The sequence below is a fragment of the Burkholderia sp. FW306-1C-G01B genome, assembly GCF_058781685.1.
The window spans coordinates 1-56,167 of record NZ_JBYSWZ010000012.1; the positions used below are offsets into that span (position 1 = coordinate 1).

Below are 56,167 nucleotides of genomic sequence, written 5' to 3' on the forward strand. Positions count from 1 at the left end.
CCCTCTTCCGCGCCGCGTTTCCGTTAGCGCGAAAGAGGCGTGATTCTATGCACCTCGCTTCGATCGCGCAAGGGGTTTCGCAAAAAAATTCAAGGCCCCGCACGCTGCCGCGTGCGGGGCCCTATATAAAGAAGCAACGGGATCGTCAGACCGCGCGCACCTGGCGCGCGACGATCCCCATATAGTGATCGAGATCCGGCGTCACCTTTCCTTCTTCCTTCGCCGTATCGTCCCAGCGGCGCAGACGCAGCGCGTCCTCCGCAAACGGGCGCTGCAGGAATGCCACCGCCTCCTCTTCACTGAAGATGCCGCCCTGCAGCGCAAGGCTGCGCACCGAGTCCGGCGACAGGCCCTCGAAGTAGCCGGCGTCCGTGCGGCACAGGCAGCGCTTCGCATCGACGTGCAGCCGGATCGGCTCCAGCACCGCGTCGGAAAATAGCGGCCGTAGGAACGGTAATACGTAATACTGATGCAGATCGTCGATCCCGCGCGCACTCGGCGTCTCGCCCTGGCGATTCAGCAGATGCCCGAGGTCGTGCAGGAACGCCGCCGCAACCAGCGCTTCGTCCGCGCCCGCCTCTTCCGCCAGCAATCCGCTTTGCAACGCATGCTCGAGCTGCGTGACCGGTTCACCGCTATAGGCCACATGGCCGTGCTCGCGATACAGCCCGTGGATCTCTTCCACCGTCAGTGCCATTCGCTCACTCCCAAGGCAGCGAAAACGTCTTCAGGTTCGTGAAGCTCTTCATCGCCTCCTGAACGCCTTCCTTGTAACCGAGCCCCGAATCCTTGATCCCGCCGAACGGCGACAGCTCGATCCGGTATCCGGGTACCTCCCATACATTCACGGTGCCGACGTTCAGCTCGTTCACGAAGCGCACGACGGCCGCCGTGCTGTCCGTACAGACCCCCGACGACAGCCCGAACGCCGTTCCATTGCCAATCCGGATCGCGTCGTCGATCGTGTCGAACGCGATGACGGGCGATACGGGGCCGAAGGTCTCCTCGCGCACGATCGTCATCGACGGATCGACGTTGTCGAGGACGGTCGGCGCATACAGCGCGCCGCGCCGCACGTTGCCGGTCAGCAAGCGCGCACCCTGCGCAACCGCCTCGTCGACCCGCGCCTCGAACAGCCGCGCCGCCGCCTCGTCGATCACCGTGCCCATTTCGTTCGCGGGATCGAACGGATCGCCGTACTTCCACGCGCGCGTCTTCTCGACGAGCAACTCGGTGAACGCGGGCGCGATCGAGCGCTGCACCAGCATCCGCTTGACGGCCGTGCAGCGCTGGCCCGAGTTCCGGTACGAGCCGAGCACCGCCAGCGATGCCGCGCGTTCGAGATCGGCGTCTTCGAGAACGATCAGCGGGTCGTTGCCGCCCAGCTCCAGCACGATGCGCCGGTAGCCGGCCCGCGCGACAATCGCCTTGCCGATCGCAACGCCGCCGGTAAACGTGATCAGCGATGCATGCGGATGCGTAACGAGTTCGTCCGCGATCTCGCGCGGATCGCCGGTCAGCACCTGCAGCATCGGCTCCGGCAGCCCGGCCTCGACCAGCAGGTCGGCCAGATAGAACGCCGACAGCGGCACCTTCTCCGACGGCTTCACGATCACGCGGTTGTTGGTCGCGATCGCCGGCGCGATCTTGTGCGCAACCTGGTTCATCGGATGATTGAACGGCGTGATCGCGACGATCACGCCGTCGAGCGGCTGCCGCTGCGAGAACACGCGCCGCGCCTTGCCGTGGGGCGTCAGGTCGCACGAGAAACTTTGCGCGTCGTCACGCAGCGCCTCGACCGCCGCGAACTTCAGCACGTCGGCAACGCGGCCGATCTCGTAGCGGGAATCCCGTTTCGACAGCCCCGATTCGAGCGTGATCAGGTCGGACGCTTCCTCGGTGCGCTCGCGCAGCAGCGCGGCCGCACGTTCGAGGATCTGCGAACGCTCGTAGCGCGTAAGCTTCGGCCGGTAGGCCATCGCGTAATCGAACGCGGCGCGCACGTCGTCGACGCTGGCGAGCGGCGCGGTACCGACCCGGGCGCCCGTATAAGGATCGTCGATATCGAAGGTGCGCTCGCGCGTCGCGCGCGTGCCGCACCAGCGCAGCGCCTCGGCGCGAAACTCGGGGTGGTCTTGCCGGGGGTGGGCCATCATGTCGCGATCCGGTTCAGCACGAAATCGAACACGTCGAAGTTGCGCGGGCGACGCGCGGGATCGTCCCGCTCGACACGCCGATTGAACAGCAGCGGCACCTCCTGCTCCGACACGCCGCCATGCGAACGCAGCGGCACCGTGAGGCCCGACAGGTCGTGTTCGCGCTCGCGCGTGCCGAGCGTCATGTCGCGACGGCCGATCACGACGAGATCGCCGATCCGGTCGGCCGGCAGCTCGAAGCGTGCGGCGGCTTCCGCGTTGTCGAGCACGAGCTCGACACCGTCGAGGCCGCCGACACGCCACATCGCCTCGGCCCGGTCGACGCCCGGTGCGAGATAGACCGTCGCAAACGAGCCCAGCGCGCCGTGGTGCACGACATACGGATCGGTAATCGGCAGGATCACGCGCGCGGCCTGCGCGCCGTACCAGCCGTCGAACGCATCCTGCAGATAGATCACGTTCGGGCGGCCGGTCGCGGGATCGTGCTTCGCGTTCATCCCGTGGTCGGCCGTGAGCCCGATCGCCCAGCCAAGCGCGTCGAGCTGCGCGAGATAGCCGTCCATCATCGCGTAGAACGCGTTCGCGCCGGCGCTGCCCGGCTCGCACTTGTGCTGCACGTAGTCGGTGGTCGACAGGTACATCAGGTCGACCTGCCGCGTCTGCGCGAGCCGCACGCCGGCCGCGAACACGAATTCGGACAACGCCGCGCTGTAGACATCCGGCGACGGCAGGCCGACCCAGTCGAGCACGTCGACGATGCCGTTTTCCGCGAGATTCGCCTGCGCGGCCTTCTCGGCGGAAAAGCAGATGCCGTTCAGCTGCCAGCCAAGCAGCCGGCGCAGCTTGTCCTTCGCCGTCACGACGGCCACCCGCGCGCCGGCGTCGGACGCCGCCGCAAGCAGCGTGCCGGCCCGCAGATAGGCCGGGTCGTTCATCATCACTTCGGCGCCGCGCCCGCCGTCGGCGGCCGAATCCCAGAAATAGTTGCCGCAGATCCCGTGGACCGACGGCGGCACGCCGCAGACGATCGACAGGTTGTTCGGGTTGGTGAAGGTCGGCACGACACAATCGGCCCGCCATGCCGTGCCTTCCGCCATCATCCGGCCAATGAACGGCGCGACGCCCGCTTCCACCGCACGTTCGAGATAGGCGTACTCGCAGCCGTCGACGCAGACGACGACGGTCGGCTCGACCGGCAGCCGGTAGCGCCGGCCGTTGACGTCGACCGAGCGTCCCGCGAGATCCGGCGATGCGCCGGCCGCCGACGCTTCACCGGGACGGCGCAATGCGAACGCGGCGTTCATGATGCAGCCCGCGTGCCGCGCGGCACGCGCGCGGCGATCAGCAGCAGCGCCGCGAGCGACGCGCCGAGCATCAGCAGCGACAGCGCCGATGCCGGAAGATAATAACCACGCTCGACCTGGCCGATCACGACGATCGGCACGGTCGCGAAACCGGGCGGATAAACCGTCAGTGTGGCGCCGAGCTCGCCGAGCGACAGCGCGAAGCCGAGCGCGAGGCTCGCGCGCAGCGCCGGCACGAGCTGCGGCAGCAGCACGCGGCGCAGCACCATCGCGGGTGGCGCACCGAGGCTCGCCGCGGCTTCGCGCAGCACGGTCAGTTCCGGACGCAGCGCGGCGGCCGCGCAGCGATAGCAGAACGGCAGAATCAGCGCGAGCTGCACGAGCACGACGATCGCCGCCGAGCTCGACAGATCGAGCGGCTTCTGGTGATACGCGATCAGCACCGCGAGCCCGAGCACGACGCTCGGCACACCGTTCGGCACCATCACGAGCGCGTCGACGACCGCGCCGAGGCCGCGCCGGTCGCGCCCTTCGAGCGCAAGCGCGAGCCACAGCCCGAGGATCGTGCCGATCGCCGACACGCCGAAGCCGATTTCGAGGCTCGTCAGCAGCGCATCGTATTCCGGCGAGCCGAGCCGCTCGAACCAGCGCAGGCTGTAGCCGGCCGGCAAGATCGTGCCCGACCATTGCGTCGACACGCTCGACAGCGCGACGACGATGACGGGCAGCACGAACAGCCAGAAGCATGCGAACGCGGCCAGCGCGAGCGCGGCGCGCGACGCATGCTTGAGCAGCGCGTCGCTCCAGCCGATCTGGTGACGCGGCACGCCCTGCCCGATACGGAATTCAGCGGACATCGTTCCCTCCCGTCGCACGCCGGTTCACCCGGCGATAAACCGTATACAGCGCCAGCGACAGCGCAAGCATCACGACCGCGCCGGCCGACGCGGTCGGCAGGTCGAGATCGACGGTCGCGCTGCTGTAGATCGCGACCGGCAGCGTCACGAGCCGCGCGCTGCCGAGCACGAGCAGAATCCCGAATTCGTTCAGCGTCAGCAGGAAACACAGTACGGTGCCGGCGGCGATGCCCGGCCACGCGATCGGCAGCACGACGCGGCGCGCGAGCATCCAGCCCGACGCGCCGAGGCTGCGCGCGGCTTCGATCAGCCGCAGGTCGAGCGTCGCGAACGACGCGAGCGTCGGTCGCACGACGAACGGCGTATAGAACACGGTCTGCGCAAGAATCACGCCGCCGATGCCGAACAGGAAGTCGAGCGGCGGATTCTCGAGATGAAACAGGTGCTGCAACGCGATGCCGATCGACCCTTGCGAGCCGTACAGGAAGATCAGCGTGAACGCGACGAGGAACGACGGAAACGCGACGTACAGTTCCAGGAAGCGCGTGACGAGCGACGCGCCCGGAAACGGCTTGAAGAACAGCAGCGCGGCCAGCAGCACGCCGAGCACCGATGCGGTGCCGGCGCTCGCGAACAGCACGCCGAGCGTCGTCAGCAGCACGTTGCGCGTGTCGGGGTTGCCGAAGAAGGTCCGGTATGCGGCAAAACTCAGCCCGTGTTCGCCCGATACGCTCAGCAGTACGAGCCGCACCAGCGGATACACGACGAGCGGGCCCAGCACGACGACCGCGAGCGCGGCCAGGTGCAGGTCGCCCATGCGCTTGCGGCGCCGCGCGACGGCAGCGTGCGCGGCGGCCGACGCGAGCACGTGCGGCGGCAGGCCTGTTTCAGGGCTCGATAAGGACGACATCGTCTGCCTCGCAATGCAGGGAAACGCGCGCACCGCGCTCGGGAGCCGCGCCGCGGCCGCGTTGCATCGTGACGCGCACGGGTTCGTCGGGCGCCGCGTCGATCACGACCGCGATCGACAGGTCCGCGCCCTGCCATTCGACCGACGACACCGTGCCGTGCAGGCCGCCCGCCGCGAGCGGCATCACGGTCAGGCGCTCGGGGCGCACGCACGCGACCTTGTCGCGCACTTCGTGACGCGGATCGCCGAGCGGGAAAATCACGCGCGGCGGCAGCAGGTTCGCCGGGCCGAGATAGCGCGCGACGTAGCCATCCTGCGGCGCGTCGTACAGTTGCTGCGGCGTGCCGAGCTGCGCGATGCGGCCGTCGCGCAGCAGCAGCGCGCGGTCGGACAGCACGAGCGCGTCGTCGCGGTCGTGCGTCACGCAGACGACGGTCAGGTTCGGCAGGCGCTCGTGCAGCGCCTTCAGTTCGCTGCGCACCGATGCGCGCAGGTTGGCGTCGAGCGCCGACAGCGGCTCGTCGAGCAGCAGCACGTCCGGCTCGATCACGAGCGCGCGGGCCAGCGCGACGCGCTGCTGCATTCCGCCCGAAAGCTGCGCGGGCAGGTGGTGGCCCGCATCGCCGAGCTGCACGAGCTTCAGCGCGTCGGCGACGCGTCGCGTCACTTCCGACGACGCCATCCCGCGCGCGCGCAGCCCGAATGCGACGTTCTCGAACACCGACAGGTGCGGGAACAGCGCGTAATTCTGGAACAGCAGACCGAGATTGCGCTTGTGCGGCGGCGCATAGGTCAGGTCGCGTCCGGCAACGGTCAGCGTGCCGGTCAGGCCGTCGGCCTTCACGAACCCGGCGATGAAGCGCAGCAGCGTGGTCTTGCCGCAGCCGCTCTTGCCGAGCACGGTCAGAAATTCGCCGGCGCCGATCGACAGCGACAGATCTTCCAGCACCGTGCGTGCGCCGTAGCGCACGCTCAGGTGCTGGATCTGCACGCCGCCCGGCGCGCCGGACCGCAGCGTCGCGTGCGGTTCGGCGGCGCCGAATGCGCCGGGATGGGTCAGGGTGGTTTCCACCGGGTTCATCCTCTTGCTCGCTGATACGGGCGGCGTGCGCCGATCACTTCGGCTTGACGACGTCGAGCTGCTTGCCCGAGCTGCCGATCACGTCCTTCTTCCAGCGCTCGATCCACACCGGCTTCTTCGCCATCACCTGGGCCCAGTCGACCGGGATCAGCTTCACGCCGGCGATCGCCTTCTTGACCGCTTCGCCGTTCCTGCCTGCCAGCGGCACGTCCGTGCGGCCCGGGATGCCGTACATGTCCGGCACCTTCGACTGCACTTCCGTCGACATCAGGTAGTCGATCAGCTTCTTGCCGGCATCCTGGTTCGGGCCGCTCTTGATCAGCCCGATGCCGTACGGGAGCTGGAACGTGGTCGGCTGGTCGCCCTCCTTCGCGGCCAGGAAGATCGGCTTGACGGACAGCGCGCCGTGTTCGGCATCGTCGAGGTCCATCTGCAGGTCGCCGTTCGCGACGCTGATCTCGTTACGCGACAGCAGCACGTTCAGGTAGCCCGTGCCCTTCGTGTGGAACTTCACGCTCTGCGACAGCTTCGCGAGGTAGTCGAACGCCTTGTCCTCGCCCATCAGCGAGGTCGTCAGGATCAGCACGGCCATCCCGTCGCCGGCCGTGGCCGGGTTCGAGTACGCGACCTTGCCGGCATAGCTCGGCGACAGCAGGTCGGCGAACGTCTTCGGCTGGTTCTTCACGACGTCCGGGTTGATCGCGAACGAGAAGTAGTTGTTCACGAACGTCGCCCACGTGCCGTCCTCGGCCTTCGCAATCGCCGGCACGTTCTTGTAGTTCACGCTCTGGTACGCCTGCAGCAGGCCCATCTGGCCGGCCTGCTGAATGAACGGCGGCAGCGTGACGATCACGTCGGCCTTCGGGGAATTCTTCTCGATGTTCGCGCGGTTGACGACCTCGCCGCTGCCCGCCGTCACGATGTTGACCTTGACGCCTTCCTTCTTCTCGAAGGCCGGCAGCACATCGCGATAGAGGTTCTCGAGACCGTCCGCCGTATACAGCACGACCGCGTTTGCCGCATGCGCCGGCAGCGCGGCTCCTTGCAGCAAACCGGCGGCGCAGGCGGCCAGCGCGAGCTTGCGGAACGCGCCGGCAGCGGCGCGCGAGGAATTCTGCAGTGTCATCTCACTTCTCCGTAGGCGGAACACCAAACGGCCGGGGCATGTCCGGCACTGTCGGCCAGAGTTGGCGCTTCAGCGCTTACTCTGGCCCCATGCAAAGCTGTCGGCCAGAGTTAGCGCTTCAGCGTTTCCTCCGGCCGCATGCAAGGCCTGTTATCTCCGGGCAGGCCGATAAGCGGCCCGCCTCGCCGCCGCGCTGCGGTTGGTTTCGCGCGGCAACCGAAGGATCACAGCGTTCAATGACAAACCCGTGACGAGTGCCACAATTTCCAAAAAATGACACATTTTGCCAATATCATGCACGTCATTCAGAAATGCCGCCCGGCGTTTCGCCCGACCTTTGCTGGAGACAAACCATGCCCGACCCGATCCTGCTTACGCCCGGCCCGCTCACCACGTCCGCCACAACCCGCCACGCAATGCAACATGACTGGGGGTCGTGGGACGCCGCTTTCAACCAGCTGACGGCCAGCGTCTGCACGGACCTCGTCGCGATCGCGCGCGGCGGCGACGACTACGTGTGCGTGCCGATGCAGGGCAGCGGCACGTTCTCGGTCGAGGCCACGCTCGGCACGCTGGTGCCGCGCGACGGCGTCGTGCTCGTGCCCGACAACGGCGCGTATTGCGCGCGCATCCTGAAGATCCTCGGCCGGCTCGGCATCGACGCGATCGCGTTGCCGTTCGGCGAGGACGCGGCCGTCGACGCGGCCGCGGTCGAGGCCGCGTTCGCACGCGAGCCTCGCATCACGCACGTCGCCCTCGTGCACCTGGAGACGAGCGCCGGCATCCTGAACCCGCTGGACGCGATCGCGGCCGTATGCCGGCGGCACGGCAAGCGGCTGATCGTCGATGCGATGAGTTCGTTCGGCGCGCTGCCGATCGTGCTGGCGGACAGCGGCATCGATGCACTGATCTCGGCGAGCGGCAAATGCCTCGAAGGCGTGCCGGGGATGGGTTTCGCGATCGTGCGGCGCGACGCGCTCGACGCGAGCGAAGGCAACTCGCGGTCGCTCGCGCTCGATCTTCACGATCAATATGCGTACCTGCGCAAGACGGGCCAGTGGCGCTTCACGCCGCCGACGCACGTGATCGCCGCGCTGCGCGCCGCGCTCGACCAGTACCTCGCCGAAGGCGGCCAGCCCGCGCGCGGCGCGCGCTATGCGGAGAATTGCCGGACGCTGGTCGAATCGATGCGCGCGCTCGGCTTCGTATCGTTCCTCGACGCGGGCGTGCAGGCGCCCGTGATCGTCACGTTCCACGCGCCCGACCATCCGGCCTACGATTTCCGCCGCTTCTACGACGCGGTGCGCGACGCGGGCTTCATCCTGTACCCGGGCAAGCTCACGCAGCTCGAGACGTTTCGCGTCGGCTGCATCGGCGCGATCGATGCCGACGATATCCGGCGCGCGGTGGCGGCGATCGCGCAGGCAGTCGAATCGCTCGGCATCGCCGTGCGGCGCGCGTAACGCGCCACGCGAGCCGGGATACAAGCCGGCACACCAGCCGGCGCGCAAACAAAAAAGCCCGGCGGCCAACCGGCCGCCGGGCGAACGCACGAGATGCGCGTGGAGTGGGTGCTTACAGCTCGATCCGCTTGATGTCGCCGACGACGAAGATGTACGACAGCGCACCGACCAGCGCGATCACGCCGATGAACACGAGCGCGCCGACGAACGAGCCGGTCGACGCGACGATGAAGCCGACCACCAGCGGCGTGACGATCCCCGCGAGGTTCGCCGCGAAGTTGAAGATGCCGCCCGTCACGCCGAGCAGGCCGTCCGGCGCGATGTCCGACACGAGCGCCCAGCCGAGCGCGGCCATCCCCTGCGCGAAGAATGCGACCGACATGATCGCGATCACGGCCTCGTTGCTCTGCACGTAGTTCGCGAGAATGATCGTCGATGCGAGCAACAGGCCCGCGATGATCGGCAGCTTGCGCGCGAGGTTCGCGGACTTGCCGCGGCGCAGCAGCCAGTCGGACAAGATCCCGCCGAACATCACGCCGACCGACGCGGCGATGAACGGCATCACCGCGAAGAAGCCGATCTTCAGCCAGCCCATGTGGCGCTCGGTCGCGAGATAGGTCGGGAACCAGGTCAGGAAGAACACGAGCGTCGAATTGCCGGCGAACTGGCCGAGGCAGATGCCCGCGAGCTGGCGCTTCTTCAGCAGCTGGCCGGCCATCGCCCAGCTGAACTTCTTCTGCTCGCCCTTGCCGCCGTTGTTACCGTCCTTGCGTGCGGCGTGCACGAGACCGCCGCCCGCCTCGATATACGCAAGTTCCTCCGAGTTCGCGCCCGGATGATCACGCGGCTCGTGATAGAACTTCCACCAGACCAGGCCGAACGCGATGCCGACCGCGCCGACGACCCAGAACAGCGAGCGCCAGCCGAACGCGCCCATCAGCGCGAACAGCACGGGGCTGAAGAACGCGAGGCCGATGTACTCGCCGACGGTATAGGTGCCCGTCGCCATCGCGCGCTCGTTCTGCGGGAACCACGTCGCGACGACGCGGCTGTTGGTCGGGAAGCACGGCGCCTCCGTCACGCCGAGGCCGAGCCGGCATGCGAGCAGCGTCGCGATGCCCGGCACGAAGCCCTGCAGGAACGTGCACAGCGACCACAGCGTCATCGACCAGTAATAGGTGATCTTGCTGCCGAAGCGGTCGAGGAACAGGCCGCCGGGCACCTGCATCGCGGCGTACGTCCACGAGAACGCGGAGAACATGATGCCCATCACGGCCGCGTTGATGCCGAGTTCCTTGGTGAGCTGCGGCGCAGCCACCCCCAGCACGGTGCGGTCGAGGTAGTTGATCATCGTGCCGATCGCGAGCAGCGCGAGAATCTTGTAGCGCGCCGAGGTGCGCCGGACCGTGCCGGCCGCCTGCGCCGGCGCGGCACTCGTATGGGTGGTGTGCTGCATGGTCGTCTCCTGGTTTCTCTTTCTATAAGGGGGTCAGCGCGCGACGAGCGACTGAAAGTGATCGAACATCCGCTCGGGGTCGGGCGTGCGTCCGGTGAAGATCTCGAACGCGTCGACGGCCTGGTAGACGGCCATCCCGCCACCTGGCAGCGTGGCGCAGCCGGCCGCGCGCGCGGCGCGGATCAATTCGGTTTCGAGCGGGAAATACACGATGTCGGCCAGCCACATGCCCGCGTGGAGCAGCTCGGCCGGCAGCGGCAGGCCCGGGTGCTTGATCATGCCGGTCGGCGTCGCGTGGATCAGGCCCGTCGCGGCGCGCATCGCGGCCGCGAGATCGTCGCCGGACGGAGCGCCGCCCGACGCAACGCGCGCGGCCGGGAAGCGCTGCTGCAGCTCGCCCGCGAGCGCGGTGGCGCGCGCACCATCGACATCGAAAATCGTCAGTTCGGCCGCGCCCATCTGCAGCGCCGCATGGGCCACGGCCGCGCCCGCGCCGCCCGCACCGAGCTGGACGACGCGTTCGAGCGACGCACCGGGCAGCCCGCGGCGGAACGATTTCGCGAAGCCCGACCAGTCGGTGTTGTGGCCGATCCGCTTGCCGTCCTTGAACAGCACGGTGTTCACCGCACCGAGCGCGCGGGCATCGTCCGACAGCTCATCGAGGTGTTCGATCACGCGCTGCTTGCACGGGTGCGTGATGTTGAGACCGTTGTAGCCCATCCGCTGCGCGGCATCGAGCAGTTGCGGCAGCGCGTCGGCGGTCACGCCGAGCACGTCGAGATCGATACGCCGGTAGACGTAGCCGAAGCCCTGGCGGAATCCTTCTTCCTCGTGCATCGCGGGCGACAGCGAACCACCGATACCCTGGCCGATCAGGCCGATCAGAAACGACGGGCGGCTCATCGCGCGGCTCCCTGCGCAAACAGCGTCGACAGACGCTGCAGCGCGAACACGTAGCCTTCGGTGCCGCAGCCGCAGATCACGGCTTCGGCGACCGCCGACACATAGGAATGGTGACGGAACGCCTCGCGGCGATGCACGTTCGAGATATGCACTTCGATCACCGGCTTCGCGATCGCGGACAGCGCATCGGCCAATGCCACCGACGTATGCGTATAGGCGGCCGGGTTGATCACGATGCCGTGCGTGTCGTGACGCGCCGCATGCAGCCAGTCGATCAGTTGGTGCTCCGCGTTCGACTGGCGGAAATCGATCTCCAGCCCGAGCCCGTCGGCCGCCGCGCGGCAGCGCCGCTCGACGTCGGCGAGCGTTTCCGCGCCGTAGATATGGGGCTCGCGTGTCCCCAGCAGATTCAGGTTCGGGCCGTTCAGCACCAGCACCTTGTGCTTGCTCATGGTGATTCTGCTCCTAAAACGGGGGCGAATCGCTAGCCGGCTTCGCCCCCTGACGTCAAGATTTGGCGCTAGTGTGCGCTTGCGCAAGCGCAATGTCTTTTCGGGTTTTCGCTAATTTGTACCAACTAGTTAGTTTGTATAATCCATGTCACTTATCCAGTAAATTCGGGATATGGCGCGCGCCCGGAACTCAACGACTGGTTCATTCAGGGCCGGCTCGACCGACGCCATGCCCCGCTCATCCGCAGGAATCGCCCATGCAGCGCTCGATCGCCACCGTGTCTCTGTCCGGCACGCTCGCCGATAAGCTCGCCGCCATCCAGGCCGCAGGCTTCGACGGCGTCGAAATCTTCGAAAACGACCTCGTCTACTTCGACGGATCGCCGGCCGACGTCCGGCGCATGGCCGCCGATCTCGGCCTCGACATCGTGCTGTTCCAGCCGTTTCGCGACTTCGAGGGCGTGAGCGCGGCACAGCTCGCACGCAATCTCGATCGCATCAAGCGCAAGTTCGACGTGATGCACGCGCTCGGCACCGACCGCATCCTCGTGTGCAGCAACGTGTCGGCCGACACGATCGCGGACGACGGGCTGCTCGTCGACCAGCTCGGCGCGCTCGCCGAAGCCGCCCGGGAGGCCGGCGTGGTCGCCGCGTACGAAGCGCTTGCGTGGGGCCGCGTCGTGAACCGGTACGGCCATGCGTGGAAACTCGTGAACGCCGTGAACAGCCCGCATCTCGGCCTCGCGCTCGACAGCTTCCACACGCTGTCGCTCGACGATTCGCCGGATGCGATCGCCGAGATTCCCGGCGACCGCATCGCATTCGTGCAGATCGCCGATGCGCCGAAACTCGCGATGGACGTGCTCGAATGGAGCCGCCACTACCGCTCGTTCCCGGGCCAGGGCGACTTCGACCTCGCGCGCTTCGCCGCGCGCGTGATCGAATCGGGCTACACCGGGCCGCTGTCGCTCGAGATCTTCAACGACGGCTTCCGCGCGGCGCCGACCGCGATCACGGCCGCCGACGGCCATCGCTCACTGCTCTATCTGGAAGAACTGACACGCGCGCGGCTTGCGCAGGACGGCCGTGCGCCGGCCGCCGGCCAGCCGCTCTTCGCGCCGCCGGCGCCGCCCGCGCACGTCGGGTTCCAGTTCATCGAATTCGCGGTCGACGCGCAGGCGGCGGCGACCGTCGGCGAATGGCTTGGCAAGATGCGCTTCCGGCTCGCCGGCCGGCATCGCTCGAAGGACGTGACGCTGTTCCAGCACGGCGCCGCGTCGATCGTGCTGAACGCGGAGCGCGACTCGTTCGCCGATGTGTTCTTCCAGCGGCACGGGCTGTCGCTGTGCGCGTCGGCGTTTCGCGTCGACGACGCGAAAGTGGCATTCGAACGCGCGGCCGGCTTCGGCTACGCGCCGTTCTCCGGCCGCGTCGGGCCGAACGAGCGCGTGCTGCCGAGCGTGCAGGCGCCGGACGGCAGCCTCGAGTATTTCGTCGACGAAGCGCCGAACGCGCCGACGCTGTATGAATCGGACTTCGTGCTGACCGACATCGACGGCCCGAGCGAAGTCGGCCCGCTGACGGGCATCGACCATGTGTGCCTCGCGCTGCCGGCCGACGCGCTCGACACGTGGATCCTGTTCTTCAAGACGGCGTTCGGCTTCGAGGCCGAGCGCAGCTGGCTCGTGCCCGATCCGTACGGGCTGATGCGCAGCCGCGCGGTGCGCAGCGCCGACGGCTCGGTGCGGATCGCGCTGAACGCGTCGGTCGACCGTCATACGGCCGTCGCCGAATCGCTCGAGCGCTACCACGGCACCGGGCTGAACCACGTCGCGTTCCGCACCGACGACATCGTGAAGACGATCGCCGCGTTCGCGGCCGACGGCGTGCCGTTCCTGCGCATTCCGCCGAACTACTACGACGATCTCGCCGCGCGCTACGCACTGCCGGACGAACTGATCGACACGCTGAGCGCGCACCACCTGCTGTACGACCGCGACGAGCACGGCGGCGAATTCCTGCACGCGTATACGGAACTGGTCGACAACCGCTTCTCGCTCGAGATCGTCGAGCGGCGCGGCGGATACGACGGCTACGGCGCGGCGAACGCGGCCGTGCGGCTCGCCGCGCAGGCGCAGCGCAGGAAATAACGGAAGGACGCGAATCGGGAGTCTGGGGCAGGATCACGCCGCAGCCCGCGCCCGACTCAAAGGGCCGCATCGCGCGTGCACCATCGTGGCGAATCGAGCGGCCGAGAACCAGCCCGCGCGGCTGACCGCGGCCGGGCCGGAAGCCGCGCTCCGTATGACGTTACATACGGTAACCCGTACCGCAGCGCAGCATCCCGTCGCCCGCCACCGTTTTAAGAATCGCTTAAGTCTTCGACGGCACCATCCGCAACCAGTACCCGATGGTTATCCCGAAAAGGAGGAAAGCGATGAGCGCCGTAGAAGCACCCGCGGGCCGCCAGGCCGCGCCCCCTGCAAAGAAGACGATGCTGCGCCGCCTGCTCAGTCATCACGAAATCGCGACGCTGCTCGTGCTGCTGCATGCACCGATCGGCGCGAACGCCAAACCCGAATTGCCCGCGCTGCAGGAAGCCGGCCTCGTCGAGATGATCAAGCTCGACGCCGATACGGCCCCGAGCTTCCGGCTGACCGAAGACGGCACGGCCGTCCTGAAAGGGCTCGGCTACCGCTGAGCCGCCGTTTTCCCCGCTTCCCCGCATCGCCCCGATCCCTGCGACGCGCCGGCCCTTCCGGCGTCTCGCGTCACCCCGCCCGCTCCTGCAGCATCAACCGGTATTCCGTCGGCGTCACGCCGACCGTCGCCTTGAACTGGCGCGTGAACGCGCTGTGATCCGTATAGCCGCATAGCGCTGCGACGTCGGTCACCTTGTCGTGCGTGACGAGCAGCGCGGTGGCCGCATCGAGCCGCGTCTTCAGCAGCACCTGGCGCGGCGTCAGGTGGAACACCTTGTGGAAATAGCGTTCGAGCTGCGCGACCGACATCCCGGCCATCTGCGCGAGATGCTTCAGGTTCAGCGGCTGCACGTAGTGATCCTGGATGTGCTGGACCACGTCGGCGAGCTTGCTGTAGGCCGGATGCGATCCCTCGTGCGCCTTCAGGTCGCGCGAGATGCCCGCGAGGCCGACCACCTTGCCCGCGGCGTCGCGCAGCGGCTCCTTGCAGGTCAGGCACCAGCCCGGCTGGCGGCCCGGATACAGGTGCAGCTCGAGCTGGTCCATCAATTGCTGGCCGGCGTTGATCGTCGCCATGTCCTGCTCGAAATAGCTGCGGCCGAAGCGGCGCGGAAACACTTCGTCGGTCGTCTTGCCGAGCAGGTCGCGCTTGTCCTTGTAGCCGCAGCGCATCGCCAGCGTGCGGTTGACGAGCGCGTAGCGGCCGCTCGCATCCTTCACGAAGAACGCGACGTCCGGCAACGCGTCGAACACCGGTTCGAGCAGGCGGAAGTGCGCGAGCATCGCGCCGAAATCGGCGTTGTCGGGCTGGTAGCGCAACGTGTCGGACAGGCTCATGGGCGGTACGGCAAGCAAGGTCGTCATCCCGGCATCCGCGAAGCGAGTGGCAGATGGCGTCGATTATAGGAGCGCCCCTTCAATCGCGTCGCGCCGATCGCGGGGGCGGGCAAGCTGGCGGCAGCCGTCGCATCGCGCCGCCGATCGGCCGGCATCGGCAAGCGACATACGTTGCGCGCGCAACTACCGCGCTGCGGGTACGGCGGCCGGCCGCGAATCCGCTTGCGCCGCCGCATGCAGTCACGCATGCGCCGATGCCGACCTGCCGCATTGGCGCACCGGCACTGCGCGCCCGGATCCACCATCCTAAAAATGCGGACGTGCAGCGTCTTGGCGCGATTGCGCATTCGACGTGACGATTTCGGCATATATCAGGGTTATCGACGATATGCCGATATCGTCGCCGGCCGCGCACCGAACGCGCAAGACGCGCGCATTTTCGCTATCTAGACTTCGCTTCACGGTCACGAGACGACACCGCGCCGCTGCAGCAATCGGCGCGCACGACCCCGCCGCATCACCCGCAGCGCACGCCGATTCCGGCACAACCCGAGCTGCCAGCGGCGAGTAGGCATGGCCTTCGCATCGGCCTGCCGGCCGAACCGTCTCGCCCGGTTTACCGGCGCCGGCCCGCTAGCCGGCGGCGGCCCAACCACGCCACCAAGGGGAAGTGAAAGTGAAGCTGAAGGTATCGTACGTCGCGCTGGCTGCCGCCTGCGCACTGTCGGGCACGCACGCCATCGCCGCCGACGTCGTCAAGATCGGTTTCGCCGCACCGCTGACCGGCCCGCAGTCGAACTACGGCTCGGACATGCAGAAGGGCGTGCAGCTCGCGATCGCCGACTTCAACGCGACGCGTCCGACGATCAGCGGCAAGCCCGTCACGTTCCAGCTCGACTCGCAGGACGACCAGGCCGACCCGCGCACCGGCACGACCGTCGCGCAGCGGCTGATCGACGACAACGTCCGCGGGATCATCGGCCACTTCAACTCGGGCACGAGCATTCCGGCGTCCGACCTGTACGATCGCGCGGGGCTGCCGCAGATCTCGATGGCGACGTCGCCGCAATACACGGCGCGCGGCTACAAGACGACCTACCGGCTGCTGACGAGCGACGCGCAAGCGGGCCGCATCGTCGGCACGTACGCGGTGAAGACGCTGCGCTTCAAGCGCATCGCGATCATCGACGACCGCACGGCCTACGGCCAGGGTATCGCCGACGAATTCGCGAAGGCCGTCGAGGCGGCGGGCGGCACGATCGTCAAGCGCGACTTCACGAACGACAAGGCGCTCGATTTCTCGGCGATCCTGACCAACCTGAAGGGCGTCAATCCCGACGCGGTCTTCTACGGCGGCGGCGACGCGCAATCGTCGCCGATGATCCGCAAGATGCGCCAGCTCGGGATGAAGGCGGCGTTCGTGACGGGCGAGATGTCGCGCTCGCCGACGTTCCTGAAGGTCGGCGGCGAAGCGGCCGAAGGCGCGATCGTCTACATGGGCGGGCTGCCGAAGGAAAAGATGCCGGGCTTCGCCGGCTACGCGGCACGCTACAAGGCGCGCTTCAACGAAGACGTGATCACGTACTCGCCGTACTCGTATGACGGCACGATCGCGCTGCTCACCGCGATGAAGGACGCGAACTCGACCGACCCGAAGGTGTACACGCCGTATCTCGGCAAGGTGTCGATCAAGGGCGTGTCGGCCCCCAGCATCGCTTACGACACGAAGGGCGACCTGAAGGATGCGCCGGTCACGATCTACAAGGTCGAGCACGGCACGTTCAAGCCGGTCGATACGATCGCCGGCAACTGATACGCGCGATCTGCCCCGCGCGGCGCGGGAAGCGGCTCACCGGTCGCCCGCGCCGCGCACGCTTCGGCCGGACGTCCGAAGCCTTCCTCGGTGCGCACCCGCGCGCGCATTTCGCGCTCCTGTAGAATCCCCCCACCCGCTTTGACGCTTCGTCTGCGCCGCGCCCCATCCCGGTGCGGCGGTGCGTGTTTCGTGCCCTATCCGGCACCCTGCCCGCCTCGACGACGCAAGCCGCGCCTTGTCAGTCCATGCCGATAGCGGGCCCTGGAGACGCAGCACCGACAACAACATTCGAAAACCGATCGTCCTGACCATGCAAGCTTCCGAATTGAGCGGCGTGCCTCGCGCCGCCGAACGCGCGCTCACGCGCAGCGACTACAAGACCCTTGGCCTCGCCGCACTCGGCGGCGCCCTCGAGTTCTACGACTTCATCATCTTCGTGTTCTTCGCACCGGCGATAGGGCAGCTGTTTTTCCCGCACGACATTCCCGACTGGCTGCGCCAGTTGCAGACGTTCGGCATCTTCGCGGCCGGCTATCTCGCGCGTCCGCTCGGCGGCGTGATCATGGCGCACTTCGGCGACCTGTTCGGCCGCAAGCGGATGTTCACGCTGAGCGTGCTGATGATGTCCGTGCCGACGCTGCTGATGGGCCTGCTGCCGACCTACGACTCGATCGGCATCCTCGCGCCGGTGCTGTTGCTGCTGTTCCGCGTGCTGCAGGGCGCGGCGGTCGGCGGCGAAGTGCCGGGCGCGTGGGTGTTCGTGTCCGAGCACGTGCCGTCGCGCCATATCGGTTATGCCTGCGGCACGCTGACCGCGGGCCTCACGGCCGGCATCCTGCTCGGCTCGCTCGTCGCCGCGGGCATCAACAGCCGTTACTCGAGCGCCGAAGTCGGAGCATTCGCATGGCGCATCCCGTTCCTGCTCGGCGGCGTGTTCGGGCTGTTCTCCGTGTACCTGCGCCGCTGGCTGCATGAAACGCCGGTGTTCGCCGAGATGAAGGCGAAAAAGGCGCTCGCGGCCGAGATTCCGCTGAAGGCCGTGCTGCGCGACCACGGCCGCGCGGTGATCGTGTCGATGCTGCTCACGTGGATGCTGTCGGCCGCGATCGTCGTCGTGATCCTGATGACGCCCGCGCTGCTGCAGAAGCAGTTCCACCTGACGCCCGCGACGACGCTGTTCGCGAACAGCGTCGCGACGCTGTGCCTGACGGCCGGCTGCATCACCGCGGGTTCGCTCGCGGGCTGGATCGGCGCGAAGCGCGTGCTCGGCATCGGCGGCCTCGGGCTGGCTGCGTGCTACTACCTGCTGTTCGTGCAGGTCGCGGCGGACGCGTCGACGCTGCCGCTCTACTACGGGATCGCGGGCTTCATGGTCGGCACGATCGGCGCGGTGCCGTTCGTGATGGTCAAGAGCTTCCCGGCCGTCGTGCGCTTCTCGGGCATCTCGTTCTCGTACAACGTCGCCTATGCGATCTTCGGCGGCCTCACGCCGGTGATCGTGTCGCTGATGATGAAGTCGAATCCGCTCGCACCGGTCGTGTACGTCGCGGCGATCTGCGTGCTCGGCGCAATCGCCGTGCAGTTCTCGAAGGATGCGAAGGACGTGAAGGACGCGCACTGAACGCGGCGCACGCGCCCGTTCCATGAACAAAGGGCCGAATCCCGCGGCGTGCGGGATTCGGCCCTTTCGTTTTGCTTCAGCGCAACGGCGCGCGTGCGATCAGCGCAGGCCGCCGTACGACGAACTCGGACGACGCAGGCCGTCGATGCTCGCGCCGCCGGCGCCGGTGACGAACAGCAGCAGAAAACCGCCGGCGATCGCGATGTTCTTCCAGAAGTGGATCACCATCTCGTGCTGGACCGCGGCGTCCGTCGCGTCCCAGAAATTGTGCCCGACCATCGCGGTCGCGACCGTATAGAACGCCAGCAGCAGCGCGAGCGGCTTCACCTTGTAGCCGACGATCAGCAGCAGGCCGCCGAGCCCCTCGATCGCGACGACGATCGGCGCGACGACCTGCGGATACGGCACGTTCAGCCCATGCAGGTAACCGACGAAATCGCCGTAGCCGAGCAGCTTCATCACGCCGCCCCACAGGAACAACGCCGCCAGCGCCAGGCGTGCGAAAAAAATGACGCCGGAATCGACGGAACGCGTCATGCCTCTCTCCTCGTATGCAGTTCGGCCGGCCGCACGGGGCGCGCCCGTGAAGCTCGGGGGCCGCGCGGCCCTGCGGGGCCCGCGGCAAATGGGCCAGCATAGAGGGTCTTTCGGCCGTGTCCAAGAAAAAGGTTGTAGCAAATCTTTACATGGCAGCGGTCGCGCGGCCCGCTTGCGGCGGCACGAAAAAAGCGTTTAGCCCGCGTCGCTCAACAGCACGCCTTTCTTGAAGATGAAGCAGCCGTAACCGCGCAGTTCGCCGGTGACGATCACCGCATACGCCTGCTGCGCGCGCTCGTAGAACGCGAAACGCTCGACGCCCGTGAGCGGCACCGCGCGCCCTTCCGCGCGGTCGATCTCGGCCTGCACCTCGCGCTGCACGGGCGGCACCGCAGCCGCGTCGCCGACGACTTCCATCCGCCATGCGGGCGTGTCGACGTACGTGTCGAGCGGCAGCACGGACAGCACCGCACGCGCGACGCGCGCCGAATCGGCACCGTCGATCCGCAGCGCGCGGCCGACCACCGTGTGCTCCGCGACGGATTCCGCCGGAAAATTCGCGTCGCAGATCGCGATTTCGTCACCGTGGCCCATCGCGCGCAGCGTGTGCAGGATGTCGGCGTGCAGCAGCGGGTCGAGATTCTTCAGCATGTCGGCTTGTCTCCAGGATCAGGAATGAACGCATAAGTTACCCGATCCCTGTCGCCGCCGGACAGGTATCGCTCGCTTCACGACGCCGCGACGGGCATTTCGTCGATGAAACCCGTGACCGATGCGAGACGGCCCGACGCATCGACGGTGCCGAAGTCCGAGCCCTTCGCGATCGCCGCGCCGTCGGGCGACACGAGCGCCCACGAGAACCGCAGATGCTGGCCGAACGCGTCGACGTCGGTCGTGCGGCGGAAGCGGTATGCGGGGAAGCGCGCCTGCACGGCCGCGATCATCGTGTCGATGCCCGCGTGGCCGTCGCCGGCCATCAGCGGATCGCGATAGGTCGCATCGCTCGCGTAAGTTGCATCGATCAGCGCGCGGCGGCGCGCGACGTCGGGTTCGTTCCATGCGTCGAAGTAGCGGTCGATCAGGTCGGCGTGAGCGGACTGTGCGGATTGGGCGGTGTTCATGGCGAGGCTCCTTGTGTCGATGAGGGGACGGTGTCGCGAACGTTTCGTGTCCGCGTGCCGCTATCGTCGCCGGCCTCGCGCGGGCGGTCGATTACGTGCGAGGTAAGGAATTCGTGCCGGCCGCGTACGACACGCATGCGCCGCATCGCGAGCCCGCCGCCACAGCAAAAACGGGCGCCCGAAGGCGCCCGCATCGTCTGCCGTCACCACCCGCGCGCGTCAGGTCACCGGCGCCGGATTGAACAGCGTCAGCGCATTCGCGAGCTTCCATTGCTCGGCCCACGTGCGGCGCTTGCCGCTCGCAACGTCGAGCATCAGCCGGAACAGTTCCCAGCCCACGTCCTCGATCGTGGCCGCGCCGGTCGCGATCTGCCCGGCGTCGAGATCCATCAGGTCGTGCCAGCGGCGCGCGAGATCGCTGCGCGTCGCAACCTTGATCACCGGCACCTGCGCGAGGCCGTACGGCGTGCCGCGGCCGGTCGTGAACACGTGCAGGTTCATCCCCGCCGCGAGCTGCAGCGTGCCGCAGATGAAGTCGCTCGCGGGCGTCGCCGCGTACAGCAACCCCTTCTGCCGCGCGCGATCGCCGGGGCGCACGACGCCGGCGATCGGCGCGCTGCCCGACTTCACGATCGAACCCATCGCCTTCTCGACGATGTTCGACAGGCCGCCCTTCTTGTTGCCGGGCGTCGTGTTCGCGCTGCGGTCGACGCGGCCGCGCTGCAGGTAGCGGTCGTACCAGTCCATCTCGCGGATGATCTCGCGTGCGACGTCCTCGTTCGCCGCGCGCGACGTGAGCTGCGCGACGCCGTCACGCACTTCCGTCACCTCGGAGAACATGATCGTCGCGCCCGCGCGCACGAGCAGGTCGGCCGCGAAGCCGACGGCCGGGTTCGCGGTGAGCCCCGAGAACGCGTCGCTGCCGCCGCACTGCACGCCGACGACGAGATCCGATGCGGGGCACGTCTCGCGGCGGCGGCGGTTCAGCCGCTCGAGATGCGATTCGGCCATCGTCATGATCGAGTCGATCATCGAGTTGAAGCCGACGTGCGCGGCGTCCTGCAGGCACACGACGCCGCCGTTGTCGGTCGCGCCGTCGGCGGCCACCGGAATCGTGCCGGGCGGCAGCAGGCGCTCGGGCTGCAGCTTCTCGCAGCCGAGGCTCACGGTCATCACCTCGCCGCCGAAGTTCGGGTTCAGGCTGATGTTGCGCAGCGTGCGGATCGGGATGTCGGCGTCGGGCGCATCGATCGCGACACCGCAACCGTACGTGTGCTCGAGCCCGACCACGTCGTCGACGTTCGGGTAGCGCGGCAGCAGCTCGGCCTTGATCCGCTTCACCGCATGCTCGACGACGCCCGACACGCACTGCACGGTCGTCGTGATCGCGAGGATGTTGCGCGTGCCGACCGAGCCGTCGGCATTGCGGAAGCCCTCGAACGTATAGCCTTCGAGCGGCGCCAGCGGCGGCGCGGCACGCGTCGCGAGCGGCAGGTCGTCGAGCCCCGGCGGCTCGGGCATGCGCATCGTGCGCTCGTTGACCCAGCTGCCGCGCCGCAGGTCGGTCAGCGCATAGCCGATCACCACGTTGTAGCGGACGATCGGGTCGCCGGCCGCGAGGTCGGCAAGCGCGACCTTGTGCCCCTGCGGCACGCCTTCGCGCAGCGTCAGCCCGTCGGCGAACGTCGCGCCTTCGCGCAAACCGCCGTCGTTGACGACGATCGCGACGTTGTCGTCCGGATGCACGCGGATGTAGAGAGGAGAAGCAGTCATCGGAATTTCCTGGAAGCGACCGGTCATATCGTTAGTCATCATACGACACTCGGCCTCAACCAGGGATTCTGCGTAAACCCTTATCCGGAAAGACCCTACTATCGACCGACCAGCAAACCGCTTGCGCCACCCTTCCCCTCGTTGTACGATGACATACAACGACATCGCCAATGTGGCTCGTATGCCGTTCCCGACGAACCCAGCACTCGCGCTAGACGGACGACCCAACCATGACTTCACCGCAAGAACTCAAACAAATCATTTCCCACGGCCTGCTGTCGTTTCCGCTGACCGACTTCGACGCCGACGGCAACTTCCGCCCGACCACCTATGCCGAGCGCCTCGAATGGCTGGCGCCGTATGGTGCGAGCGCGCTGTTCGCGGCCGGGGGCACCGGTGAATTCTTCTCGCTCACGCAGCGCGAGTATTCGGACGTGATCCGCGTCGCGACGGAAACCTGCAAGGGCAAGGTGCCGATCCTCGCCGGCGCGGGCGGCGCGACGCGCGTCGCGATCGAATATGCGCAGGAAGCCGAGCGCCTCGGCGCGAGCGGCGTGCTGCTGATGCCGCACTACCTGACCGAAGCGAGCCAGGAAGGGATCGCCGACCACGTCGAGCAGGTGTGCCGCGCGCTGAAGATCGGCGTCGTGGTGTACAACCGCGCGAATTCGAAGCTGAACGCCGACATGCTCGAGCGCCTTGCCGACCGTTGCCCGAACCTGATCGGCTTCAAGGACGGCGTCGGCGAAATCGAAAGCATGGTCACGATCCGCCGCCGCCTCGGCGACCGGTTCGCGTACCTCGGCGGGCTGCCGACGGCCGAAGTCTATGCCGCCGCGTACAAGGCGCTCGGCGTGCCGGTGTACTCGTCGGCGGTGTTCAACTTCATCCCGAAGACGGCGATGGAATTCTACGAAGCGATCGCGAAGGACGACCACGCGACGGTCGGCCGCCTGATCGACGATTTCTTCCTGCCGTACCTGAAGATCCGCAATCGCCGCGCGGGTTATGCGGTCAGCATCGTGAAGGCGGGCGCGAAGCTCGTCGGCCACGACGCGGGCCCCGTGCGCGCGCCGCTCGTCGACCTCACCGACGATGAAGCGGCGGAGCTCGACGTGCTGATCAAGAAGATGGGCCCGCAGTAAGCGGCGGTGGCCGGCGCGGCGCCTGCATCGGCGCCGCGGCCGGCTCGCCGTTACGCAGTGCGCAACGTTTTTGTGTCGCGGCCGGTTTGTACCTGCCGCGGTCGTTTGTATCGGTAATCGTGCACGCATCCGCCGCGATGCGTGCGGCGTCGCAGCGCTCCGCCCGACGCCACCCGCTTCGCGGGCCGGCCGCCTCCGTCACATCTGCGCGATGATCCCGACGATCCGGTAGCGCACGTTCCCCAGCTTGACCCGCGTTGCCTCGATCTGGTCCTGCGCGCCCGTACGCGCACGCGCCTTCGATTCGCCGTCGAGGATCTGCCCGAGCACATCGCGATCGACGACCGCGTCGAAGAACCGGCCGACCGTGATCGTCGCCGACTGCTTCGCGGTCGCGAGCTGGCTGTTCGCCTGCGTCAACGCTTCGGCGCGCAGGCCCTGGTCGCGTTCGTCGATGCTGCGCCGGTATTGGAGCGCGAACACCAGCGCTTCCATGTCCTGCCGGAAACGTCGGACGGCCTGCCCGAACATGAGCGAATGCGCGTCGGCGCCCGTGACGAGCCGCCCCTGATTGATCGTCAGGTCGAATTCGCTGCCGCCCAGGTCCCGCTGGAATTCCAGCAACGCGTTCGCGAGCACGCGCCCTTCGCTGTATTGGCCGATCTGGGTGCGCACGGATTTCGCGACGTCGCCGATCGCTTTCCACAATCCGGCCGCGAACAGGTGATCGCCACGCTTGTTGATGTTCATCGGAGGGTTCCCTCGTTGTCTTTTGTCGGTCTCTCAGGCTCGCCCGCGAACCGTGCGGCCCGGGGCTTCGCTACTGTAGGAGAAATTCGGGCGACGCGGAAGACGGCAAGATCGACGACAGCCCGGCCCCCCGGTGCCGCCGCTCACCCCGCCCGCCCCACCGTGCTGCACCGACATGCTCCCGGTCATCTCCCCCTCAGCGCGAGGCATCACAATCGACATCAATCGGTGACATAATTGATGCACCTATCGTTTCGGAAGCCGATCATGCGCACCACCTTATCCCTGGACGACGCCCTGCTCGCCAAAGCGCAGCAGTTGACTGGCGTCACCGAAAAGTCGGCGCTGGTAAGAGAAGCACTGCGCGCGCTGATTGCCCGCGAAAGCGCACGACGGCTGGCTCGTCTCGGCGGCACCGAACCCGATCTCGAACCCGTGCCGCGCCGCCCGTCGGAGCCAGCATGATTCTTGTCGACACGTCCGTCTGGATCGATCACCTGCGAGCCGGTGATGCAGCGCTCACTACGCTGCTCGAAGCCGAGCGGGTATTGATCCATCCGTTCGTCGTCGGCGAGCTTTCGCTCGGCAGCCTGCGCGATCGCCAGACCGTGCTGGACGCGCTGTGCGACCTCCCCGCTGCCACCTCGGCAACCGACGACGAAGTTCAACGCATGATCGATGTCGTGCCGCTTCACGGACTCGGCATCGGTTACGTCGACGCGCACCTGCTCGCTTCAGTCAGACTGACCAGCGGCAGCAAGCTGTGGACACGCGACCGGCGCCTGCTGGCCGCAGCCGACCGCCTGCAGCTCGCCGCTCGCCCCGCCCACTGACCCGACGAGATCGACGGCACGAACACCCGCCATGCAAAAAGGCGGAAGCGGCCCACCGGCCACTTCCGCCTTTCTGTTTCTCTGCCCCGGCGCACCAACCACCGGGTATCGTGCCCTCAATCGATCCGACCCGTCACTCCGCCTTCCCGTCCCGCAGACGCGGAATCGCGAGCGGATTGCCTTCCTGCAGCCCTTCGGGCAGCAGGTCGTCCGGGAAGTCCTGGTAGCACACGGGCCGCAGGAAGCGCTCGATCGCTGTCGCGCCGACCGACGTGACGGCGGGGTTCGACGTCGCGGGGAACGGCCCGCCGTGCACCATCGCATCGCACACCTCGACGCCGGTCGGATAACCGTTGACGAGCAGGCGCCCGGCCTTGCGTTCGAGGATCGGCAGCAGCCGGCGCGCGAGCGGCTTGTCGTCGGCGTCCATCTGCAGCGTGGCCGTGAGTTGGCCTTCGAGCGCGTCGAGCACACGCGCGACTTCGTCGAGATCGCGGCAGCGCACGATCAGCGACGCCGGCCCGAACACCTCGTGGCTGAACGCCGGCTCGGCCAGGAACGCCTGCGCGCCGACTTCATACAGCGCGCCGCCCGCCTGGCATTCGGTCTGCGCGGCCTCGCCCGCACCGATTTCGCGCACGCCCGGCAGTTCGGCCAGCTTGCCGCGGCCGTTGCGATACGCATCGGCGATGCCGCGCGTGAGCATCACGCCGGCCGGCTTCTTCGCGAGCGCCTGCGCGGCGACGGTCTCGAAGCGGTCGAGGTCGGGGCCGTCGATCGCGAGTACGAGGCCGGGGTTCGTACAGAACTGGCCGACGCCGAGCGTCAGCGAATCGACGAAGCCCGTCGCGATCGCGTCGCCGCGCGCGGCGAGCGCGGCCGGGAACAGCACGACGGGATTGATGCTGCTCATTTCCGCGTAGACGGGAATCGGCTGCGGGCGCGCGTTCGCGAGCTGCACGAGCGCCATGCCGCCCTGCCGCGAACCGGTGAAGCCGACGGCCTGGATCGCCGGATGGCTGACGAGCGCCGCGCCGGTCACGCGGCCGGGGCCGATCAGCAGCGAGAACACGCCGGCCGGCATCCCGCATTTCGCGACGGCGGCGCGGATCGCGCGGCCGACCAGCTCGGACGTGCCGAGGTGCGCTTCGTGCGCCTTCACGATCACCGGGCAGCCGGCCGCGAGCGCCGACGCCGTATCGCCGCCGGCCACCGAGAACGCGAGCGGAAAGTTGCTCGCGCCGAACACGGCGACGGGCCCGAGCCCGACCTTCTGCAGCCGCAGGTCCACGCGCGGCAGCGGCGTGCGCGCGGGCTGCGCGGGATCGATCGACGCGGCGAGGAAGCGCCCGTCGCGCACGACGCGCGCAAACAACCGGAGCTGGCCGACGGTGCGGCCGCGCTCGCCCTGCAGCCGCGCGACGGGCAGGCCCGTTTCGGCGTGCGCGCGCTCGATCAGCGCGTCGCCGAGCGCGACGATTTCATCCGCGATCGCGTCGAGAAACGCCGCGCGGGCCGCGAGCGGCTGCGCGCGGTACGCATCGAACGCGTCGCGCGCGAGTTCGCACGCGCGGTCGACGTCGGCCTGCGTCGCGACACCGAACGCCGGCGCATCGATCGGTGCGCCCTTCGTCGGGTCGAACGCGAGCAAGGGTCCGGCCGACCCGGCCACCGCTTCGGCGCCGATCAGCATCTCTCCAGTCAGTTGCATGGGGTGTGCTCCGTGGTTCGTTCGGGAATGGTCCGTCAATTGTATCTCAACAGATACGATGTCTGCCGACAGCATGGCAGCATTCTCACCGCCTGCGATGGCGTCGACGATACACCGGAAAACCTTGTGCAGTCAGCATAAGCGCGTCTTTCCCATATTGTGATGACGATCCTCAAAGGGAAAACCCGAAGTTTCTGAATTCGGGCTTTCTCAATAAACTTTCAGCCATGTCATACGACGACGTACATTTAAAGTGAACGACCACACCTCTCCCCGCGATCTTCCGATCGAACTCGCCGGCAGCGCGCGCCGCACTGCCGTGCGCTACTGGATCCTGGCGATGCTGTTCGTCGTCACGACGCTCAACTACGCGGACCGCGCGACGCTGTCGATCACCGGTACGCCGATCCGCAAGGCGTTCGGCATCGATCCGGTGACGATGGGCTATATCTTCTCGGCGTTCAGCTGGGCGTACGTGCTCGCGCAACTGCCGAGCGGCTGGCTGCTCGACCGCTTCGGCGCGCGGCGCGTGTATGCGGCGAGCATTTTCCTGTGGTCGGCGTTCACGCTGCTGCAGAGCACGATCGGCCTCGGCGGCAGCGCCGCGTTCGCGGTCGCCGCGCTGTTCGCGATGCGCTTCGCGGTCGGCATCGCCGAGGCGCCCGCGTTCCCCGCCAACGCGAAAGTCGTCGCGAGCTGGTTCCCGACCGCCGAGCGCGGCACGGCGTCGGCGATCTTCAACGCCGCGCAGTATTTCGCGGCCGTGGTGTTCTCGCCGCTGATGGCGTGGCTCACGCATGCGTACGGCTGGCACCACGTGTACCTGTGGCTCGGCCTCGCCGGCATTGCGCTTGCGTTCCTGTGGCTGCGCGTGATGAAGGATCCGGCCGACCATCCGGCCGTGAACCGCGCGGAGCTCGACCATATCGAGCAGGGCGGCGGCCTCGTGCGGTCGAAGTCGCGCGGCACCGGTCCGGCGTCCGAAGGCAGCCGCGTCGCCGGCTGGTACTACGTGCGCCAGCTGCTGTCGAACCGGATGCTGATCGGCGTCTATCTCGGCCAATACTGCGTAAACGTGCTCACGTACTTCTTCCTCACGTGGTTCCCGATCTACCTCGTGCAGGCGCGCGGCATGTCGCTGCTGAAGGCCGGTTTCATGACGTCGCTGCCCGCGATCTGCGGGTTCCTCGGCGGCGTGCTCGGCGGAATGCTGTCGGACGCGCTGATCCGCCGCGGCGTGTCGCTGACGCTCGCGCGCAAGATCCCGATCGTCGGCGGGATGTTGCTGTCGATGGTCATCATCGGCTGCAATTACGTCGACAGCGAAGCGCTCGTGATCGCGCTGATGGCCGTGTCGTTCTTCGGCAAGGGGATCGGCTCGCTCGGCTGGGCCGTGGTCGCGGATACCGCGCCGAAGGAAGCGATCGGCCTGTCGGGCAGCCTGTTCAACATGTTCGGCAACACGGCCGGCATCGTCGCGCCGATCGCGATCGGCTACCTGGTCGGCGCGAGCGGCTCGTTCAACGGCGCGCTCGTGTTCGTCGGGCTGAACGCGCTCGTCACGGTGTTCAGCTATCTCGTGATCGTGAAGGACATCAGGCGCGTCGAGCTGCGTCATCGCGACGCTTGAGCTTCGGCGGAAAAGGATGGAAGACGACGGCGGCCGCGTAAAAGCGGCCGCCGTTCTTGCGTCAGGTCGCGGAATTCACGACGCGCAGCATGTCGTGCACGCCGGATGTCATCAGCGCGAGGAACGCGAGCAGGCCGACGTAGCAGAGCGCGTACGTCGTCTTCGTCTCGATCGACGTCGCGTAGTACACGCGGTTCTCCGGCGCGTCGGGATCGTAGCGCCACGCGCGCTTCAGTTGCGGCAGCGCGAGGATCGCCATCACGATCAGCAGCGGGCTCGGGCGATACACGAACAGCGCGATCAGCACCGGCACGCCCGCGAACCAGATGCGCGGCGACAGCACCGCGGTGATCCGCCCGCCATCGAACGGCGACAGCGGAATCATGTTGAACAGGTTCAGGAAGAAGCCCGTGTACGACAGCGCGAGCAGCAGGTTGCTGTCGTAGTGGCGTGCAGCCGCGTAGCAGGCCAGCGCGCCGAGCGTGCCGACGAACGGCCCGGCGAGCCCGACGTACGCTTCGGTTTCCGCGTCGTGCGGCATCTCCTTCAGCTGGATCCATGCGCCGACGAACGGGATGAACGTCGGCAGCCCGACGTCGAGCCCGCGCCGCTGCGCGGCCAGGTAGTGGCCGGCCTCGTGCACCAGCAGCAGCGCGACGAAACCGGCCGCGAACCGCCAGCCGTAGAACAGCGCGTAGACCGCGATCGACGCCAGCATGGTGCCCGCCGAAACGAGCACCTTGCCGAGCTTGAGGCCGCCGAAGATCAGCAGCAACAGCTTCGTCATTCCTTGCGCTCCGTGCCGGTTGCGTCGGACGCATCGGCGACGGCCGGCACCGCGGCCGCCTTCGGCTTGCGCCCGAAGAAACGCTTCAGCGCCGCGCCGCCGGCCAGCAGCGCGACCGCGCCGATCTTGAAGAACTTCACCGCGAATGCGCCGATCAGCGCGAGCAGGCCGAGCTTCTTCGCGCCGACGCCGACGATCAGCGCCGCGAGGCCGTACTCCGCGACATGGTCGGTCGACTTGTTGAAATCGGCATAGCGCTTGCCGTCGTTGAAGCTGATGTTCGACAGCAGGCCGTCGGCCGACGCCTTGTACTTCGGCAGATCGGCCAGTGTCGACGCCATCGTCAGCGACAGGTAGCCGTCGCGGCCGAGCACGAGCGTCCGGTAGTTCACGCCGTCGTTCGCGGCGTTCGGCGCCGCGCCCTTGTCGCGGATGATCGCGGACCACACGAGCCGGTGCGTGGCCGCGTCGTACGCGGGCGCTTTTGCCCAGCCGACCACCTCGGTTTCGGGCAGGCCGCGTTCCTTGCGTGCCGGGTTGTTTTCCTCGGTGCCGGCCTGCAGGTTCTTCAGCAGTTCGTCGGGCTTCCAGTCCTTCGCGTCGTCGTCGCGGATGTAGCCGCTCGGCTCGAACGACACGACCGAAATCCAGTCGGCGTCGGGATCGTCGGGCAGCACGAGGCCGACCAGCTTCGATTCGTCGATCGAGTTGCCCATCGAACGCAGGTAGCGGCCGGCTTCGGCGGCCGGCACGAACGACTCGCCGGCCTTCAGCTTCAGCACGGCTTCGTGCTTCACGTCGATGTCGGTCGGCCCTTTGACGACGGCCTCGTTGGCGGCCGCGGCGGCGGCCCTCATTTCCACCTGCGCAGCTTCGGTCTGCGCATGGCCGCCGGTCGCGGCGAGTGCGAGCGTCGCCACGCAGGCGAGCCGCACGGCAAGCGTTTTCATTTTCATTGTTGGATTCCCCTGGAATGCCTTGTTGTAAACGTGCGCGGAACCGGCCCATGCATTGTCGTCGCGGGTCCGGAATCGCCTCTCAGGTGGCACGGAAGCTATGGTAACGCAGCGCCGGGGGCGCCCGGGGAGCCGCATGCACAACGGGCCGCCGACCGCTGAAGCCAGCGGTCGGCGACGCGCGTCGGATCGGAATGCTTACCTTGCAGGTAATACCCGGCGCGTACAGGATTGCCTATCATCTGCGCATGAACCCGACCGCCACCCTCTCCTCGCCCTCCCCGTCCGCCGGCCGCGCGTCCGGCATCGGCCCGCTGCTGCGCACGTGGCGCCAGCGCCGGCGCCTGAGCCAGATGGCGCTCGCGCTCGACGCGGAAGTCTCGGCGCGCCACCTGAGCTTCGTCGAATCGGGCCGCGCGCAGCCGAGCCGCGAGATGGTGCTGCATCTCGCGGAACGGCTCGACGTGCCGCTGCGTGAGCGCAATGCGCTGCTGGTTGCGGCCGGCTTTGCACCGCTCTTTCGCGAGCGGCCGTTCTCGGATCCGCAGCTGGATGCCGCACGTCACGCGGTGGAAGCCGTGCTGCGCGGCCACGAACCGTACCCGGCGCTCGCGGTCGACCGCCACTGGACGCTGCTCGCCGCGAACCGGATGCTCGGCGCGCTGGTCGCGCAGGCCGATCCGTCGCTGCTGCAGCCGCCCGTCAACGTGCTGCGGCTGAGCCTGCATCCTGACGGCCTCGCGTCGCAGATCGTCAACTGGCATGAATGGCGCGCGCACATCCTGCATCGGCTGCAGCGGCAGATCGATGCGAGCGGCGACCGCACGCTGCATGCGCTGCGCGACGAGCTCGCCGCGTATCCGGCGCCGGCCGGCCAGCCCGACGACGCGCACGCGCGCACCGACTTCGCGGATATCGCCGTGCCGCTGCGGCTGCGCACCGCGGGCGGCGAGCTGGCGTTCTTCAGTACGACGACAGTATTCGGCACGCCGGTCGACGTGACGCTGTCGGAACTCGCGATCGAGGCGTTCTTTCCGGCGAATCCGGAGACGGTGGACGCGATGCGGAAGCTGGCGGACGCGTTGGCGGCGTAGTCGCAAGCGCGCAGCGGAGATTGACGGAAGCCGACGCCCGAACGCCCGCTTCCGCGCCCAGGACCGGTATGCCGGCGGTCGGCGCAACCATCAAGACGACGCACTTTCCCCAAAGCATAGAGATCGGGCGCCATGGCAAACATGGGCGCTGGCGAGTCCTATCAAAATGCGTCGTCGCATCTCAATGCTGCAGATCCGGGACGCGTCCGCGTTCCGGAAAACGTCAAATGTAGCGGCCCCCGTGCCATTTCCCCCTGGACTCACTCCGCCGAATGTCAAATTTGTTTAGTACATCTTTTCAATCGGACTGTATTCGAACAAGGGCTTCGGTAAAAAAAATCGCGAATGCACTGCGATTGGGAAATCGTGAGAACGACAAGCGAGCCACAACACAATTTTTATATCGAGCCTAGGAAAAACATGAGCAAGATGCATCGAGGGTTGGGGAATCCGGCACTGCGCGCGCCGGCGAAGTCGAAAGCAGCGCTGGCCGTCGCCGTGAGCGCAGCGGTTGTCGCATTCGCGGCTTCCGCACCCGCGCGCGCCGACTATGTGCAGAACGGGACGTCGACCGAAACGTCGGCTGGCTGTGTCGGCAACATCGCCATCTCGGGAAGCGGCACGTATCCGGCCGCTGCAACGGGCTGCGACAACGTGGCGATCGGCACTGCGGCAGTCGCGAATTCGGGCTCGTCGACCGGAGCCTATAGCGAAACCGTCGCGATCGGCCGCATGGCGGCCGCGACCGGTACGTTTGCGACGGCCGTCGGCGGAAATGCCGTGGCAACCGGCGACCAGGCGACGGCGATGGGCGCGGCCGCAAGCGCGGTCGGAACCCAGGCGACGGCAGTCGGCAACGGAGCCATCGCGAACGGCGCGACGGCATCCGCCTTCGGCCAGGGCGCGTTCGCCGTCGACCAGTCGACGGCGGTCGGGCAAAGCGCCAGCGCCACCACGACATTCTCCACGGCCGTGGGCAAGGGCAGCATTGCGGCCGGCGGTACGTCACTCGGCTTTCAGGCAAACGCCGGCGCGAACGATGCGGTAGCGCTCGGCGTCGACAGTTCGGCCTCTGCTGTCGGGAGCATCGCCATTGCGCGTGCGACGGCATCCGCAGTGAACGCGGTCGCGATCGGCGAAGGCGCGAACGCCGCCGATGCGAATTCCGTCGCACTGGGCTCGAACGCGTCGACGCGCGCTTTCACGACCGTCAACAGCGTGACGCTCAACGGCGTCAGCTACGGCGGCTTCGCGGGCACGCCCGTGGGTGTGGTCAGCGTCGGCAGCGCGGGCGCCGAGCGTCAGATCGTGAACGTCGCGGCCGGCGCAATCAGCGCGACCAGCACGGATGCAGTCAACGGCTCGCAGCTCTTCTCGATCGCAAATCAAGTGTCGACGTTGACGGCGGACCTCGCCAGCCTCACGACGACCGTCGGCAAGATCTCGTCGAGCGTCCCGAGCGGCACGGTCGCCGATGGCACGGGAACCGCCATCGGCAGGAACACCGTTGTCAGCGTGCCGAACGGCACGGCGGTCGGCAACGGCGCGAACGTGTCCGGCGACAACGGCACGGGCGTCGGCGTCAATTCGACCGTCACGGGGACGAACGGAACGGCCATCGGCACGAATTCGAAAGTCACCGCGTCAAACGGAACGGCCATCGGCACCGGCTCGAATGTATCGGGCACGGATTCGACAGCCATCGGCACGAACAGCCGGGCCACCGCGAACAATGCGGTGGCGCTGGGCGCGAACTCGGTTGCCGATCGGGACAACACGGTATCGATCGGTTCGCCCGGTGCCGAACGTCAGTTGACCAACGTGGCCGACGGCACCGCGCCCACGGACGGCGTGAACGTGCGCCAGTTGAACGGTGCGATCAATTCCGTCCGCGAGGAAATGTCGAAGTATCGCAAGGACGCGAATGCCGGCACGGCAAGCGCGATTGCAATGGCAAACCTGCCGCAGGCGGTGCTGCCCGGCGAGAAGGTGGTCGCGCTCGGCGGCGGCACGTATGGCGGTCAAAGCGCGATGGCGGTCGGTCTTTCCGTCGCCACGGCGAAATGGCTGGTCAAAGGCTCGGTGACGACGGCCGTGTCGGGCCACGGCTCGTTCGGCGCGGGCGCCGGCGTCGGCTACCGCTGGTAATCCAGCGGCAGCGGCAACGCGTCGGGAGCTGTTTCCCGACGCCCGCAGGCCGGCCATCGGCGCCCATGCGCCGACGACATGACGGCGTGGCCCGTGCGGCCCGCCGTCATGTCACGTATACAGCGACGCCGGCGGCAATTCTCCCGTCAGCGCGAACCGGCCGACATCGCGCAGCCGATAGTCGAGCGGATCGTGCAGCGTATGCGTGCGCGCATTCCGCCAGAAGCGGTCGAGGCCGAGCGACGCAGCCGTCGCACGCGCGCCGCATGCGTCGAACAGCGCCTCGCCGTTGTCGAGCGCCGCGCGCTGCGCGACGATCTTCGCGTCCGATACCGCAAGCGCCACCTCCGCTCGCTCGTCCGCCGTCAGCGCATCGTGCCGCGCCCACGCGTGCTGCAACGCGCCGGCCGCGCGATCGGCCAGCGCCGCCGCGGCAACGGCCCGCACGCGCATGTCGCCGAAGCGCTGCAGCGTGTACGGATCGTCGCTCGCCTGCGCGGCGTCCGAGTGAATCCACGGCCGGCCATGCTTCAGCACATAATCGCGTGCCTCGACCAGCGCGCCTTCCGCGAGCCCGACGAACAGGTTCGTCAGCACGAGCTGCGACACGAGCGTGCGCAGCGTCGCGCGCGGCGTCGGCGGCGTCTCTGAACGGTGCAGCACCTCGTCCGGCGCGAGCGTCACGCCGTCGAAGCGCACGCTGCCGCTATCGGTCTGGCGCTGGCCGATCGGATCCCAGTCCTCGTTGACCGTGATCCCCGGGCGATCGGTCGGCACCACGCCGAACACGGTGCGGCCGGTTTCCGGATCGTGCGCGGACACGGTCATCCGCTGCGAGCCGCGCGTGCCCGAACAGAAGCCCTTCACGCCGTCGAGCCGGTAGCCGCCGTCCGGCGTCGCGGTGGCCACCAGCCGCGTGTCGAGCGGATTGACCGCGTTACCCCACCACCAGCGCTGCTCGACCGTGCCGCGCAGATAACGTTCGCGCTGCGCGGCGCTGCCCCACACGTCGACGCTTACCACCTGCAGGCACTGGAACCCGACGAGATGCGCAAGCGCACTGTCGACGCGCGCGATCTGCCGGATCGCATCGTAGATCGCGGGCCACGCGGCTTCCTGCCCGCCGAACGCGCGCGGCACCGCGAGCGTCAGCAGACCCGCGTCGGCGAGCCACTGTTTCTCCTGCGCCGCGTGACCGCCCGCGCGGTCACGTGCGGCGGCGGTTGCACGCAGTGCGTCGAGCGCGCGCGTCAATGCGCTCCGGTCGAACGCCGGCGCATCGTCGGTGTCCGGCGCAAACGTCGCCGGGCCGCGTGGATCGTTCATGCGACGGCTTCCTGTCGAGCAGCTTCCTGCGCAACGGCTTCGCCCGACAGCGGCACGAGCGCGCCGAGCCGGCGGCCGGTCAGCCGCGACAGGATCTCGCGCCGCCAGTCGTCGTAGATCGCGCGGTATTCGGCGATATCCGCACCGAACACATGCGCGGTATGCGCGTACTCGTCGTGCAGATAACCGTCGAGCCGCGCCTGCGTTTCCTCGTCGGCCGCGATCACGCGATCGATCAGCGCGTCGCGCTCCGCCGCCGGCAGCGCGGCGAGCTTGTCGAACCACCACTGGACGATCTGCACGCGATGCCACTCCTCGTCCGGCCGGATCCGGTTCTCGCCGTGCTCGCGCATCGCGCCGTCGCCGATGCGGCCGGTCTTGCGCTGGATCCACAGCTTCGCGAGGATGTGCAGCTCGTAATGCCATTCGAACGCGAGAAACCCCGCGACGTCGCGCACCGCGATATCGCCGATGCGCGTCCAGTGCGCGGCGACGAGCCGGTCGACTTCCGGCAGCGGATCGCGCCCCGTCAGTTCGGTCACGCGCTCGCGGCCGATCACCGCATGCGCGCCGTCGTCGCCGAGCTGGCGCGACAGGATCAGCTGGAAATGCGGATCGTCGCGGAACAGCGTGTCGATCGCCTTCGCGACGACCTGCACGATGAACAGGTCGTGCGACGCCATCTTCGTGTAGTAGTCGGCGACGGCGGCCAGCTCGTCCGCGTTGGCCGGCTCGCGCGGCGGCGTGGCGAGTTTGTCGGGGAAGCCGGGACGATGGCGTCGCGCCACGTCGAGAAACAGCGCTTCCTCGAATTGTCCGTTCCATTCGCGCGGCGCGCCGATGGGCAAGGTCATAGGGTTCGTTCTCTCAGGATCATGAATGAAACGAGCGGGTGCTTGTGGCACTGCTCAGGTACGCCGGGTCACGCGTCGGACCAGGCGGTCGCCCGTGATTTGCACGGCCGAGACGAGCGCGATCAGGATCACGATCACGGTCGCCATGACGGTGGTGTCGAAACGCTGGTAGCCGTAGCGGATCGCGAGATCGCCGAGCCCGCCCGCGCCGACGGCGCCCGCCATCGCGGTCGAGCCGATCAGCGCGACGACGGTGATCGTGAAGCCGCCGAGCATGCCGGGCAGCGCCTCCGGCAGCAGCACGTGCCACACGATGTGGCGGCGCTTCGCGCCCATCGCGAGCGCGGCCTCGATCAGCCCGCGATCGACCTCGCGCAGGCTCACTTCGGCGATCCGCGCGAAAAACGGGATCGCGGCGATCGACAGCGGCACGACGGCCGCCCATACGCCGATCGTCGTGCCGATCAGCACGCGCGTGAACGGCAGCAGCGCGACGAGCAGGATGATGAACGGCGTCGAGCGGAACACGTTGACGAGCGCGCCGAGCACCGCGTTCACGCCGCGCCGCGCGTAGATGCCGCCGGGCGCGGTCGTCACGAGGATCACCGCGAGCGGGATGCCGATCAGCGCCGCGATCGCGGCCGACGCGGCGACCATCGACAGCGTGTCGCGGATCGCGTCGAGCAGTTCGGGCCACCAGAGCTCAAACATAGCCGAGCACCTCCGCGTGATTTGCATGGCGGCGCGCGCGTTCGAGCAGCGCGGCAACCGCGCCGCGTGCAGACTGTGCGCCCGCATCGTCCGCACCGGGCGAAGCCGCGATCACGAGCCGCCCTTGCGCATGCCCCTGGATGCGCTCGATCCCGCCGTGCAGGAAACGCACGGAGCCGCCGAGCGCCGCCGCGAGCGCGCCGACGTCCGGCTCGCCGCCGCTCTCGCCCGTATAACGAACGTCGAGCACGACCTGCGCGCCGTCCGGCAACGCGGCCTGCTCGGGCAACGGCTGCACGCGCGCGGCCAGTTCGGCCGGCAGGTCGTGCACCAGCGTGCTGAGCAGCGCGCGCGTCGCGCCGTGGCGCGGATCGCCGAACACGCGCCACACCGGGCCCGTTTCGACGACCTCGCCCTGTTCGATCACGGCGACCGTGTCGCACACCGCGCGGATCACCTCCATCTCGTGCGTGATCAGCACGATCGTCAACCCGAGGCGGCGGTTGATGTCGGCGAGCAGCGCGAGGATCGACTGCGTCGTCTCGGGGTCGAGCGCCGACGTCGCCTCGTCGCACAACAGCACCTCGGGATCGTGGACCAATGCCCGCGCGATTCCGACGCGCTGTTTCTGCCCGCCCGACAGGCTCGCCGGATACGCGTCGCGCTTCGCGGTCAGCCCGACGAGTTCGAGCAGCGCGTCGACCTTGCGCACGCGCTCGGCCTTCGGCACGCCGGCGATCTTCAGCGGCAGCGCGACGTTCTCGAATACCGTCTTCGCGGACAGCAGGTTGAAATGCTGGAACACCATGCCGGTGCGGCGGCGCAATGCGACGAGCCCGTCCTCGTCGAGCGCGCCGACGTCGACGCCCTGCACGCGCACGCGGCCCGAGCTCGGCCGTTCGAGGCCGTTCAGGAGCCGCAGCAGCGTCGACTTCCCGGCGCCGCTGCGGCCGATGATCCCGAACACCTCGCCGCGCCGCACGTCGAGCGTCACGTCGCGCAGCGCGGCGGCCTGGCCGCGCGGCGTCGCGAACACCTTGCCGACCTGCTCCAGCGACACGGCCGCACCATCGGCCGGCGCAGCCGTTGTCTCATGCACCGTTGCTGCGGCGCCTGCGCGCGCGGCCGATGCGTCGATGAAACCCAGCGTATCGAACAATTGCGTCATCGCTTCGCTCCGTCACGTTCAGGCGTGCGCGGGATGCGCGGGTTCGGGCGCGGCGGCCGGCCGATGCTGTGCGCCGGTGTGCCATGCAGGCAGGCGTGCGCCCGCGCCGAACAGCTTCTCGCGCAGCGTCGGCGCGGGATCGTAGTCTTCCTTGTAGACGCCGCGGTTCTGCAGCTCGGGCACGACCCAGTCGACGAAATCCTCGAACGACTCGGGCATCACGGTGCGCGTCAGGTTGAAGCCGTCGATGCCCGTCTCGTCGATCCACGACTGCAGCTCGTCCGCGACCTGCGACGGCGAACCGACGATCGGCGCGTAGCGGCCGCCGAGCGACATCTGTTCGAGCATCCGGCGCACGGTCCACGTGCCGGTCGTGCTCTTGCGCGAGATCGCGTCGACGGCCGACTGGATCGAATCGGTCTTCACGTACGAGATCGGTTCGTCGAGGCCGTACTTCGCGAAGTCGATGCCGGTCGAGCTCGCGAAGTGCGCGAGGCCGGCTTCGGGGCTCGCGTAGCGCCGGTATTCGTCGAATTTCTCGCGCGCGAGCCGCTCGGTCTCGGCCGTCACGACGCTCACGCCCGCGAAGATCCGGATCGACGCCGGGTCGCGCCCCTGCCGCGCGGCGGCCGCGCGGATGTCGAGCGCCGCCGCTCGCGCGGCCGCCTTGCTCTGCCCGTTCACGAACACGCATTCCGCATGCCGGCCCGCGAACTCGACGCCGCGCGCGGACGAACCGGCCTGGTACAGCACCGGCGTGCGCTGCAGCGACGGCTCGCTCAGGTGGATCGCGTCGACCGAATAGAACGGCCCGTCGTGCTTCACGCGCCGCACCTTGCCCGGCTGCGCGAACACGCGTGCCTGTGCATCGCGGATCACCGCGTCGTCGTCCCAGCTCTGTTCCCACAGCTTGTAGACGACGTCCATGTAGTCGTCCGCGCGCTCGTAGCGGTCGTCGTGGCCGATCTGCTGCGCGAGGCCCATCCCGCGCGCGGCGCTGTCGAGATAACCGGTGACGATGTTCCAGCCGACGCGCCCTTTCGTCAGGTGATCGAGCGTCGACATGCGGCGCGCGAACAGGTAAGGCGGCTCGTAGGTCAGGTTCGCGGTCACGCCGAAGCCGAGATGCCGCGTGACCTGCGCCATCGCGGGCACGAGCAGCAGCGGATCGTTGACGGGCACCTGCACGGATTCGCGCAGCGCGGCGTCGGGGCCGCCGCCGAACACGTCGTACACGCCGACGATGTCCGCGAGAAAGATCCCGTCGAACTTGCCGCGTTCGAGCGTCTTCGCGAGATCGGCCCAGTAGTCGAGATCGGTGTAGTGCGCGGAGCGGTCGCGCGGATGCGTCCACAACCCGTGATTGATGTGCCCGACGCAGTTCATGTTGAATGCGTTGAGCAGGATCTTCTTCCGGTTCGCCGTCGTCATGTCAGCCTCCGTCACCACGCGATCGCGTACAGCGAGCCGAACGCGTTGTCGAGCGCACGGCGCACGGCCGGCGAGTGCTGGTAGATCGCGATGAACTTGCGGATGCGCGGGTCGTTCACGCTGTCGGGCCGCACGACCCACTGGATCGCGAAGATCTTGTTCTCGGTGCCGTCGAACAGCAGCGCGCTGTTCGGGTCGGTCGTGCCGGCGAGTTTGATGAAGCTCGGGTAGCCCTGCGCGAGGTCGACGTCGTCGAGCGAACGCGCGAGCTGCGACGCTTCGAGCGGGATGATCTTCAGGTGCTTCGGGTTGGACACGATGTCGTGCGTCGTCGCGCGATAGTCGGCGCCCGGCTTCAGCGCGATCAGGCCCGCGCGCTGCAGCAGCAACAGCCCGCGCCCGCCGTTCACCGGATCGTTCGCGATCGCGACGCGCGCGCCGTCCTTCAGCTCGGCAAAGCTTTTCACCTTCTTCGAATAGAGGCCGATCTTCATGATCGTGCCGGGCGCGATCGACACGAAGTTGTAGCCGCCCTGTTTGTTCGCGTTCTCGAGAAACGGGATGTGCTGGAAATAGTTGACGTCGATGTCCTTGTTCGCGAGCGCCGCGTTCGGCGTATTCCAGTCGGTGAACTCGACGATCTTCACGTCGAGCCCCTGCGCCTTCGCCTCCTTCGCGGCGATCTTCAGCGCTTCGATCTGCGGGCTGGTCGAGATGCCGACCTTCAGCGGCGCGGTGTCGGCGCGTGCGCCGTTCGGCAGCCCGACGCCGAACAACCCGGCGAGCAGCACGGCCGCCAGCAGGCGGGCCGGCCGCGCGAAGCGGCCGGAGGAAAAGCGGGCGGAAAAAACGGCATGCAGCATGGAAACCACTCTCCTGTCCAAAGACGGTATCGACGGATGAGCGACGCCGCGGCGAACGCGCGGGCGTTCTCCGGACAGTCGTCGTCGCATCGGAAAAGGATCAGCCGATGATAGAGAGCGGCGAGGGGGCGGTCTACGAAGCGATTGTGCGAAGAAAATCGCGCGCGGCGATATGGCGGGCGATCGGGCGCGGCCGGGGGTCCGGCCGAGTAGCAGGCCGGCCATCCGGCCGAAATCTCGGCCTGCCTGCCGCGCGAATTCCGAAATCTCGGAACGGCCTTCGCGCCGCCCTTTCCGCAGACGATAAAAATCCATTATGAATCAACGATCTGCAAACAAGCCGACAGGCCGACACCTTGGCACGGAGGTTGCGTAATAGTCGGCACACGATGCCGCGAAGCAAAGCAGGCATTCCAACATCAGGAGACACGTCTTGCAGACCTCTATCCATACCCCGTCCCATCCCGAGCCGATTGCCGAAGCCGGCCCCGCCACGCGCGCACGCTTCTGGCCGGAAGGCTGGTGGAAGCTGATGGAAATCCGCGTCGGCATCATCCCGCTGCCGGTCTACGTGATCCTGTTCGGGTTGATCGTCGGCTTCGCGGTGACGGGCAAGGTGCCCGGCGAAATCTCGATGGCGATCGCCGTGCTCGCGTTCTTCGGCTTCACGTGCGCGGAACTCGGCAAGCGCCTGCCGCTGCTGCGCAACATCGGCGCGGCCGCGATTTTCGCGACCTTCGTGCCGTCGGCGCTCACGTACTACCACGTGCTGCCGAAGCCGGTGCTGAACCTGACGGTCGAATTCACGAAGTCGACCAACTTCCTGTACCTGTTCATCGCTTCGATCATCGTCGGCAGCATCCTGAGCATGGATCGCCGCGTGCTGATCCAGGGCTTCGTGAAGATCTTCGTCCCGCTCGCCGTCGGCTCGGTCGCCGCGGCGATCGTCGGCACGGCGGTGGGCACCGCGCTCGGCCTCGGCGCGCGCCACACGCTGCTGTACATCGTCGTGCCGATCATGGCCGGCGGCGTCGGCGAAGGCGCGATTCCGCTGTCGATCGGCTATTCGGAACTGATGCACCTGCCGCAAGGCGAGATGTTCGCGATGGTGCTGCCGTCGGTGATGCTCGGCAGCCTGACCGCGATCATCCTGTCGGGCGCGCTCGACATGCTCGGCAAGCGCCTGCCGCACCTGACGGGCAACGGCCGCCTGCAGGTCGGCGAAACCGGCGACATGACGCCGGAAAACGAAGAAATCCGCGGCCACGTCGACGTCACGCACATCGCGGGCGCCGGCATCACGGCGATCACGCTGTACCTCGTCGGCCTGATGGCGCACAAGCTGTTCGGCCTGCCCGCACCGGTCGCGATGCTGTTCCTCGCGGTGCTCGTGAAGCTCGCGCGCGCGGTGTCGCCGCCGCTGCAGGAAGGCGCGTTCGTCGTCTACAAGTTCTTCTCGACCGCCGTCACGTATCCGCTGCTGTTCGCGATCGGCGTCGCGATGACGCCGTGGGACAAGCTGACCGCCGCATTCACGATCGTCAACGTCGTGACGATCGTGTCGACCGTCGCGACGCTGATGGGCACCGGTTTCGTGGTCGGCCGCCTGATGAAGATGTACCCTATCGACACCGCAATCGTGAACGCGTGCCATAGCGGGCAAGGCGGCACCGGCGACGTCGCGATCCTGACCGCCGCGAACCGGATGCAGCTGATGCCGTTCGCGCAGATCGCGACGCGCATCGGCGGCGCGATCGTCGTCACGGTGACGCTGATCCTGGTCGCGCACTTCGGGTGACGCTCCGCCGCGCGCCCCGTCGCGCCGGCTGCTTCGCACGCGCCGCCGCCGGCCTTGCCGGCGCGCGGCGCGCGTCGTTCCGGACGGCCGGTTGCGGACGGCCGGTTCCGGACGACCGGTTGCGGGTTTCGATGAGGGCGAACGTGCAGAAAAGCTTCAAGGGAATCCCGTGGTGGGGTTGGGGGTTGACCGCCGTGCTGTATGTCGGCGTGGCCGCTGCGGCCGTCGATTTCGCATGGGAACGCGCGATCGACGCGCTCGAGGAAACCGGCGCGCACCGGCTCGACCTGTATGCGTCGAGCCTGAAGAGCGAGCTCGGCCGCTTCGAGATCCTGCCCGGCCTGGTCGCGCGGCAGGACGGCGTGCGTGCGATGCTGAAGGCCGCGCCGCACGACGCGCCCGACCTCGTGCACAAGGTGAACACGTACCTCGAAGCCGTGAACCGCGACGCGGGCAGCGGCGCGGTCGACGTGATCGACCTGCAGGGCGAAGTGATCGCCGCCAGCAACTGGAACGAGACGATCAGCTTCGTCGGCACCAACGTGTCGTACCGGCCGTACTTCAAGGACGCGCTCGCGCGCGGCAGCGGCCGCTTCTTCGGCATCGGCACCAACACGGGCGTGCCGGGCGTCTACTTCGCCAGCGCGGTGCGCGACGACGGCGTGCCGATCGGCGTGGCCGCCGTGAAGATCAGCGTCGATTCGCTCGAATCGGCATGGCGCGCGCCGGGCGTCGCCGCGATGGTCGTCGACAGCAACGGCGTGGTCGTGATCTCGACCGAACCCGCATGGAAATTCACCGCGCTGCGCCCGATCACCGCGCAGCAGCAGCACGACATCCAGGCGTCGCGCCAATACGCGGGCCGTACCGTCGACGCGCTGCCGTACCGCCACATCGGCGAGCGCAGCGCGGCCGCGTGGCTCGGCGCGTTCCCCGATCCGCGCCGCGCCGGCCGCAGCACGCGCTATCTGGTGATGTCGCGGCCCGCGCCGCAGGCCGGCGATTCGCTGATGGTGCTGCTCGACATCGCGGGCGCGCGGCGCCAGCAGCAGACGGCGTTCGTGTTCGTCACGGGCGCGTTCCTGATCGCCGCGCTGCTGGCCGGCTACGCGATCCAGCGCCGCCGGGCGATCGTCGCGCGGCTGAGCGCACAGGATGCGCTGCGCCGCGCGAACGACCGGCTCGAACTGACCGTCGCGCAGCGCACGGCCGCGCTGACGGCCGCGAACGAGCGGATGCAGAACGAGATCGACGAGCGCGAGCGCACCGAGCAGCGGCTGCGCGATTCGCAGCAGGAAGTCGTGCACGCGGGCAAGCTCGCGGTGCTCGGGCAGATGGCCGCCGGCCTCACGCACGAGCTGAACCAGCCGCTCGTCGCGATCCGCACGCTGTGCGACAACGCGCGCACGTTCTTCGCGCGCGGCCAGCCGGCGCAGGCGGATGCCAATCTCGAACGGATCGGCAAGCTCGTCGACAGCATGGCCGTGCTCACCGGCGAGTTGAAAACCTTCGCGCGCAAGCCCGACGTCGAGCGCGTCGCGGTGTCGCTGAACGAGGCCGTTGCGCATGCGCGGCTCATCTACGACGCGCGAATCCGCGACGAAGGCGTGCGGCTCGACGTGAACATCGCGCCCGGCACGGCGGTGTCCGCTGAATCGAGCCAGTTACAGCAGGTGATCGTGAACCTGCTCGGCAACGCGCTCGACGCGGTGCACGACGCGCCCGTGCGCCGCATCGTCATCGAGGCGGCCGAACCGGACGAAGCCGGCCGCGTGCGCTTCACGATCGCCGACAGCGGCGCCGGCATCGCGCCCGACGTGCTGCCGCACCTGTTCGAGCCGTTCGTCACGACCAAGCCGCGCGGCCAGGGCCTCGGGCTCGGCCTCGCGATCACGTCGCGCATCGTCGAGGCGTTCGGCGCGAAGATCGCCGCGACGAACCGCGACGAAGGCGGCGCGCAGTTCAGTATCGAATTCGCGGCGGCGACGCTGCAAAGGACAGAGCATGGAAGATGAGATTCGGGTGCTGGTCGTCGAGGACGATGAAAACGTCCGGATCGGCGTCGAGCAGGCCGTCGCGCTCGCCGGGTTCCCGGTCGACGCGTTCGCGTCGGCCGCCGACGCGCTCGCGTATGTCGCACCCGGCGCGCCGGTGGTGATCGTGTCGGACGTGCGGATGCCGGGCATCGACGGGCTGCAGCTGCTCGACCGCGTGATGGCCGTCGATGCGCAGATCCCGGTCGTGCTGATCAGCGGCCACGCGGATATCTCGACGGCCGTCGGCGCGATGCAGGTCGGTGCGTACGACTTCATCGAGAAGCCGTTCTCGTCGGACGTGATCGCCGGCCGCGTCGCGCGCGCGGTCGAGAAGCGCCGCCTGACGCTCGAGGTGCAGGGGCTGCGCGCGGCGCTCGACAACTGGCAGGGCATCGAGGCGTACGTGCTCGGCAAGTCGCCCGCGATGGCCGACGTGCGCAAGAAAATCCTGCGCCTCGCCGATACGTCGGTGTCGGTGCTGATCACCGGCGAAACCGGCACCGGCAAGGAACTGATCGCGCGCAGCCTGCACGACTTCGGCGGCCGGCGCGACGCGCATTTCGTCGCGCTGAACTGCGGCGGCCTGCCCGAGCAGATCTTCGAGAGCGAACTGTTCGGCCACGAAGCCGGCGCGTTCACCGGCGCGATCAAGAAGCGCATCGGCAAGATCGAATGGGCGCACGGCGGCACGCTGTTCCTCGACGAGATCGAGACGATGCCGATTTCGCTGCAGATCAAGATGCTGCGCGTGCTGCAGGAGCGCGTGGTCGAGCGGCTCGGCGCGAACGAGCTGATTCCGGTCGACTGCCGCGTGGTTGCCGCGTCGAAGGCCGATCTCGCCGAACTCGCGGCCGACGGGCGCTTTCGCGCGGATCTTCTGTATCGCCTCAACGTCGCGCAGATCGAGCTGCCGCCGCTGCGCGAGCGGCGCGAGGACGTGCCGCTGCTGTTCGAGCATTTCGTGCTCGCGGCCGCGCGGCGCTTCGGGCAGCCGGCGCCGGTCGTCACGGCTGCGCAGGTGTCCGAACTGATGACGCACGCGTGGCCCGGCAACGTGCGCGAGCTGCAGAACGTGGCCGACCGCTTCGTGCTCGGGCTGACCGGCGACAGCCTGCTGTCGTCGGGCGGCGCGCCAGCCGTGGGCGGCACGCTCGCGGAACAGCTCGCGTATTTCGAACGGATGCTGATCGAGGACATGCTGCAGCGTCACCACGGCAACGTTGCGGACGCAAGCGTCGCGCTCGGCATGCCGAAGAAAACGCTCTATCACAAGCTGCGCAACCTGCGGATTCCCGCGCGCGGCGACGCGGCGGCCGACGGCGGCGAATGACGCGGACAAGGACACGCACCACAGCATGGATCGCATCGAAGTCACCGAACACGGCCGCCTCATCGACCAAACCCACGGCCACCTGATCCGCGGCGTCACGCGCGCGCGGAAGACCTTCCGCCCCAGCGACTGGCCCGAACGCCTCGCGGGCGTCATCACGCTGTTCGTCGGCGAACGGCGGCCCGGCTATCCGTGCGCGCTGTCGCGGCTCGCGATGCCGGTCGTCGACGGCGGCGTCAAATGCCTGTTCGTGTCGGACGAATTGCGCGGCGTATGCGCGGACGCGTTCGACTTCGCGATGCAGTTCGCGGCCGACAACGATCTGCCCGTCGAGCTGCAGGCCGCGCCGGCGTTGACGGTGCGCTGACGCGCAGCCCCCTGCTTCCCTCTTTTTCCGGTGCGTTTGCGCATGTGCGCAAGCCGCCGCACGCCCTTTCTCCGCCGAAATAAATCGTCAGATGATTGAAGGCTTCGACATATGACCACGCTCCGACAGGGGTTTCCGGCACAGCCATCAATAAAATTGATCGTCACGATGAAAATTATGCGTTTTCCTTGCAGGTCGCCGTGATGCATAGTTGCGTCGTGTTGACGCACCTTTGAGTCTTTCAGTCATGAACATGCGAATCGAGCCGTCCGTGCTCGCGAACCCCGACCTGCAATTTGCGACGCTTTCGTCAGGCATCAGCCTGCCGTATGTCGAGCGGGGCAGCGGCGCGCCGATGGTGTTCGTGCACGGCTCGCTGTGCGACTACCGCTACTGGGATCCGCAGCTTGCGTCGCTGTCGGCCCACTACCGCTGCATCGCGCCGAGCCTCAGCCATTACTGGCCGGCCGTCGAAGCGGGCATCCAGGACGAGTTCAGTTGGCAGAACCACGTCGACGAGCTCGCCGAATTCATCGACGCGCTCGATCTCGGCCCCGTGCACCTGGTCGGCCATTCGCGTGGCGGCAGCGTCGCGTTCAACGTCGCGCGCCAGCATCCGCACCTCGTCGAATCGCTCACGCTTGCCGATCCGGGCGGCCCGCTGCAACAGCAGGGCGTGCGCGAAGCCGCGCTGCCGGCCGCCGCGCTCGCGCTGCGCACGAAGGCGGTGAACCTGATCGAGCAGGGCGAAGTCGAAGCGGGCCTCGAAATGTTCGTCGACTCGGTGAGCCTGCCGGGCGCATGGAAGAAAAGCACGTCGCGCTTCCGCACGATGGCGATCGACAACGCGAGCACGCTGCCGAAGCAGTTGCGCGACCCGCTGCCCGCGTATTCGCAGCACACGGCCGGCGACATCGCATGCCGCACGCTGCTGATCGACGGCCAGCGCAGCCCGAAGATGTTCCGCCACAACGTCGACACGCTGTCGCAGTGGATCGGCGATGCGCAACGGCAGACCGTCGCCGGTGCGTCGCACGGGATGAATGCGGCGAGCCCGGCCGTGTTCAACCGCTACGTGCACGAGTTCGTCGCCGCGTAACGTCGCGGGCGGCATGCGCGCCGCCCGTCTTCCTCTCTCTTGCAGAAGCGAAACGGCGCAGAGCTGTCCGCATCGTTTCGCATCCCTCTGCATCACGCAGCCGGCGCCGCCTTGCGCGTCACCGCATCCGGCAACCCGAACACGCTGTCGAACGCCCAGTTGTACGTGAACGTGAAGATCGGGAAGAACACGATCAGCACCGCGTCGTACAGGAATGCCTGCAGCAGCGGCACGTCGAGCCACCACGCGATCAGCGGAATCAGGAACGTCACGAGCGCGGCCTGAAAGCCGATCGCATGCACGACGCGCCGCGCGACGGTGCGCGTCGTTTCCGCACGCCGCCGTTCCCACGCCTCGAACCCGAGGTTGTACAGAAAATTGACGATGACACCCGTCGTCGAGATCATCACGCCAAGCAGGCCGCTCGTCGCCGCGCTAGCACCACTCAGCATGCCGAGCACCGACGACGCGACGAGGATGCCGAGTACCTCGAACATCACGACGTAGACTATGCGTCTCTTCCATCCTTGCATGACCAACCACCTTCGTTTCGAACCAGGTGGCGAGACTACAGCGGGCACTTCGTCCGCAAAAGTCAGGTCCTTTCAATTTTTCTGACAGGAGGCGCGCGTGCTGACCAGCGACCACATCGACATGCTGCTGACCGTCATCGACAAAGGTTCGTTCTCGGCCGCCGCGCGAGCGCTCGGCCGCACACCGTCGGCGGTCAGCATGGCGATCGCGAACCTCGAGGCCGAACTCGCCCTCGTGCTGTTCGATCGCGGCACGCGCGAGCCGACGCCGACCGCCGCGATGGCCGCGCTGCTGCCCGACGCGCGCGCGATCGCCGAGCGGCTGCATGCGCTGCGTGCGCATGCGCAGCACTTGTCGGAAGGTGTCGAGGATACGTTGCGGCTCGGGCTCGCGGCTGAGATCGACGGCGCGCCGGTCGCCCGCGCGCTGACGGCGGTGGCCGCGAAATACCCGGCGCTCGCGATCAGCATCGTCACCGCGCCGCAGGACGCGATCGTCGATGCGCTGCATCGCGGCGCCGTCGATCTCTGTGTCGCGTACGGCGGGCTCGATCTGCATCCGCAGGAACAGATTCACGCGCTGTGGACCGAGACACTCGTCGCGGTTGCCGCGCCGAGTCACCCGGCCATCGCCGAATGCGCGCAGCCCGAGGCGATCGAGCGATTGTCGGGCTTCCGCCAGATCGTGATCGCCGATCCCGAGCGGCCGCTCACCGACGTGCGGCCGTTGATCGGCAACCGCATGTGGAAGGCGACCGACATGGCCACCGCGATCGCACTCGTGAAGGCCGGGCATGGCTGGGCGAACCTGCCCGCATCCGTGATCGGGCGATACGTCGCCGACGGCGAACTCGCGCCGCTCGCGTTCGCGAACATCCGCAACGGGCTGCCGCTGCCCGTGTATTTGCGGCGGCAGAAACACACGGGGCTCGGCAAGGCGGCGAGTGAACTGGTCCGCGCGCTGTGGGCCGAACGCGCCGACGACCGAGCGCTGCCGCTGCCGACAGCCCCCGTCAACGCGTGCGCTTCGCCACGCGCGGCCGTTTTCCGGTCGGGCGCCGACCCGTAGCCGCCCCCGCGAACATCGTCATATCGTGCAGCAGGCAATTCAGCAGCGTATCGGCCGCGACGCCGAGCGGCCGCCCCACTTTCACGAGCAGGCGCGCTTTCGCTGAATCGAACAACGGATGCGCGATCGGCAGCGCGACGAGTTCGCCGCTCTCGAGTTCGCGATATGCCGCGAATGCGCCGATCAACGTAATGCCGTCGTGGCGCTTCACGAAATGGCGCAACACCGCGAGGGAGTTGGTCGTCAGCGTCGGACGGATCGGCAGGTTCTCGGTATAGGCGAGCATCTGCGCGACCTGGCCGAGACCGAACGCCGGCGGCATCAGCGCGAGCGGATACTCGCCAAGTTCGTGCGCGCACACCGCGCCGCCACGCACCGCGAGCGGATGGCCGGCATGAACGAGCGCCACCACCGGCTGTGACGACGTGGCGAGATACTCGATCTCCGGATGGGCCGGCGGGTTGTACGCGAGCCCGATGTGCGCGCGGCTCTCCGCCACTTCCTGCAGCACGTTGTTGACCGGCAGGACGTCGACGATCACGTCGAGCTTCGGATAACGCATGCAGAAATCGGTCAGCACCTCGTCCATCAGCACGTCGACATAACCTTCGCTGGTGACGATGCGCACCTGGCCGGATTGCAGCCGCCGCAACGCCTGCAGGCGCTCCTCGAACAATTCCTGCTGCGAGCGGCACCCGCGCCAGTATTCGAGCAGATGCGCGGCCGCCTCGGTGGGCCGCACGCCGCGCGCCTGCCGCTCGAACAGCTCGACGCCGATCTCCTCCTCGAGCAGCCGAATCTGCCGCGTGATCACGGACGGCGCGGTATTGATGCTGTCGGCCGCGCCGCGGATGGAGCCGTGCGTCAGCACCTCGTGGAAGTAGCGCAAGCGGCGCTGGTTGAGTTCGCGCATGGAGGTTCCCGGTTCGCCCGATCGTTGCCTGTCGGGCAACATTAGATCACTTAAGTTGCTCTTGCTCTGCTTTTTCGGCTCTCCGACGATGCGGCAATCGGAACCCATTCCGCAAGACGCTCACGCCACTGGAGAGAGACATGTCCGCCGTCCCATCCTCCCGCCGTTCGGTCGCGCACGACAGCGCGCCGGTGCAGGCGCTGTACCGCAAACTGAACTGGCGCCTGCTGCCGCTGCTGTTGCTCTGCTATACGTTCGCGTATCTGGATCGCGTCAACATCGGCTTCGCGAAACTCCACATGCAAAGCGCGCTCGGCTTTTCCGACGCGGCCTACGGCCTCGGCGCGGGCATTTTCTTCCTCGGCTACGTGCTGTTCGAGATTCCGAGCAACCTGATGCTGCCCCGGATCGGCGCGCGCAAGACCATCAGCCGGATCATGGTGCTGTGGGGGCTGACGTCCGCCGCGATGATGTTCGTGCACGACACCACGTCGTTCTACGTGCTGCGCTTTCTGCTCGGCGTGTTCGAGGCCGGCTTCGCGCCGGGCATGATCTTCTACCTGACCTACTGGTACGGCCCGCGCCGCATGGCCGGCGTGATGGCCGTCGTGATGATGGCCGGGCCGATCGGCGGCATCGTCGGCTCGCCGCTGTCGACCTGGCTGATGACAGCCCTCGATGGCGCACACGGACTGGCCGGCTGGCAGTGGATGTTCGTCGTGGAAGGTTTGCCGTGTGCGGTGCTCGGCCTGCTGGTACTGAAGCTACTGGCCGATCGCCCGGACGATGCGGCGTGGCTGAGCGACCGTGAGAAAAACCTGCTCGCCACCGAGCTGCCGGTGCCCGCGGCCGGCCACCACGCGTTCGGGCAGGCCGCACGCGACCCGCGCGTCTACCTGCTGGCCTTCGCGTACTTCACGATGATCTGCGGCATCTACGCGGTCAGCTTCTGGCTGCCGTCGATTCTCAAGGCCAACGGCGTGACCGACACGATGCAGATCGGCTTCTATTCGATGATTCCGTATGTCGGCGCCGCGTGCGCGATGCTCGTGATCGGCCGGCGCTCGGACCGTCGCGGCGAGCGCCGGTTGCACAGCGCCGTGTCGGCCATCGTCGGCGCCGCCGCGCTGGCCGCCGCGACCTGGGCCGGCGGCCATCTCGCGGTATCGCTCGCCTGCATGACGATCGCCACGGCGCTGTTGTGGGCGGCCTATACAGTGTTCTGGGCCATCCCGTCGCAATACCTGACGGGCAACGCGGCCGCCGGCGGCATCGCGCTCATCAACACGATCGGCCTGTTCGGCGGCTTCCTCAGCCCGACGCTGATCGGCGAGATCCGCACCGCGACCGGCAGCATGCAGGCGGGATTGCTCGTGATCGTCGCGCTGATGGTCGCGGGCGCCGTGGCGCTGATCATGAACCGCCTGCCCGCCGACGCACGGTGACCGATCGCGTCGCGACGGTGCCGTATCGCCCCATGGAACAAGCACACCGACCTGCTTTACTGGACACGACCTCATGACCCGACGCATTCTCGTTGCCGGTTTCCAGCATGAAACCAACACCTTCGCGCCCACCAAGGCCGCCTATGCGAACTTCGAACGCGGCGAAGGGTTTCCCGCGCTGGTGCGCGGCGCCGACGTGCTCGCCCTGCGCGACGTCAACATTCCGGCCGGCGGCTTCATCAACGCAGCCGAGCGGCACGACTGGCGCCTGCTGCCGGTGATCTGGGCCGGCGCCAGCCCGTCGGCCCATGTCACCGAGGACGCCTTCGAGCGCATCGCCGGCGAGATCGTCGATGCGGCGCGACACGGCGGCTGCGACGCGGTGTATCTCGACCTGCACGGCGCGATGGTCGCCGAGCACACGGACGACGGCGAAGGCACCCTGCTCGACCGCGTCCGCACCGCGGTCGGCCCGGACGTGCCGGTGGTCGCGTCGCTCGACCTGCACGCGAACGTGACCGACCTGATGCTGAGCCGCGCCGACGCGCTGGTCGCCTTTCGCACGTATCCGCACGTGGACATGGCGGAAACCGGCGAACGCGCGGCCGCGCTGCTCGAACGCCTGCTCGAACGCCGGCTCGCAAACCGCGGCCCGCTGCGTCGTGCGGCGCGGCGGCTGCCGTTCCTGATCCCGATCAACGGGATGTGCACGCTGCTCGATCCTGCTCGTGCGATGTACGCGCGCCTCGCGGCACTCGAAACCGGCGGCGTGGTGTCGCTGTCGTTCGCGCCGGGCTTTCCGGCTGCGGATTTCCCGGAATGCGGGCCGGTCATCTGGGGCTATGGCGACACCGACGCGGTGGAAGCCGCCGTGCAGACGCTGTACGACGCGATGCTGGCCGACGAGGCGAAGTGGCAGGTGCCGTTCCTGTCGCCGGACGACGCCGTGCGCGAGGCGATGCGGCTTGCCGCGGACGCGAGCAAGCCGGTCGTGATCGCCGACACGCAGGACAATCCGGGCGCGGGCGGCGATTCGAATACGACGGGCCTGCTTCGCGCGTTGCTGCGTCATGGCGCGCGCGAAGCGGCGCTCGGCCTGCTGTGGGACCCGGCCGCGGTGACCGCGGCGTGGCGCGCAGGGGTCGGCGCGCGCATCGACCTGTCGCTCGGCGGCTCGGGCGTGCCCGGCGACGAACCGCTTCGCGCGCGCTTCGAGGTCGTCGCGCTGTCCGACGGTATCTGCCGCTACGACGGCCCGATGATGAACGGCATGCAGGCCGACGTCGGGCCGGTCGCATGCCTGCGGATCGATGGCGTGCGGATCGTCGTGAGCACCGGCAAGGCGCAGATGCTCGATCGCAATCTGTATCGGGTCGGCGGCGTCGAGCCGGAGGCGATGAAGATCCTCGTCAACAAGAGCTCGGTGCACTTCCGCGCCGATTTCCAGGACATCGCGCACGCGGTGCTGGTCGCCAAGGCGCCGGGCCCGATGCAGGCCGATCCGGCAGACCTGCCGTGGACCCGGCTCACGCGCGGGATGCGAATGAAGCCGATGGGACAGGCGTTCGGCGGCGCGTAATGCGGTGACGCGGCGGCGTGGTTACGCGGTGGCGCGCGATCGGTTCCGCACGGATGTGCCTGTGGCGTCACGCATTGTCGTCCTGCGAGCACGCTGAACGTCATGCACGAGCGGTGCGCGCGGCAGGACGCCGCCGCACCGTCTGTATAGAGATCCGCCGCCTCTGTTTCATTGCAACGCTCCCCGCTGCTATGCAGCTTCAAGTGTGTTGCATCGACAGGTTGAATCCGCAAGCGAAAAGCGTCACTTCATCAACTGCGAGACTTGCTTCTCCACGAAGTCGATAAATACTCTGGCTCGCAGTGGCATGTTTCTTCCATATCCGTGCAACACATGAAGCGGCACGGATCTCAACGCCAACTCCGGCAACACGGGACACAAACGTCCCGCGTCGACATCTTCCTGAACCGTCGCTTTCAGTATCTGTGCGATACCGAGTCCATTCAATGCCGCCAGTCTCATGGTCTCACCGCTGTCGGAGTCGAATGCACCTTCCATCTGCACGCTCACATCGTCAGCAAACGTGACGGGCACCACGCGTCCGGCAAGTCTGTAACGAACGTGGCGATGCATACCTAGTTCGGATGCCGATTCCGGCACGCCGTTGCGGCTCAAATAGTCAGGGGAGGCCACGAGCACTAGCGGCAGATCGCCCAATTTCCGCGCATGTAACGTGCTGTCCATGACCTGTCCGGCTCTGATGACCAGATCGAAACCCTCGCGGATGATGTCGACATGATGGTCGCTCACGTTCACATCGAACAGGAGGCCCGGATGACGCGCCATCAAGTCCTTGGTGAGTGGGTCGAGCAGAATGCGCGCTAACGCGCCGGGCACACTGATACGCAGTTTGCCGACCGCGGCCGGCGACGTAGTCAATGCGTTACCTGCTTCCTCGATGCCTCGTATGAGCGGCGCGATGCGCTCATAGTATGTTTGCCCCTCCATTGTCAGGACGGTAGCCCTTGTCGAGCGCCGGAACAGCCTGATGCCGAGACGCCTCTCCAATCTTCCAACGCTTCTCGACACACTCGACGGCGTCGTGCCGAGCAAGCGCGCCGCTCCCGTGAACGAACTGGCCTCGACCGCTCGAACAAAGGCAGATAAACCATTCAGATTCTCAACAGACAGTTACCGGCATCAACCTGAACGTCGATGGTGGAATGTCGTTGGTGTAATCGCAACCATCAATCGTTAGTCGCGGCGCGATGATATCTGGCGACGTACTTCGCCTGAGCGATGACTTTCCCGTGCATCTGATAGGCGACGACTGCAGGACTCGCCGCCGGCGCCACATCGATTTTTGCCACGTCCAGGGCGGACGCCGTCACGACATATCGATGCGACGCCCCCTGAGGCGGGCACGGCCCACCGTATCTGGATTCGCCAAAGTCCGTCAACGTCTCGACAGCGCCTGCCGGCATGCGCGTCGGATTGCCGGAAGCGCCTTTTTCGATCGACGACTCCGAAGGTGGAATATTGACGACCTCCCAATGGGTCCAGCCGAGCCCGCCGGTCGGCGCATCGGGGTCGAAAATTGTCACGACGAGGCTCTTCGTGCCGCGCGGAACGTGAGTCCACGAAATGCGCGGCGAAACGTTCTGACCGTGACAGCCAAAACCGCCGTAAACCTGTTCGTTCGTAAAGTGTCCGTGACTGAGGTCATCGACCCTGATTGCAAACGGCTCCGCGCTGGCTGTCGCCGGGATGACCGCCAGTGCCGTTGACGTGCAGAGAATCGCGGACAAAAAAATCCTCGAGCGCATGATGTGCTCCGTTGAAGGTAAGCGTTCAGTACAACGGTATCAACCGTATCCTGTAGCAATTCGCAACGGAAGGCGCATTCGCGAACCACGGTGTTGCCTTCGCTGCAACGTCGTTGGCAGGACGTTCAGTCGATTCGATCGTCGCTTACCGATCGGCGTTTCAACAGGAACGCCTTCATGCATGGCGCGTCTGTCCGGTACCGACAGCGCGGATTCGTCAAGGATGTTCGGTGCGCCGGAGGGTATGCCAGTGGATCAGGCAGCAACCGGGTTTGAGGCGGGTACCGTGAATGTCGGCACGGTGCTCACGCGAGGCGTTGCAGTGGACGGCCGCGCGATCTTTGAATCGGCGGAAACGCGTTGATCAGCGGCGGCAATTGCCTGACATCGTGGCATCGATGCCGTCACCGTCCGCCATTTTCCCGATTGCCGAAGTACGACCGAGGCAATCCCGATGTCGGACAGCGCCGAGCCGCCATCGACTTCGGAAGGATCATTGACCGCTTTCGGCGTGCGACCGACGCTCGAATGTCCAACCGCATTATCCGGTGAACGTTGCTGATTGGCCGATCGCCGACATTCCTTCCCCGGACATTCGCGATAACCCATAAAAAAACCCCGGCATGCAGACCTGGGCCTGCATGCCGGGGTTCTTCGCTTTACGGCCGGCGAGCGACGAATCGCCCGCCGTTCGCGCGTCACCGCGCAGCCACTTCCGCCTTGACGGATGCCGCATCACCCACCGCCGTCGGCGCCGGCGCATTCCCCCAACCGCCGCCCAGCGCACGGATCAGGTTCACGGTCGACACGGCCTGCGCGCCGGTCAACTGGTTCGACTGCAACTGCGACTGCAGCACCGAGCGCTCGCTGTCGATCACGTCGAGATACGCGACCTGGCCTTCCTGATACTGCGTGCGCGACAGCGTCGCCGCGCGGCGCGACGCATTGACGGCCGCATCCTGCGCGCGGATCTGGTCGTCGAGCAGGCGCAGATCGGCGAGATTGTCCTCGACTTCGCGGAACGCGACGAGCACCTGCTGCCGGTAGTTCGCGACCTGCTCGTCGTACTGCGCGCGCGCCTGCTGCACGCCGGCCGCACGGCGCCCGCCGTCGAACAGCGGCAGCGTCAGCGCGGTGCCGGCGAACGGCCCGAGCAGGAACGTGCGGCTCGACCACAGGAACAGGTTGCCGAGCGTCGACGCTTCATAGCCGAACGCCCCCGTGATGTCGAGCTTCGGGAAGTACGCCGACTTCGCGAGGCCGATCCGCGCGTTCGCTGCCGCCATCGCGCGCTCGGCCGCCGACACGTCCGGACGGCGTTCGAGCAGCGCGGACGGCAGGCCCGCCGGAATCTTCACGCCGACCGGCACGATCGGCGTTTCCTTGAACGCGAAATCCGCGGGCGCCTTGCCGAGCAGGATCGCGAGCGCATGCTCGGAAGCCGCGCGCCGGCGCGCAACACCGACCGCATCGGCCTGCGCGCTGGCCAGCTCGTTCTTCGCGCGCGACACGTCGAGCTCGCTGATGTCGCCTTCGTTGAAGCGTCGCTGCACGAGCTTCAGCGCCTGATCGCGCAACTCCACCGTGCGGCGATACAGGTCCTGGTCCGAGTCGAGCTGGCGCAGTTCGAAGTAGTTCTGCGCGACGTCCGCCTGCAGCGCGAGCTGCACCGAACGGAACAGCGCTTCGCTCTGCGCCTGGTCGGCGCGCGACGCCTCGACGTTGCGGCCGACGCGGCCGAACAGGTCGGCCTCGTAGGACACCGTGCCCTGCGCGCGCCACAGCGTCGCGTTGGTCGGGCCCGTGCCTTGCGGCTGGAGCTGCGACGCCGACGACAGCCCTTCGCGCGTCGGCCCGAAGCCGGCGCCGACCTGCGGGAACCATTGCGAGCGTGCCGAACGCGTCGCCGCGCGCGCTTCCTCGACACGCGCGGCCGCGGCCTTCAGGTTCTGGTTCGCGGCGAGCGCCTGCGTCTCGAGCGAATCGAGCACCGGGTCGCCGAACACCGTCCACCATTCGCCGCGGTGCGCGCCGTCCGACGGCTCGGCCGTCTTCCACGTGCCGGCCTGTTCGCCCGCGGCGAGCGTCGGCGCTTCCTTGAACGCGGCGGGCGTCGGCGCATCCGGGCGCTTGTAGTCGGGGCCTACCGCGCACGCGGCGAGCAGCGTCGCGAGCAGGGTGCTCGCGGCCGCCACCTTCGCGAAGCGCATCAGGCCATTCGTATTGTGCATGTTGTCCATCTTCTTATCCTCAAGCATCCGAAGCCGGCACGCCCGAAGCCGGTACGCCCGGGGCCGTCACGCCGTAACCGGCCGAGTCCTTGCCCGCGACGTGGATCTTGCCGCCCGCGAGCGTGCGCAGCACGACGTAGAACACCGGCGTCAGCATCAGCCCGAACAGCGTCACGCCAAGCATCCCGAAGAACACCGCGACACCCATCGCATGGCGCATTTCCGAACCCGCGCCCGTCGACGTGACGAGCGGCACGACGCCCATGATGAACGCGATCGACGTCATCAGGATCGGGCGCAGCCGCAGCCGGCTCGCCTCGATCGCGGCCTCGAGCGGCGTCCTGCCGTCGTGTTCGAGTTCGCGCGCGAATTCGACGATCAGGATCGCGTTCTTCGCCGACAACCCCACCAGCACCATCAAGCCGATCTGCGTGAAGATGTTGTTGTCGCCCTGCGTGAGCCACACGCCCGTCAGCGCC

The 56,167-nt window shown here is 67.6% G+C and carries 50 protein-coding genes and 1 pseudogene (1 of these 51 cut by a window edge); 20 read left to right on the forward strand and 31 right to left on the reverse strand.

Annotated features, from left to right (window positions below; translation table 11 throughout):
- Positions 1-145: 145 nt before the first annotated feature.
- Genes AC3WLY_RS23080 through phnS form a run of 7 tightly spaced genes read right to left on the reverse strand, consistent with a single transcriptional unit; the run spans position 146 to position 7,434 of the window.
- Positions 146-697, reverse strand: coding sequence for a phosphonate degradation HD-domain oxygenase (locus AC3WLY_RS23080; RefSeq protein ID WP_492310817.1), 552 nt, complete (start codon positions 695-697; stop codon positions 146-148).
- A gap of 4 nt (positions 698-701) precedes the next feature.
- Positions 702-2,156: a phosphonoacetaldehyde dehydrogenase gene (gene phnY / locus AC3WLY_RS23085; RefSeq protein WP_175960181.1), complete on the reverse strand. Its 1,455-nt coding sequence runs from the start codon at positions 2,154-2,156 to the stop codon at positions 702-704.
- Positions 2,153-3,460, reverse strand: a complete 1,308-nt coding sequence (phnA, locus tag AC3WLY_RS23090; RefSeq protein ID WP_492310818.1) for a phosphonoacetate hydrolase — start codon at positions 3,458-3,460, stop codon at positions 2,153-2,155. Before phnA ends, phnY begins: the two co-directional genes overlap by 4 nt.
- Entirely contained in the window at positions 3,457-4,317 is an 861-nt protein-coding gene (phnV, locus tag AC3WLY_RS23095) for a 2-aminoethylphosphonate ABC transport system, membrane component PhnV (RefSeq protein WP_175960179.1), read from the reverse strand. Before phnV ends, phnA begins: the two co-directional genes overlap by 4 nt.
- A complete protein-coding gene (locus tag AC3WLY_RS23100) occupies positions 4,307-5,227 on the reverse strand; it encodes a 2-aminoethylphosphonate ABC transporter permease subunit (RefSeq protein ID WP_310136523.1) in 921 nt (306 codons plus the stop codon). The genes phnV and AC3WLY_RS23100 overlap by 11 nt, the downstream gene beginning before the upstream one ends.
- Positions 5,205-6,308, reverse strand: a complete 1,104-nt coding sequence (gene phnT, locus AC3WLY_RS23105; protein WP_310136524.1) for a 2-aminoethylphosphonate ABC transport system ATP-binding subunit PhnT — start codon at positions 6,306-6,308, stop codon at positions 5,205-5,207. Before phnT ends, AC3WLY_RS23100 begins: the two co-directional genes overlap by 23 nt.
- Positions 6,309-6,342: 34 nt before the next feature.
- Complete coding sequence (phnS, locus tag AC3WLY_RS23110; protein WP_492310819.1) at positions 6,343-7,434, reverse strand: 2-aminoethylphosphonate ABC transporter substrate-binding protein; 1,092 nt, start codon at positions 7,432-7,434, stop codon at positions 6,343-6,345.
- A 353-nt stretch (positions 7,435-7,787) separates the two neighbouring features.
- Between phnS and AC3WLY_RS23115 the strand changes: the two genes are divergently transcribed.
- A complete protein-coding gene (locus tag AC3WLY_RS23115) occupies positions 7,788-8,897 on the forward strand; it encodes a 2-aminoethylphosphonate--pyruvate transaminase (protein WP_492310820.1) in 1,110 nt (369 codons plus the stop codon).
- A 112-nt stretch (positions 8,898-9,009) separates the two neighbouring features.
- Here AC3WLY_RS23115 and AC3WLY_RS23120 read toward each other — a convergent pair whose 3' ends face one another.
- Genes AC3WLY_RS23120 through aroQ form a run of 3 tightly spaced genes read right to left on the reverse strand, consistent with a single transcriptional unit; the run spans position 9,010 to position 11,708 of the window.
- Positions 9,010-10,353 (reverse strand): MFS transporter, encoded by a 1,344-nt coding sequence (locus AC3WLY_RS23120; protein WP_175960173.1) that lies wholly within the window; start codon positions 10,351-10,353, stop codon positions 9,010-9,012.
- Positions 10,354-10,386: 33 nt separating this feature from the next.
- On the reverse strand, positions 10,387-11,256 hold the full coding sequence (locus AC3WLY_RS23125; RefSeq protein ID WP_175960172.1) for a shikimate dehydrogenase: 870 nt from the start codon (positions 11,254-11,256) through the stop codon (positions 10,387-10,389).
- Complete coding sequence (gene aroQ, locus AC3WLY_RS23130) at positions 11,253-11,708, reverse strand: type II 3-dehydroquinate dehydratase (protein WP_492310821.1); 456 nt, start codon at positions 11,706-11,708, stop codon at positions 11,253-11,255. Before aroQ ends, AC3WLY_RS23125 begins: the two co-directional genes overlap by 4 nt.
- Before the next feature lie 257 nt (positions 11,709-11,965).
- On the opposite strand from aroQ, the gene AC3WLY_RS23135 reads away from it, so the two are divergent.
- Together AC3WLY_RS23135 and AC3WLY_RS23140 are read left to right on the forward strand one after the other, a co-directional pair.
- Complete coding sequence (locus tag AC3WLY_RS23135; protein ID WP_492310822.1) at positions 11,966-13,858, forward strand: bifunctional sugar phosphate isomerase/epimerase/4-hydroxyphenylpyruvate dioxygenase family protein; 1,893 nt, start codon at positions 11,966-11,968, stop codon at positions 13,856-13,858.
- 287 nt (positions 13,859-14,145) lie between these two features.
- On the forward strand, positions 14,146-14,409 hold the full coding sequence (locus AC3WLY_RS23140; protein ID WP_072444620.1) for a hypothetical protein: 264 nt from the start codon (positions 14,146-14,148) through the stop codon (positions 14,407-14,409).
- A gap of 70 nt (positions 14,410-14,479) precedes the next feature.
- On the opposite strand, the gene AC3WLY_RS23145 is transcribed toward AC3WLY_RS23140, so the two are convergent.
- A complete protein-coding gene (locus AC3WLY_RS23145) occupies positions 14,480-15,274 on the reverse strand; it encodes an AraC family transcriptional regulator (RefSeq protein WP_034181780.1) in 795 nt (264 codons plus the stop codon).
- Positions 15,275-15,923: 649 nt separating this feature from the next.
- Between AC3WLY_RS23145 and AC3WLY_RS23150 the strand changes: the two genes are divergently transcribed.
- Together AC3WLY_RS23150 and AC3WLY_RS23155 are read left to right on the forward strand one after the other, a co-directional pair.
- Positions 15,924-17,060 (forward strand): branched-chain amino acid ABC transporter substrate-binding protein, encoded by a 1,137-nt coding sequence (locus AC3WLY_RS23150; RefSeq protein WP_492310823.1) that lies wholly within the window; start codon positions 15,924-15,926, stop codon positions 17,058-17,060.
- Between the two features lie 313 nt (positions 17,061-17,373).
- Positions 17,374-18,684: an MFS transporter gene (locus tag AC3WLY_RS23155; RefSeq protein WP_111018963.1), complete on the forward strand. Its 1,311-nt coding sequence runs from the start codon at positions 17,374-17,376 to the stop codon at positions 18,682-18,684.
- A gap of 99 nt (positions 18,685-18,783) precedes the next feature.
- Here the strand turns inward: AC3WLY_RS23155 and AC3WLY_RS23160 are convergent, their stop codons facing one another.
- The 4 genes from AC3WLY_RS23160 to garD form a co-directional block, all read right to left on the reverse strand.
- Positions 18,784-19,221, reverse strand: a complete 438-nt coding sequence (locus AC3WLY_RS23160; RefSeq protein ID WP_175960130.1) for a DoxX family protein — start codon at positions 19,219-19,221, stop codon at positions 18,784-18,786.
- A 195-nt stretch (positions 19,222-19,416) separates the two neighbouring features.
- Positions 19,417-19,872: an RbsD/FucU family protein gene (locus AC3WLY_RS23165; protein ID WP_034181777.1), complete on the reverse strand. Its 456-nt coding sequence runs from the start codon at positions 19,870-19,872 to the stop codon at positions 19,417-19,419.
- 77 nt (positions 19,873-19,949) lie between these two features.
- Positions 19,950-20,342, reverse strand: a complete 393-nt coding sequence (locus AC3WLY_RS23170) for a nuclear transport factor 2 family protein (RefSeq protein WP_425131468.1) — start codon at positions 20,340-20,342, stop codon at positions 19,950-19,952.
- Between the two features lie 219 nt (positions 20,343-20,561).
- Entirely contained in the window at positions 20,562-22,115 is a 1,554-nt protein-coding gene (gene garD, locus AC3WLY_RS23175) for a galactarate dehydratase (protein ID WP_175960128.1), read from the reverse strand.
- A 230-nt stretch (positions 22,116-22,345) separates the two neighbouring features.
- Between garD and kdgD the strand changes: the two genes are divergently transcribed.
- Positions 22,346-23,260 carry a 5-dehydro-4-deoxyglucarate dehydratase gene (gene kdgD / locus AC3WLY_RS23180; RefSeq protein ID WP_175960127.1) on the forward strand — a complete coding sequence of 305 codons (915 nt, stop codon included), beginning with the start codon at positions 22,346-22,348 and terminating at the stop codon, positions 23,258-23,260.
- Positions 23,261-23,458: 198 nt separating this feature from the next.
- On the opposite strand, the gene AC3WLY_RS23185 is transcribed toward kdgD, so the two are convergent.
- Positions 23,459-24,010 (reverse strand): hypothetical protein, encoded by a 552-nt coding sequence (locus AC3WLY_RS23185; RefSeq protein WP_034181774.1) that lies wholly within the window; start codon positions 24,008-24,010, stop codon positions 23,459-23,461.
- A gap of 267 nt (positions 24,011-24,277) precedes the next feature.
- Here AC3WLY_RS23185 and AC3WLY_RS23190 point away from each other — a divergent pair, with 267 nt between their 5' ends.
- Both AC3WLY_RS23190 and AC3WLY_RS23195 read left to right on the forward strand, forming a co-directional pair.
- Positions 24,278-24,475, forward strand: coding sequence for a type II toxin-antitoxin system VapB family antitoxin (locus tag AC3WLY_RS23190; RefSeq protein WP_072444647.1), 198 nt, complete (start codon positions 24,278-24,280; stop codon positions 24,473-24,475).
- Entirely contained in the window at positions 24,472-24,843 is a 372-nt protein-coding gene (locus AC3WLY_RS23195) for a type II toxin-antitoxin system VapC family toxin (RefSeq protein WP_175960126.1), read from the forward strand. Before AC3WLY_RS23190 ends, AC3WLY_RS23195 begins: the two co-directional genes overlap by 4 nt.
- A 133-nt stretch (positions 24,844-24,976) precedes the next feature.
- Here the strand turns inward: AC3WLY_RS23195 and AC3WLY_RS23200 are convergent, their stop codons facing one another.
- Complete coding sequence (locus AC3WLY_RS23200) at positions 24,977-26,554, reverse strand: aldehyde dehydrogenase (NADP(+)) (RefSeq protein ID WP_492309787.1); 1,578 nt, start codon at positions 26,552-26,554, stop codon at positions 24,977-24,979.
- Positions 26,555-26,807: 253 nt separating this feature from the next.
- Between AC3WLY_RS23200 and AC3WLY_RS23205 the strand changes: the two genes are divergently transcribed.
- Positions 26,808-28,184, forward strand: coding sequence for an MFS transporter (locus AC3WLY_RS23205; protein WP_072444602.1), 1,377 nt, complete (start codon positions 26,808-26,810; stop codon positions 28,182-28,184).
- Positions 28,185-28,245: 61 nt separating this feature from the next.
- Here AC3WLY_RS23205 and AC3WLY_RS23210 read toward each other — a convergent pair whose 3' ends face one another.
- Positions 28,246-28,971 (reverse strand): site-2 protease family protein, encoded by a 726-nt coding sequence (locus tag AC3WLY_RS23210; RefSeq protein WP_492309786.1) that lies wholly within the window; start codon positions 28,969-28,971, stop codon positions 28,246-28,248.
- A complete protein-coding gene (locus AC3WLY_RS23215; protein WP_492309792.1) occupies positions 28,968-29,921 on the reverse strand; it encodes a DUF2167 domain-containing protein in 954 nt (317 codons plus the stop codon). The genes AC3WLY_RS23210 and AC3WLY_RS23215 overlap by 4 nt, the downstream gene beginning before the upstream one ends.
- Positions 29,922-30,175: 254 nt before the next feature.
- On the opposite strand from AC3WLY_RS23215, the gene AC3WLY_RS23220 reads away from it, so the two are divergent.
- On the forward strand, positions 30,176-31,021 hold the full coding sequence (locus tag AC3WLY_RS23220) for a helix-turn-helix domain-containing protein (protein ID WP_492309785.1): 846 nt from the start codon (positions 30,176-30,178) through the stop codon (positions 31,019-31,021).
- Positions 31,022-31,441: 420 nt separating this feature from the next.
- The gene (locus AC3WLY_RS23225) at positions 31,442-33,169 is read left to right on the forward strand and encodes a YadA family autotransporter adhesin (RefSeq protein WP_492309791.1); all 1,728 of its coding nucleotides are present in this window, start codon (positions 31,442-31,444) and stop codon (positions 33,167-33,169) included.
- A gap of 111 nt (positions 33,170-33,280) precedes the next feature.
- Here AC3WLY_RS23225 and AC3WLY_RS23230 read toward each other — a convergent pair whose 3' ends face one another.
- From AC3WLY_RS23230 to AC3WLY_RS23255, 6 genes are read right to left on the reverse strand one after another with little or no spacing between them, the layout of a single operon-like run.
- Complete coding sequence (locus tag AC3WLY_RS23230) at positions 33,281-34,495, reverse strand: acyl-CoA dehydrogenase family protein (protein WP_492309784.1); 1,215 nt, start codon at positions 34,493-34,495, stop codon at positions 33,281-33,283.
- Entirely contained in the window at positions 34,492-35,349 is an 858-nt protein-coding gene (locus AC3WLY_RS23235) for a hypothetical protein (protein WP_310136537.1), read from the reverse strand. The genes AC3WLY_RS23230 and AC3WLY_RS23235 overlap by 4 nt, the downstream gene beginning before the upstream one ends.
- A gap of 54 nt (positions 35,350-35,403) precedes the next feature.
- Positions 35,404-36,060 carry a methionine ABC transporter permease gene (locus AC3WLY_RS23240; RefSeq protein ID WP_027781522.1) on the reverse strand — a complete coding sequence of 219 codons (657 nt, stop codon included), beginning with the start codon at positions 36,058-36,060 and terminating at the stop codon, positions 35,404-35,406.
- Entirely contained in the window at positions 36,053-37,228 is a 1,176-nt protein-coding gene (locus tag AC3WLY_RS23245; RefSeq protein ID WP_425131470.1) for a methionine ABC transporter ATP-binding protein, read from the reverse strand. The genes AC3WLY_RS23240 and AC3WLY_RS23245 overlap by 8 nt, the downstream gene beginning before the upstream one ends.
- Positions 37,229-37,246: 18 nt before the next feature.
- Positions 37,247-38,659: an LLM class flavin-dependent oxidoreductase gene (locus AC3WLY_RS23250; RefSeq protein ID WP_347066688.1), complete on the reverse strand. Its 1,413-nt coding sequence runs from the start codon at positions 38,657-38,659 to the stop codon at positions 37,247-37,249.
- Positions 38,660-38,670: 11 nt separating this feature from the next.
- A complete protein-coding gene (locus tag AC3WLY_RS23255; protein ID WP_492309783.1) occupies positions 38,671-39,522 on the reverse strand; it encodes a MetQ/NlpA family ABC transporter substrate-binding protein in 852 nt (283 codons plus the stop codon).
- A 433-nt stretch (positions 39,523-39,955) separates the two neighbouring features.
- Between AC3WLY_RS23255 and AC3WLY_RS23260 the strand changes: the two genes are divergently transcribed.
- The 5 genes from AC3WLY_RS23260 to AC3WLY_RS23280 all read left to right on the forward strand — a co-directional run bounded on the left by AC3WLY_RS23260 (position 39,956) and on the right by AC3WLY_RS23280 (position 46,152).
- The gene (locus AC3WLY_RS23260; protein WP_175960112.1) at positions 39,956-41,320 is read left to right on the forward strand and encodes a 2-hydroxycarboxylate transporter family protein; all 1,365 of its coding nucleotides are present in this window, start codon (positions 39,956-39,958) and stop codon (positions 41,318-41,320) included.
- A 131-nt stretch (positions 41,321-41,451) separates the two neighbouring features.
- Positions 41,452-43,335 (forward strand): sensor histidine kinase, encoded by a 1,884-nt coding sequence (locus AC3WLY_RS23265; RefSeq protein ID WP_175960111.1) that lies wholly within the window; start codon positions 41,452-41,454, stop codon positions 43,333-43,335.
- Entirely contained in the window at positions 43,325-44,686 is a 1,362-nt protein-coding gene (locus AC3WLY_RS23270; RefSeq protein WP_492309782.1) for a sigma-54-dependent transcriptional regulator, read from the forward strand. The genes AC3WLY_RS23265 and AC3WLY_RS23270 overlap by 11 nt, the downstream gene beginning before the upstream one ends.
- A gap of 25 nt (positions 44,687-44,711) precedes the next feature.
- Positions 44,712-45,053 carry a DUF3579 domain-containing protein gene (locus AC3WLY_RS23275; protein WP_492309781.1) on the forward strand — a complete coding sequence of 114 codons (342 nt, stop codon included), beginning with the start codon at positions 44,712-44,714 and terminating at the stop codon, positions 45,051-45,053.
- 247 nt (positions 45,054-45,300) lie between these two features.
- Positions 45,301-46,152, forward strand: coding sequence for an alpha/beta fold hydrolase (locus AC3WLY_RS23280; RefSeq protein ID WP_175960108.1), 852 nt, complete (start codon positions 45,301-45,303; stop codon positions 46,150-46,152).
- A gap of 92 nt (positions 46,153-46,244) precedes the next feature.
- Here AC3WLY_RS23280 and AC3WLY_RS23285 read toward each other — a convergent pair whose 3' ends face one another.
- Positions 46,245-46,685, reverse strand: a complete 441-nt coding sequence (locus AC3WLY_RS23285) for a PACE efflux transporter (RefSeq protein WP_175960107.1) — start codon at positions 46,683-46,685, stop codon at positions 46,245-46,247.
- A 97-nt stretch (positions 46,686-46,782) separates the two neighbouring features.
- On the opposite strand from AC3WLY_RS23285, the pseudogene AC3WLY_RS23290 reads away from it, so the two are divergent.
- A pseudogene (locus tag AC3WLY_RS23290) lies at positions 46,783-47,658 on the forward strand (LysR family transcriptional regulator); the annotation flags it as partial.
- Positions 47,659-47,698: 40 nt separating this feature from the next.
- Here the strand turns inward: AC3WLY_RS23290 and AC3WLY_RS23295 are convergent.
- Entirely contained in the window at positions 47,699-48,667 is a 969-nt protein-coding gene (locus AC3WLY_RS23295; RefSeq protein WP_175960106.1) for a LysR family transcriptional regulator, read from the reverse strand.
- Positions 48,668-48,807: 140 nt separating this feature from the next.
- On the opposite strand from AC3WLY_RS23295, the gene AC3WLY_RS23300 reads away from it, so the two are divergent.
- Both AC3WLY_RS23300 and AC3WLY_RS23305 read left to right on the forward strand, forming a co-directional pair.
- The gene (locus tag AC3WLY_RS23300; protein ID WP_175960105.1) at positions 48,808-50,112 is read left to right on the forward strand and encodes an MFS transporter; all 1,305 of its coding nucleotides are present in this window, start codon (positions 48,808-48,810) and stop codon (positions 50,110-50,112) included.
- 73 nt (positions 50,113-50,185) lie between these two features.
- Complete coding sequence (locus AC3WLY_RS23305; RefSeq protein ID WP_492309780.1) at positions 50,186-51,691, forward strand: M81 family metallopeptidase; 1,506 nt, start codon at positions 50,186-50,188, stop codon at positions 51,689-51,691.
- A 243-nt stretch (positions 51,692-51,934) separates the two neighbouring features.
- Here the strand turns inward: AC3WLY_RS23305 and AC3WLY_RS23310 are convergent, their stop codons facing one another.
- Entirely contained in the window at positions 51,935-52,822 is an 888-nt protein-coding gene (locus AC3WLY_RS23310) for a LysR family transcriptional regulator (protein WP_175960222.1), read from the reverse strand.
- A 56-nt stretch (positions 52,823-52,878) separates the two neighbouring features.
- Positions 52,879-53,457 (reverse strand): YbhB/YbcL family Raf kinase inhibitor-like protein, encoded by a 579-nt coding sequence (locus AC3WLY_RS23315; RefSeq protein ID WP_175960103.1) that lies wholly within the window; start codon positions 53,455-53,457, stop codon positions 52,879-52,881.
- A 181-nt stretch (positions 53,458-53,638) separates the two neighbouring features.
- Here AC3WLY_RS23315 and AC3WLY_RS23320 point away from each other — a divergent pair, with 181 nt between their 5' ends.
- Complete coding sequence (locus AC3WLY_RS23320) at positions 53,639-53,821, forward strand: hypothetical protein (RefSeq protein WP_492332720.1); 183 nt, start codon at positions 53,639-53,641, stop codon at positions 53,819-53,821.
- 334 nt (positions 53,822-54,155) lie between these two features.
- On the opposite strand, the gene opcM is transcribed toward AC3WLY_RS23320, so the two are convergent.
- Positions 54,156-55,697 carry a multidrug efflux transporter outer membrane subunit OpcM gene (opcM, locus tag AC3WLY_RS23325; protein ID WP_175960101.1) on the reverse strand — a complete coding sequence of 514 codons (1,542 nt, stop codon included), beginning with the start codon at positions 55,695-55,697 and terminating at the stop codon, positions 54,156-54,158.
- Positions 55,698-55,707: 10 nt separating this feature from the next.
- On the reverse strand, positions 55,708-56,167 hold the 3' end of the coding sequence (gene ceoB, locus AC3WLY_RS23330) for a multidrug efflux RND transporter permease subunit CeoB (RefSeq protein ID WP_175960100.1). It continues 2,756 nt past the right edge of the window; the window shows 460 of its 3,216 coding nt (coding positions 2,757-3,216); its start codon lies off the right edge, out of view; the stop codon is at positions 55,708-55,710.

Excerpts from the sequence above, each read along its gene's own strand:
- phnY (WP_175960181.1), bottom strand. The coding sequence starts at position 2,156 with ATGATGGCCCACCCCCGGCAAGACCACCCCGAGTTTCGCGCCGAGGCG.
- AC3WLY_RS23115 (WP_492310820.1), top strand. The coding sequence starts at position 7,788 with ATGCCCGACCCGATCCTGCTTACGCCCGGCCCGCTCACCACGTCCGCC.
- AC3WLY_RS23155 (WP_111018963.1), top strand. The coding sequence starts at position 17,374 with ATGCAAGCTTCCGAATTGAGCGGCGTGCCTCGCGCCGCCGAACGCGCG.
- phnS (WP_492310819.1), bottom strand. The coding sequence starts at position 7,434 with ATGACACTGCAGAATTCCTCGCGCGCCGCTGCCGGCGCGTTCCGCAAG.
- AC3WLY_RS23250 (WP_347066688.1), bottom strand. The coding sequence starts at position 38,659 with ATGACGACGGCGAACCGGAAGAAGATCCTGCTCAACGCATTCAACATG.
- AC3WLY_RS23100 (WP_310136523.1), bottom strand. The coding sequence starts at position 5,227 with ATGTCGTCCTTATCGAGCCCTGAAACAGGCCTGCCGCCGCACGTGCTC.
- AC3WLY_RS23120 (WP_175960173.1), bottom strand. The coding sequence starts at position 10,353 with ATGCAGCACACCACCCATACGAGTGCCGCGCCGGCGCAGGCGGCCGGC.
- AC3WLY_RS23305 (WP_492309780.1), top strand. The coding sequence starts at position 50,186 with ATGACCCGACGCATTCTCGTTGCCGGTTTCCAGCATGAAACCAACACC.
- AC3WLY_RS23195 (WP_175960126.1), top strand. The coding sequence starts at position 24,472 with ATGATTCTTGTCGACACGTCCGTCTGGATCGATCACCTGCGAGCCGGT.
- AC3WLY_RS23145 (WP_034181780.1), bottom strand. The coding sequence starts at position 15,274 with ATGACGACCTTGCTTGCCGTACCGCCCATGAGCCTGTCCGACACGTTG.
- AC3WLY_RS23295 (WP_175960106.1), bottom strand. The coding sequence starts at position 48,667 with ATGCGCGAACTCAACCAGCGCCGCTTGCGCTACTTCCACGAGGTGCTG.
- garD (WP_175960128.1), bottom strand. The coding sequence starts at position 22,115 with ATGACTGCTTCTCCTCTCTACATCCGCGTGCATCCGGACGACAACGTC.
- AC3WLY_RS23190 (WP_072444647.1), top strand. The coding sequence starts at position 24,278 with ATGCGCACCACCTTATCCCTGGACGACGCCCTGCTCGCCAAAGCGCAG.
- AC3WLY_RS23270 (WP_492309782.1), top strand. The coding sequence starts at position 43,325 with ATGGAAGATGAGATTCGGGTGCTGGTCGTCGAGGACGATGAAAACGTC.
- phnV (WP_175960179.1), bottom strand. The coding sequence starts at position 4,317 with ATGTCCGCTGAATTCCGTATCGGGCAGGGCGTGCCGCGTCACCAGATC.
- AC3WLY_RS23300 (WP_175960105.1), top strand. The coding sequence starts at position 48,808 with ATGTCCGCCGTCCCATCCTCCCGCCGTTCGGTCGCGCACGACAGCGCG.
- AC3WLY_RS23135 (WP_492310822.1), top strand. The coding sequence starts at position 11,966 with ATGCAGCGCTCGATCGCCACCGTGTCTCTGTCCGGCACGCTCGCCGAT.
- AC3WLY_RS23315 (WP_175960103.1), bottom strand. The coding sequence starts at position 53,457 with ATGCGCTCGAGGATTTTTTTGTCCGCGATTCTCTGCACGTCAACGGCA.
- AC3WLY_RS23230 (WP_492309784.1), bottom strand. The coding sequence starts at position 34,495 with ATGAACGATCCACGCGGCCCGGCGACGTTTGCGCCGGACACCGACGAT.
- AC3WLY_RS23165 (WP_034181777.1), bottom strand. The coding sequence starts at position 19,872 with ATGCTGAAGAATCTCGACCCGCTGCTGCACGCCGACATCCTGCACACG.
- AC3WLY_RS23275 (WP_492309781.1), top strand. The coding sequence starts at position 44,712 with ATGGATCGCATCGAAGTCACCGAACACGGCCGCCTCATCGACCAAACC.
- AC3WLY_RS23210 (WP_492309786.1), bottom strand. The coding sequence starts at position 28,971 with ATGACGAAGCTGTTGCTGCTGATCTTCGGCGGCCTCAAGCTCGGCAAG.
- aroQ (WP_492310821.1), bottom strand. The coding sequence starts at position 11,708 with ATGAGCAAGCACAAGGTGCTGGTGCTGAACGGCCCGAACCTGAATCTG.
- AC3WLY_RS23125 (WP_175960172.1), bottom strand. The coding sequence starts at position 11,256 with ATGAGCCGCCCGTCGTTTCTGATCGGCCTGATCGGCCAGGGTATCGGT.
- AC3WLY_RS23160 (WP_175960130.1), bottom strand. The coding sequence starts at position 19,221 with ATGACGCGTTCCGTCGATTCCGGCGTCATTTTTTTCGCACGCCTGGCG.
- AC3WLY_RS23140 (WP_072444620.1), top strand. The coding sequence starts at position 14,146 with ATGAGCGCCGTAGAAGCACCCGCGGGCCGCCAGGCCGCGCCCCCTGCA.
- AC3WLY_RS23265 (WP_175960111.1), top strand. The coding sequence starts at position 41,452 with ATGAGGGCGAACGTGCAGAAAAGCTTCAAGGGAATCCCGTGGTGGGGT.
- opcM (WP_175960101.1), bottom strand. The coding sequence starts at position 55,697 with ATGGACAACATGCACAATACGAATGGCCTGATGCGCTTCGCGAAGGTG.
- AC3WLY_RS23215 (WP_492309792.1), bottom strand. The coding sequence starts at position 29,921 with ATGAAAACGCTTGCCGTGCGGCTCGCCTGCGTGGCGACGCTCGCACTC.
- AC3WLY_RS23255 (WP_492309783.1), bottom strand. The coding sequence starts at position 39,522 with ATGCTGCATGCCGTTTTTTCCGCCCGCTTTTCCTCCGGCCGCTTCGCG.
- phnT (WP_310136524.1), bottom strand. The coding sequence starts at position 6,308 with ATGAACCCGGTGGAAACCACCCTGACCCATCCCGGCGCATTCGGCGCC.
- phnA (WP_492310818.1), bottom strand. The coding sequence starts at position 3,460 with ATGAACGCCGCGTTCGCATTGCGCCGTCCCGGTGAAGCGTCGGCGGCC.
- AC3WLY_RS23170 (WP_425131468.1), bottom strand. The coding sequence starts at position 20,342 with ATGAACACCGCCCAATCCGCACAGTCCGCTCACGCCGACCTGATCGAC.
- AC3WLY_RS23220 (WP_492309785.1), top strand. The coding sequence starts at position 30,176 with ATGAACCCGACCGCCACCCTCTCCTCGCCCTCCCCGTCCGCCGGCCGC.
- AC3WLY_RS23320 (WP_492332720.1), top strand. The coding sequence starts at position 53,639 with ATGGCGCGTCTGTCCGGTACCGACAGCGCGGATTCGTCAAGGATGTTC.
- AC3WLY_RS23185 (WP_034181774.1), bottom strand. The coding sequence starts at position 24,010 with ATGAACATCAACAAGCGTGGCGATCACCTGTTCGCGGCCGGATTGTGG.
- AC3WLY_RS23240 (WP_027781522.1), bottom strand. The coding sequence starts at position 36,060 with ATGTTTGAGCTCTGGTGGCCCGAACTGCTCGACGCGATCCGCGACACG.
- AC3WLY_RS23235 (WP_310136537.1), bottom strand. The coding sequence starts at position 35,349 with ATGACCTTGCCCATCGGCGCGCCGCGCGAATGGAACGGACAATTCGAG.
- AC3WLY_RS23285 (WP_175960107.1), bottom strand. The coding sequence starts at position 46,685 with ATGCAAGGATGGAAGAGACGCATAGTCTACGTCGTGATGTTCGAGGTA.
- AC3WLY_RS23280 (WP_175960108.1), top strand. The coding sequence starts at position 45,301 with ATGAACATGCGAATCGAGCCGTCCGTGCTCGCGAACCCCGACCTGCAA.
- AC3WLY_RS23245 (WP_425131470.1), bottom strand. The coding sequence starts at position 37,228 with ATGACGCAATTGTTCGATACGCTGGGTTTCATCGACGCATCGGCCGCG.
- AC3WLY_RS23200 (WP_492309787.1), bottom strand. The coding sequence starts at position 26,554 with ATGCAACTGACTGGAGAGATGCTGATCGGCGCCGAAGCGGTGGCCGGG.
- AC3WLY_RS23225 (WP_492309791.1), top strand. The coding sequence starts at position 31,442 with ATGAGCAAGATGCATCGAGGGTTGGGGAATCCGGCACTGCGCGCGCCG.
- AC3WLY_RS23080 (WP_492310817.1), bottom strand. The coding sequence starts at position 697 with ATGGCACTGACGGTGGAAGAGATCCACGGGCTGTATCGCGAGCACGGC.
- kdgD (WP_175960127.1), top strand. The coding sequence starts at position 22,346 with ATGACTTCACCGCAAGAACTCAAACAAATCATTTCCCACGGCCTGCTG.